Here is a 52,075-nt window from a genome sequence, read left to right as displayed (position 1 = left end):
GGGGTCGTCGGCGGCGTCAGATGTGGAGAAGGGACAGGTGGGGAGTGACCTCGCGGCGTTCGGGGAGCACGATCGGGTGCGAGCCCGCCATGACCTCGAGCACGCGGATGACCTGGCAGGAGTAGCCGTACTCGTTGTCGTACCAGACGTACAGCACAACGTCCTGCTCGTTCGCGATGGTCGCGAGTCCGTCGACGATGCCCGCCCGATGGGATCCGACGAAGTCCGTCGAGACGACCTCGGGGCTCTCCACGTAGTCGATCTGCTGACGCAGCTTGGAGTGCAGGGAGACACGGCGCAGGTAGTCGTTGAGCTCGTCCTTGACCGCCGGGCGTTCGAGCGTGAGGTGCAGCACCGCGAGCGAGACGTCGGGCGTGGGCACGCGGATGGCCGATCCGGTGAGCTTGCCCTCGAGCTCGGGCAGAGCACGGGCCACGGCCTTGGCCGCGCCGGTCTCGGTGATGACCATGTTGAGCACCGCCGAGCGTCCGCGGCGGTCGCCGCTGTGGAAGTTGTCGATGAGGTTCTGGTCGTTGGTGAACGAGTGCACGGTCTCGACGTGTCCTCGGACGATGCCGTAGGCCTCGTCGACCGCCTTGAGCACCGGGGTGATGGCGTTGGTGGTGCAGGAGGCCGCCGTGACGATCCGGTCGTCGGGCGTAAGCGTCTGGTCGTTGATGCCGTGCACGATGTTCTTCAGCGCGCCCTTGCCCGGCGCGGTGAGCAGCACCCGTGCGACGCCGGTCGACTCGAGGTGGCGGCTGAGGCCGGCCTCGTCGCGCCAGCGCCCCGTGTTGTCGACGACGATCGCATCCCGGATGCCGTGGGCGGTGTAGTCGATCGATGCGGGGTCGTCGGAGTAGATCACCTGGATGCGGGTGCCGTTCGCGATGATCTGCTCGGCCTCCTCGTCGACGGTGACGGATCCCGCGAAGCGTCCGTGCACGGAGTCGCGCAGCAGCAGCGAGGCGCGCTTGACGAGGTCGTTCGCGGAGCCGCGGCGGACGACGATGGCCCGGAGCCGCAGTCCGCTTCCGCCTCCGGTGTGAGCGATGAGGATGCGGGCGAGCAGCCGACCGATGCGGCCGAAGCCGTACAGCACGACGTCGGTGGGCTCGGCGGCCGTCGCCCCGAACGCGGGGGCGAGCGCCTGAGCGAGGTGGTCGGCGAGCGGTGCTCCGCTGTCGCGGTGACCCTCGACGAGGCGCGCGACGTCGAGGGAGGACGCGCCGGGAGCCAGCGCGTGGATCGCCTCGATGACGGCGAGCGTGTCTTCGAGTGCGAGTTCTTCGTGTCCGAGCTGAGCGACGCGGTCGTGCACCTCGACGATGCCGGTCGCCGAGAGCCCCACGAGCCGGTGGCCGTGCAGCGAGGTGACCACGTCGCCGTCGCGCTTGAGTGCGCCGATGAGCGGGATCATCCGCTCGGCGAGCTCTTCGCGGGCCGTCCAGGCGTCGTGGGGTGCGGCGGTGTCGTTCATCTGCGTCCTTGCATGTGTGAGCGCGCCGAGGTCGCCGGCGCGCGGGTTTGCCGGGTGAGCTTCGGGGGATGCCACCAGGGTACGCGGCGCGCGACGGCGCGAGGAAATCGGGAGGGCGCCGAGCGCGGCGACGGTCTCGCCGGGCTCCGGCGCGGTGGCCCGCCTCAGACCGCGAGGCACAGCACGGCGACCCCTGCGGCCATCGCCCACGACTCGACGGCGAGCAGCGTGTCGGTGCGCCGGTCTGACGAGGGTTCGATCACGCGCTCCGACACAATCGTCCAGAGCACGACGCCGATGACCCCGATGATGCCGAGCACCGACAGCACCCCGGTGAACGCGGGGCCGTGGTCGTGCGCGCCCGCCGGGACGCTCGCGGGTGCGGCGGCCTGAGCCGCGACCGTGTCCCACAGGCAGATCGCGAGCACGAGCGACACCACGGCGCGGTGGAAGCACATCGGGGCGGAGCGCGAACCGCGGACCCCGATGGTGCCGACCATGGCCGAGAGCAGGAGGGCGACGCCGATCACCAGCCGCGGCAGCGTCTCACCGCCCGCGACGGCGAGCGCGAGGATCGACGCCGACCGCAGCAGGGCCATCTGCCGCGCCTGCCAGGGAACGCCCCTGCCCGCTGCGAGGCACGCCACGCCGGAGATCACGCCGGCGAGCGCCATCAACCACGGTGCCGCGGGGACGAGATGATCCACGGGGAGAGCCTAGTGGGACCCTCTCCCGCGCCCTCGGCCCGCGCTCTGGCGACGGGACGATCTCACGCCGTGAGCGCCGCGATCGCCACGCGCAGGATGCCGTCCGCGTCCGCGAGCGCGGCGCGCGCGGCATCCGGCTCCGCCCCCGTGGTGAGGATGAGGATGGCGAGCTTGACGGAGCCGTCGGCCGCGGCGAGCGCGGACGACGCCTGGCCGACGTCCGAGCCCGTGAGCTCGGTGACGGTGCGGATCGACCGCGCGTGCAGCTTCTCGTTCGTGGCGAGGAGGTCGACCATCACGCCGTGGTAGGTCTTGCCGAGGTTGATCATCGACAGGGTCGTGAGCATGTTCACGACCAGCTTCTGCGCCGTTCCCGACTTGAGGCGGGTTGACCCGGAGATGAACTCCGGGCCGGTGACGACCTCGATCGCGATGTCGGCGACCGCACCGATCGCCGAATCGGCGTTGGAGGCGATCGCGACGGTGAGCGCACCGATGCTGCGGGCGTACTCCAGTCCGCCGATGACGTAGGGGGTGCGCCCCGATGCGGAGATGCCGACCACGGTGTCGCGCTCGGTCAGGTGCAGGTCGCGGAGCGATTCGCCGGCCGCGCGGTCGTCGTCCTCCGCGTTCTCGACGGCGGAGCGGATCGCGGTCTCGCCGCCGGCGATCAGGCCGACCACCATCGAGGGATCGGTGCCGAAGGTGGGCGGGCACTCGCTCGCGTCGAGCACGCCGATGCGTCCTGCGGTGCCTGCGCCGATGTAGATGAGGCGGCCTCCGCGGCGGAACCGCGCGGTGATGCCGTCGACGGCGGCGGCGATCTCGGCGCTGCGGTCGGCGACGGCATCCGCCACCCGCCGGTCTTCGGCGTTCATGCGGCGCACGAGCTCGGCGGTGCCGAGGAGGTCGAGGTCGCCTCGTTCGGTCGTCGACGCCTCGGTGCCGAGGGTGGACAGCTCGTCGAGCAGAGCGGACAGTCGCTGGTCTTCAGTGGGCACGGTGTGCGGACCTCTCGGGGATGGGGTGCGGGAGGCTTCGAGAGCCTCGGGTGCGGCGCTCGCGCGCTCTGGTTCTGCCGGTTCTCCTTCAGCCGGCACGGTGCACGTACCTCTCGTGCGGGAGCGGGGCTCCGGGGTCTGCGCGTCGGGCGATGAGCAGCGCGCCGTCGAGGGCGTCGCCCGCGGCAACCAGGGGTTCGCGACCGGCGTCGCGAAGGGCTCCGCCGAGGAGCTCTCGGAACCAGGGGTGCTGGGTGAGTCCGCCGTGCAGGGCCACGGCGGTGGTGTGCGCGGCAGCCGCGACGGCGGAGTCGACGAGGAGGCGCGCCCCCTCGTCGGCGACCGCACGTGCGACGGGGTCGCCGTCGGCGGCGGCGTCGAGCACGAGGGGCGCGAGGGTCGCGAGCCTGCGGGCGAGCGGCGAGTCCTGCGCGAGCCACTGCTGGAGCGCCTCGATCGGACCGATCGCCGCGGCGACACGGGCGGAGAGGATGGTGGGGGCGACGAGTCCGGCGGAGGCGCGGAGCACGGCGCGCAGGGCTTCGCGGCCGAACCACGATCCGCTGCCGAAGTCGCCGACCTCCGGTCCCCATCCGTCGACGAGCCGGATGCCGTCTGCGTCGACGCCGAGGGCCGCAGCTCCCGTGCCGGCGATCAGGAGCACGCCCTCTCCCCCGTCGAGGGCACCGACGTGCGCCGAGACGACGTCGGACGTGACGGCGACCGGGACGCCGAGCAGGGCATGCAGTCGCTGCGCCAGCTCGGATGCCGCGGCGGGTGCGGCCCAGGCACCAGCGGCACCGACGGAGACGGCTTCGTAGCCGGCGATGCCGGAGGTCAGCGGGAGGATGGCGGCGAGCGCGGCGTCGATCCCGCCGGCGGCAGCGAGTCCCGGCGAGCCGATGCCTTCGACCGCGGCGCGGCGCTCGGGTCCGGAGACCACGACACGGCAGCGCGACTTGCCGAGGTCGACGACGAGCACGGAGGGGTCAGGCATGAAAATAGTGTACGCATAAGCACTAGATCGTGAAAGAATTGTTCACGAATCGGACGTCGGAGAGACATGAGCATTCAGACGCGCATCGCGGGAGCGGCGGAGACGCTGCCCCCTTCCCTCGCGCGCATCGCGCGTGCCGTGAGCGACAATCCCGGGATCGTCGTCGACAGCACCATCACCGAGCTCGCGGCGATCTGCGAGACCTCCGTCGCATCGGTCGTGCGATTCTGCCGCTCTGTGGACGTCGACGGATACGCGGCGCTGCGCATGGCTCTGGCCGCCGAACTCGGGCGCGAGTCGGTGCAGTTCAGCGCTTCGACGGGGTTCGGCTCGGAGATCTCCCTCGACGATTCGCTGCGGGAGGCGACCGCGAAGGTCGCCGCTCTCGAGGTGCTGGCGATCGAGGAGACGATCGCCGGCCTCGACGACGAGCGGCTGGACGAGGCGGTGGCCGCCCTCGACGGCGCCCAGCGGATCCTCCTCTTCGGCATCGGTGCCAGCGGACTGGTCGCCGCGGACTTCGGGCAGAAGCTGCTGCGCATCGGGCGCGCGGCGGTCATCCTCACCGACGCACATGTGGCGAGCGCGGCGGCCGCCCTCTCCGCCGACGACACGATCGCGGTGGGCATCTCGCAGTCCGGCACGACGATCGAGACCCAGCGCTTCCTGGAAGCCGCGCGCGGCGCCGGCACGAAGACCATCGCGATCACCGGTGTCGCGGATTCGACCGTCGCGGCGTCCGGCGACGTCGTGCTGCTCACGCACGCGAGGGAGCCGCGCCTCCGCGCCGGGGCGATGGTCAGCAGGATCGCGCAGCTCGCGCTCGTCGACTGCCTCTTCGTCGGGGTCGCACGTCGCCGCAGAGCGGATGCCGTCGAGGCGCTGCAGCGCACGGCCGAGGCGACCCAGGTGCTGCGCGCGGAGTGAGCCGCGCGGCGCGACGGCACGGCATCCTCCCGCGCGCGCGGATCTCGCGTCGGCGGGGTCTCAGCTCTGTCACTGACGCTCGTGCCGATGCGTGCCGACGGAGCCGGCCGTGCGGAGGAACACGATGATCCAGCTGAAGATGAGCACGGCGGCGATCAGCTCGACGGCCGTGAGGTTGTAGTAGCCGACCGCGAAGAAGGCGGCGAGGAGCACGATCACGAGCACGTAGGCCCAGCCGAAGGCGACGAACACTCGCGGGATGCTTCGAAGGGACCAGGGCAGCCCGATCACGACCACGGCGAAGACCACAGCCATCCCGGTGGCGACCGTGTTGTGGAGGAGGAAGAACTCGTCGACCGGGAAGATGCCCACGCACGCGAGGAAGATCCCGACGAGGATCAGCCCGGTGCGCACGATGAGGCGTCCCCGTCGGTCGATCGGATCGTCGACGGGCAGCCCGGCCGTCGCGTAGCGGGCGATCGTCGTGACCATGACTCCCGCGATGATCAGCGTGACATTGAAGGCGATCGAGGCGCTGTTCGTGCTCATGCCGAGCGCGGAGAGGTTGTCGCGCCACCAGTGCACGTCGCTGGAGGCGAGCATGCTCGCGAACGCTCCGACCACGAGGAAGACGGCGAGGACGAGCGACAGGACCATCGGGGTCAGGGCCACGGCGCTGAGGAAGGCCACATAGGCGGTGAGCCCGAAAGCGACGGCGACGAGCACCGCGCCGGGGAAGGCGAAGACGGGCGCGTCGGTGAAGCTCCGCTCGAGCAGTTCGGCGATCCCCAGCCAGCCCAGGTAGGCGATGGCCGCGTGGGCGAAAGCGATCGCGGCGAGGTCGTACCACCGCAGCCGGTCGCCCGGCACGCTGAACCCGTCGCGGAGGCCGTCGACGCTCGGCTCGTCGGGGCGGACCGCGAGGCGGCCTACGGCGAAGGCGAGCGCAGCGGTGATCGCTCCGCCGTAAGCGACGAACGCCCCGATCGAGCCCGGGCCGCTGATGGGGAGCTCCCGCCCCCAGAACACCGGGAAGGCGACGAGGAATCCGACGGCGAGCACGACCGCACCGACGATGAGGGCGGTGGCCTCGAAGACGGCATCCGAGGTGGCAGGTCCGCGCAGCTGGCCCAGCACTCCGGCGATCGCGTCGCGGATCCGGCGGAGCGCGCCCGTCCCGTCCCTCCCGTCGGCTGTCCCTGCTGCGTGTCCGCGCGCCGTGCCGGCTGCGTCGTCGCCCTCCGCGAATCGCATGCTGCCTCCTGCGGACAGCTTAGGACCGGGTCGCGGCACGCCCCCGAGGCTGGGCCGTGTGCGCCGCAGTAGCCTGGGGAGGTGACCGAGATCGTTCCCGCCCGCGCCGTCCTGCTCGACATGGACGGCACCCTCGTCGACTCGACCGCCGTCGTGGAGAGGCTCTGGCTCGCGTGGGCGGAGCCGCACGGCCTCGACCCGGCGACCGTGCTGAGCGTCGTCCACGGGCGGCAGGGTCATCAGAGCATGGCGATCATGCTTCCCGAGCGCGATCACGCGGTGAACCTGGTCGAGAACGAGCGGATGCTGGCGACCGAGGCGAGCGACGTCGACGGCGTCGTGGAGATCCGCGGGGCCGGCGACCTGCTGAGAGCGCTCGCGGACGTGCCGCATGCGATCGTGACCTCGGCCAACGTGCCCCTGATGAACGCGCGGATGGGCGAAGCGGGGCTCACGGTCCCTCAGCTCGTCGTGACGGCGGAGAGCGTCTCGGCCTCGAAGCCCGATCCCGAGGGGTTCCTGCTGGGCGCGAAGCTGTTGGGCGTCGACCCGGCGGACTGCGTGGTGTTCGAGGATTCCGGCGCCGGCATCCAGGCCGCGCACGCGGCGGGCATGCGCGTGATCGGGATCGGCGCGCACGCCGCGGCCCACGCCCCCGAGTACCAGGTCGCCGACCTCACGCAGGTCTCCGTGCGAGCGGGAGCCGACGGAGGGTTCGAACTCGTCGTGGAGTGAGACTGCGGCTGTCCGGATGCATGGTCTCCGCGCTGCATTCCAGGGTTCCGGAGTACTTCATCTGATCGTCCGATTTCAGCGCTGATCTGGGTCTCGAATGTCGGTGGTCGCTGATTCAGTGGGGGTATGACAGCACTGGCGGACGCGACGGTCGAGCAGGTGGCGGCCGTGGGCGCGCTCACCGGAACGCTCGTGGCCGTCGGCCGCGCGATCAGCTCCCTGATGGCCTGCCGCGACGGGCTCCTCGCCTCCGGTGCGCGGATCGCGCTCGAGACCGTTCAGGGTGCCGCGGAGCGCGATGACAGCCGGGCCCACGATCTCGGCGAGATGGCAGTGCGCGCCGTGGCAGCGGAGTTCGCTGCCGCGCTGCACGTCAGCGATCGCACCGTGCAGCGCCGCATGGCCGACGCCGAGCTGCTCGTTCTTCAGTTCCCCGTGCTGTGGCAGGCACAGGGAGACGGGCGGGTGAGCGCCGCACACTCGAGGGTGATCATCGACGCGGGGCTGCACCTCGACGACGCCGACGATCGCGACGCCTACACCGCAGAGATGCTCGAGTGGACGCAGACCGAGTCACCGAACCGCCTGGCCCGCCGCGCTCGACGCGTGGCCGACCGACTCCAGCGCCGCACCATCGATGAGCGTCACCAGAGCGCCCGCGAACAGCGCGCGGTCTGGGTGAAGGATCGGGCCGACGGGATGGCCGAACTCGGACTCCTCGGGCCGGCCGCCCTCGTTCACGGCGCCTACGACCGCATCACTGCGATGGCGAGGTCCGTCGTACGCGAGCAGAAAGAGCGCACCACCTCGGCGGCGGAGCGCACGACCCCGGCGGCGGGGCACACGACGCCGGCTGCGGAGCACACGACCCCCACGACCGCGGCTCCAGACGCCGGGCGCGATGGCGCGAGCGCTCCGTTCTCGTTCGGCTCGGTTCGCGATTCGTTCGGGATCCCTCGGGTCAGCGAGCCCGCGCCCAGGACGCTCGCTCAGATCCGGTGCGATCTGGCACTCGACCTCGTCCTCACAGGGGCGCCGGCCGGTCACGATTCCGCCGACGGGATCCTCGCGGCGATCGCCGGATCGGTGAGTGTCACGGTTCCCGTGCAGACGTTGATGGGGACGAGCACGATGCCGGCGGAGCTCGACGGACGCGTTCCGATCGACACCGCCACCGCGCGACAGCTCGCCGGCGGCGCGAGCGGATGGGATCGGATCCTCACTCACCCCGTCAGCGGTCGACTCCTCGCCGTCGACCGGTACCGTCCGTCAGCGGAGCTGAGACGGCATCTCAGAGCGCGCGATCAACGCTGTCGGTTCCCCGGGTGCGGTCAGCTGCCTCGCGAGTGCGACGTCGACCACACGCAGGATCATGCGCTCGGCGGCTCCACCCATGCGGGCAACCTCGGCACTCTCTGCCGCCGTCACCACCGCCTCAAACATCACACGCCCTGGCACGTCGAGCACCTCGGCGACGGTGTGTACGCGTGGACCAGCCCCACCGGGCGCACCTACCTCGACGCTCCTCCCGCACAGAACACGGACACGCGCCTGGAAGCGCAGACGAACACGGACACGCGCACGGACACGGACATGCGCGTGGACACGGCCACGAACACCCGTGGCTCGACACCACCGAGGGCGGCCCCTCCGTTCTGACACCTCGACCGTTCTGACACCTCGACCGTTCTGACAGCTCGACGTCATGGTGCTGCTGCGAACGGTGTCACTCGGTCGCGCGCTGCCCTCAGACCAGCGCGAAGTCCTCGAAGATCAGCGTCGTCCTCGTCGACCGGATCGACGGGATCGCCTGGATGTCCTCGAGCACGATCCGCCGCAGGTCGCGCGCATCGTTGGCGCGAACGAGGAGGATCACGTCGAAGTCGCCGCCGACGAGCGCCATGTGCTCGATCTCGGGGATGGCGCGCAGCCGCGCGCTGACGTCCTGCCACGTCGCCTGCTCGATCGCCAGTGTCACGTACGCGCTGGCGTGATGCCCGAGCAGCACCGGATCGGTCCGCACCGTGTAACCGGTCACGACTCCGGCATCCGTCAGCCGCTTGATCCGCGCGTGTGCGCCCGCCCGCGAGATGTGCACCGCGTCGGCGATCGCCGTCATCGACACCCGCGCGTCTCGGCGCAGCTCATCGAGGATCGCGCGATCGACGTCGTCCAGCGTTGTCATGGCACCCCTTCATCCTGTGCTCGAATTCTGACACTTCGCGCGCGTGGAGGGCAATCATCGAGCAGTCATCCACGAATAGCCTCATCCTCTTGGACGACTGCGCATCGCAATGCATCCTTTCTTCATCGGGTTCGGCAAGGAGGGCGAACGGATGAATCACGCAGAACTGCTCCCGCGCGACGAGGCGGTGCAGCTGATCGACGCGACGGGCCGACCGGTCGCCGACGACGGTTACCCGCTGCCCGACGACGGGGCGCTCCTCACCGCCTACCGCGGACTGGTCGAGGGCCGCCGCATCAACGACCAGGCCAGCGCCCTCGTGCGTCAGGGGCGGCTCGCCGTGTACCCGTCCTCACACGGGCAGGAGGCCTGCCAGATCGGCGCCGCACTCGCGCTGCGCGACGCCGACTGGCTCTTCCCCACCTACCGCGACTCCGTGGCAGTGATCGCTCGGGGCGTGGCACCCGCCGAAGCGATGGTCCTGCTCAAGGGCGATTGGCATTCCGGCTATGACGTCCGCGCTCATCGCGTCGCACCCCAGGCCACGCCGCTCGCCACCCAGCTGCTGCACGCGGTCGGCTTCGCCTACGCCGCCGCGCAGCGCGGCGAAGACACCGTCGTGCTCGCTCTCTGCGGCGACGGTGCGACCAGCGAGGGCGACTTCCACGAAGCCCTGAACTTCGCCGCCGTCTTCCACGCGCCGGTGGTGTTCTTCGTGCAGAACAACGAGTTCGCGATCTCCGTGCCCCTGAGCCGCCAGACCGCAGCGCCCTCGCTCGCGCACAAGGCGATCGGATACGGGATGCCGGGGCGCCGCGTCGACGGCAACGACGTCGCCGCCGTCCTGTCTGTGCTCGGCGAGGCCGTCGACCGCGCCAGGACCGGCGGCGGCCCCACCCTCGTCGAAGCGCACACCTACCGGATGCAGGCCCACACCAACGCCGACGACGACACCCGCTACCGCGAGCGCGAGGAGGTGCAGGCCTGGGTCGCGCGAGACCCGCTCACCCGCCTGCGCACCCACCTCACCGCGAGCGGAGCGCTGACCGACGAGCTCGAGAACGAGATCTCGGCGGGAGCGGAGGAGATCGCCGCGGCCATGCGCTCCGCGCTCAACACCGACACCGACCTCGACCCCGAAGACCTGTTCCGCTTCGTCACCACCGAACGCTCGCCCCAGCTGCAGGAGCAGTGGCACCAGCTGCGCGAGGAGATCGAACGCGACGCGCTCGGAGACGACCAGGAGACCCACTCCGCAGGAGGCGTGCGATGACCATCACCCACGACCGCATCGACGTCGACACCCCGGCATCGACCGTCCAGACGCTCACCATGGCGGCCGCCCTCAACCTCGCCCTCGCCGACGCCATCGCCGAGGATCCGGCAGTGGTCGTGTTCGGCGAAGACGTCGGCGCCCTCGGCGGAGTCTTCCGCATCACCGACGGACTGACCGCCCGCTTCGGCGAAGACCGCTGCTTCGACACCCCGCTCGCAGAGTCCGGCATCGTCGGCACCGCGGTCGGCATGGCCATGAACGGCCTCCGTCCGGTCGTCGAGCTGCAGTTCGACGCGTTCGCGCTCCCCGCCTTCGAGCAGATCGTCAGCCACGTCGCGAAGCTCTCCAACCGCACGCGCGGTGGCATCCGCATGCCGATGGTCATCCGCATCCCCTTCGGCGGAGGCATCGGCGGCGTCGAGCACCACTGCGACTCGTCCGAGGCGTACTACGCGCACACGCCAGGACTCACGGTGGTGAGCCCCGCCACACCCCAGGACGCCTACTCGCTGCTCCGCGCCGCGATCGCGTCGCCCGACCCCGTCGTCTTCCTCGAACCGAAGAAGCTGTACTGGACCAAGGGCGAGGTCGACACCGACGTGACCGTCGACATCGGCTCCGCCCGCATCGCGCGCGACGGCACCGACGTCACGCTGATCGCCTACGGCGCATCCGTCCCGCTCGCCCTCGACGCCGCCGAGGCCGCGGCCGTGGAAGGACGCAGCGTCCAGGTCGTCGACGTGCGGTCGCTCACGCCCTTCGACGACGAGACCGTCACCGCCGCCGTGCGCTCGACGGGACGCGCTGTCGTGATCGCCGAGGCCCCCGGCTTCGCGAGCGTCGCCTCCGAGATCCAGGCCCGCGTGTTCGAGCGCTGCTTCGAGTACCTCGAAGCCCCGGTGCGCCGCGTCACCGGCTTCGACACCCCGTACGCACCGCCGAAGCTCGAGCACTGGTATCTGCCGGACGTCGACAGGATCCTGGATGCCGTCGACTCGCTGCACTGGGAGGACCGACCGTGAGCACCGGCACCCGCACCCCGACCACGACCGCCCCCGCCTCGCGGACCTTTTGTCTGCCCGACCTCGGAGAAGGACTCACCGAAGCCGGACTCGTGCAGTGGCTCGTCTCCGTCGGAGACAGCATCGTCACCGACCAGCCGATCGCCGAGGTCGAGACGGCGAAGAGCATCGTCGAACTGCCCTCGCCCTATGCCGGAGTCGTGACCGCCCTCCACGGAGCAGCAGGCGACACCATCGACGTCGGCGCGCCCGTGCTCGACGTCGCGGAAGAGGGCGGAGCCGAGCAGGGCGAGAAGAAGACGGATGCCGAGGGCGCCCGCCCCACCCCCTCCGTCGAGCACGACACGTACCGCGCGGAGGAGCGCGCCGGGTCGGGGAACGTCCTGATCGGCTACGGCACGTCGGGACGCGCGACGTCGGGACGTCGGCGCCGTCCGGCCACGGTGAGTGAGCGGCGACAGACCGCGAGCGTCGAGGTGGACACTCCGACCGAGCCGTCCGCCCGCAGGCCCGTCGCCGTGCGCTCCCCTCTCGTGCGACGCCTCGCTCGCGACCTCGGCCTCGATGTGCACGCGATCGTCCCCACAGGTCCGGATGGCGCCATCACCCGCGCCGACGTCCTCGCCGCGGCGGTCGACAGCGCCGTGGACGGGATCGGGAAGGACCCGGATCGAGCGAGTCCCGCCACTACCGGCACACCGGGCGACCGCGAGCACCCGACCGTCGACGGCCTCGCCATCCGCTCACGGGAACGCCTGTCACCGCTCCGCAGAGCACTGAGCGCGCGACTTTCGCGCAGCCGCTCCGAGATCCCCGAGGCGACCGTCTGGGTGGACGTCGATGCGACCGACCTCTGGAACCTCCGCGCCGACATGGCACCCGCAGGGGGCAAGGCGCCGTCGATCACGGCGATCCTCGCCCGCTTCGTGCTGCTGGCCCTCGCGGAGCATCCGGTCCTGGCCTCGCGCCTCAGCGACGACGGATCGGAGCTGCTCTCCTTCGAGGGCGTCAACCTCGGCGTCGCCGTCGACACCGACCGGGGACTCCTCGTTCCAGTCGTGCCGAGCGCGCACACGTGCAGCGTCGAGGAGCTCGACTCCGCACTGCGCGAGCTGTCGGCCACGGCCCGCGACGGACGCATGCCTCCGGAGCGACTCCGCGGCTCGACCTTCACGCTCAACAACTACGGCGGTCTGGGCGTCGACGGATCGGCCGCGATCATCAATCACCCCGAGGTCGCGATCCTCGGAATCGGCCGGATCATCGAGCGCCCCTGGGTGGTCGACGGCCAGATCGTGCCCCGGCGCATCGCCCAGCTCTCGCTCGTCTTCGACCACCGCGTCTGCGACGGCGGCTATGCGGCGAGTTTCCTCCGCCGCGTCACGGAACTGATCGAGCATCCGCTGCGCGCCTTCGGCCAGGTGTGAACCGCGGAGGGTCCGGACGCGACCCTCGCGGGCATCCGCACGTACGCCCGGATCCTCGATTTCGCTCTCGCCATGCGCTACGCTCGGCAATTACTGACCGATCGATCGGTTGGAAATGCAGAACAATGGAGTTCGCCATGACGTCAGCAGTCTCGGAACCGACCTCGACCCGACGGATGCCCGCCGAGGAACGCCGCGTGCTCGCGAGCACGCTCGTCGGCACGTCGATCGAGTGGTACGACTTCTTCATCTACGCGCAGGCAGCGGGTCTGGTCCTCGCTCCCCTCTTCCTCGCCCCGATCGCCGAGAGTAGCCCCGGCCTCGCCCAGGTGCTGTCGTTCGCGACGATCGGGATCTCGTTCCTCTTCCGCCCGCTCGGCGCGATCATCGCCGGACACCTCGGCGACAAGCTCGGCCGCAAGAGGATGCTGGTCTTCACCCTCATCCTCATGGGCCTCTCGACCTCCCTCATCGGCGTTCTGCCGACCTACGCCGCGATCGGGGTCGCCGCGCCGATACTCCTCATCGTCCTGCGCATCCTGCAGGGCTTCTCGGCGGGAGGCGAATGGGGCGGAGCCGCACTCATGGCCGTCGAGCACGCGCCGCGCGGGCGCCGCGGGCTCTTCGGCGCCTTCCCGCAGATCGGCGTCCCCGTCGGCATGATCCTCGCCACCGCGACGCTGTGGGTGCTCACGACCTCGATGTCGCCGGAAGCGTTCCTCGAGTGGGGCTGGCGCATCCCGTTCCTCCTGTCGATCGTGCTGATCGGCGTCGGCTACCTCATCCGCCGCGCCGTCGACGAGAGCCCGATCTTCGAGGAGCTCCAGCGGCGTCGCAAGGAGGCGTCAGCACCCCTCGGCATCCTGTTCCGCAAGAACACGAAGCAGGTCGTGCTCACCGCGCTCATCTTCATCGCGAACAACGCCGCCGGCTACCTCCTGATCGCCTTCTTCGCGACGTACGCGGTCACGGCTCTCGGCATGGAACGCCCTCCCGTGCTGCTCGCCACGACCCTCGCCTCGTTCGGATGGCTGATCTTCACCCTGTGGGGCGGGCACCTGTCCGATCGCCTCGGACGCGTGCGCACCTTCCAGATCGGCTACGTGGCGCTCGCGCTCTGGGCCGTGCCGATGTGGTTCCTCATCGACACGGCGAACATCTTCTGGTACTTCGTCGCCCTGTTCGTGATGACCTTCGCCCTCGGACTGTCCTACGGACCGCAGGCCGCGCTCTACGCGGAGATGTTCCCCGCGAACGTGCGCTACTCGGGCGTCTCGATCGGCTACGCTCTCGGCGCCATCCTCGGCGGAGCCTTCGCCCCCATGATCGCCGAAGCGCTGCTGAACCAGTTCCAGGCGGCATGGACCATCGGTCTCTACATCGCCATCGCCTCGGTGATCTCGCTCATCGCGGTGTCGCTGGTCAAGGAGACGAAGGGCGTCGACCTGCTCGGCTGATCCGACGCCGTCTCGGGCGACGCCCCCGTGTGCCATAATTACCATACGATCGGTCAGTAATTCGGTTCCGATCGCCGAGCCCGCCGCGACGACGCAGTCAGGAGATCGAGATGACGGACGCCTACCTCATCGGGGGAACCCGCACCCCGGTGGGTCGCTACGGCGGCGCACTGGCCACGGTCCGCCCCGACGACCTCGCGGCGATCGTGGTCGGCGAGGCCGTGCGGCGTGCGGGCATCGACGCGGCCCACGTCGACATCGACGAGGTCATCCTCGGTGCCGCGAACCAGGCGGGCGAGGACAACCGCAACGTCGCCCGCATGGCCGTGCTGCTGGCCGGGCTTCCCGACACGGTTCCCGGGATCACCGTGAACCGGCTGTGCGCGTCGGGCATGTCGGCGGTGACCATGGCGGCTCAGGCGATCCGCGCCGGCGACGCCGACCTGATCGTCGCCGGCGGGGTCGAGTCGATGACCCGTGCGCCCTGGGTGCAGGCCAAGCCCGAGAAGGCGTGGGCCAAGCCCGGAGCCGCCTACGACACCTCGATCGGGTGGCGGTTCCCGAACCCGCGTCTCGCCGCGCGCGACAAGGCGACGTTCACGATGCCCGAGACCGCCGAGGAGGTCGCGCGCCTCGACGGCATCGGACGGGAGGAGGCGGATGCGTTCGCCGTGCGTTCCCAGCAGCGCGCCGCGGCGGCGATCGCCGCCGGCCGGTTCGCGGACGAGATCGTCGGAGTGGAGGTCGGAGACGACCGCGTGCTCATCGACGAAGGACCGCGCCCCGACACGACGCTCGAAGCGCTCGCCCACCTGCGCCCCGTCGTGGCGGGCGGCACGGTCGTCACTGCCGGCAACTCCAGCTCTCTCAACGACGGGGCGTCTGCTCTCGTCGTCGCCAGCGGCGACGCCGTCGAGCGCTACGGGCTGGTGCCCCGCGCACGCATCGTCGTCGGCACGAGCGCGGCGCTCGCCCCCGAGGTCATGGGCCTCGGCCCCGTGCCGGCGACCGAGAAGGCCCTGCGCCGCTCCGGACTCCGGATCGACGACATCGGATCCGTGGAGGTGAACGAGGCGTTCGCCACGCAGTCGCTGGCCTGCATCCGCCGACTCGGACTCGACGAGGCGGTCGTGAACGCCGACGGCGGCGCGATCGCCCTCGGCCACCCGCTGGGCTCGTCCGGATCGCGGCTGCTCGTCACCCTGCTCGGTCGCATGGAGCGCGAGGGATCCCGCTACGGCCTCGCCACGATGTGCGTCGGCGTCGGCCAGGGCGCGGCCATGATCCTGGAGAAGGTCTGATGGCGTCCACCGCCGACGGCGACTCCCCTCTGCTCGTCGAACGCTCCGACGACCGGGTCGTCGCCACGCTCAACCGCCCCGACAAGCGCAACGCCATCGACCAGGCGACGATCGATGCCCTGCACGAGCTCTGCGCGGAACTGGAGGCGGAGCCGCGCACGCTCATCCTGACCGGCGCCGCCGGCGTCTTCGCCGCGGGCGCCGATATCGCGGAACTCCGCGAACGACGGGCCGCCGATGCGTTGCGCGGCATCAACGCATACGCCTTCATCCGCGTCGCCGAACTGCCCATGCCGGTGATCGCGGCGATCGACGGCTACGCCCTCGGCGGCGGCGCCGAGCTCGCGTACGCCGCAGACATCCGCATCGGCACGCCCAGCCTCGCGATCGGGAACCCGGAGACCGGACTCGGCATCCTCGCGGCGGCCGGAGCGAGCTGGCGACTCACGGAGATCGTCGGCGATGCACGCGCGACCGAACTGCTGCTCACCGGCCGCACCGTCACGGCCGAGGAAGCGCTGCGCATCGGCCTCGTCTCGTCGCTGCACGACAGTAGTGACCTGCTCACGGCGGCCCACGCGATCGCCGACCGCATCGCCCGGAACGATCGCGCAGCGACGGTCGCGACCAAACGTGTGTTCCGCGCACCGCGCGACCGGCATCCGTCCGTCGATCTCGAGGCGCAGGCGGAGCTGTTCGAGAGCCCCGAGAAGTTCCGGCGCATGACCGACTTCCTCGAACGCAGACGCAGGACGCACGAAGGAGAACGGGTATGACCGCCGCACGCGCAGACGTCGGAGTGCTCGGCGACGGACGCATGGGAGCAGGCGACACGCACGCCCCCGCACACGTCGGAGTGATCGGCGGCGGACGCATGGGCGCAGGTATCGCGCATGCGTTTCTTCTCGCCGGCTCGCACGTGACCGTCGTCGAACGTGACGAGGAGGCCGCGCGCGCGGCATCCGATCGTGTCGTGACCTCACTCGAGGCGTCGATCGCGCGCGGCTCCGCGAGCGAGACCTCCGAGGCGTATCGCGCGCGGTTCTCGTCCACGGCCGACATCGCCGGATTCGCCACGTGCGAGCTCGTCGTCGAGGCCGTGCCCGAGGACATCTCTCTCAAGGTCGACGCCCTCACCCGGGTCGAAGCGCAGATCGCCCCGGACGCGGCCATCGCCTCGAACACCTCGTCGATCTCGATCGACGAGCTGGCGGCGACCCTCGACCGCCCCGCGCGCTTCCTCGGGATGCACTTCTTCAACCCCGTGCCCGCCTCCACCCTCGTCGAGATCGTGCGGGGCGCGGCCACCGCTCCCCCGCTCGTCGACGCGGCCCGCGAATGGGTCCAGTCGATCGGCAAGACGCCCATCGTCGTCGCCGATGCCCCCGGCTTCGCGTCGTCGCGCCTCGGCGTCGCTCTGGGACTCGAGGCGATCCGCATGGTCGAGGAGGGCGTCGCCTCCCCCGACGACATCGACGCCGCCATGACGCTCGGCTACAAGCATCCGGTCGGGCCGTTGCGCCTCACCGACATCGTCGGGCTCGACGTGCGCCTCGGCATCGCCGAATACCTCGCCGCCCACCTCGGCGAGCGCTTCGCACCACCCGCCCTGCTGCGCCGTCTGGTCGCCGACGGGCACCTCGGCCGCAAGACCGGCCGCGGCTTCTACGAGTGGGACGAGTGATGAGCAGACGCGACGGACGACGACAGACCCGACGGAAGGACGAGAGATGACCGACATCCTGCCCAGCTACGTGCAGGGCGCGTGGTGGACCCCCACGGATGCGACCGACGCCGCAGAGGTCCGCGACGCGTCGACCGGCGAGGTCGTCACCCGCGTCTCGACCAGCGGACTCGACCTCGGCGCCGCCCTCGCGTACGCGCGGAGCACCGGTCAGGACTCCCTCGGCGGGCTCACCTTCCACCAGCGCGCCGTGCGGCTCAAGCATCTCGCCCTCGCGCTCACCGAGCGCAAGTCCGAGCTGTACGAGATCTCCAGCCGCACCGGCGCAACCTCGCAGGACTCCTGGGTGGACATCGACGGCGGTATCGGCGTGCTCTTCGCCTACTCCAGCAAGGGCCGCCGCGAGCTGCCGAACGCGAAGGTGTACGTCGACGGCCCCGTCGAGAACCTCTCCCGAGACGGGTCGTTCATCGGGCGGCACATATACACGCGCCTGCGTGGAGCGGCCGTGCAGCTCAATGCCTTCAACTTCCCCGTCTGGGGGTCGCTCGAGAAGTTCGCCCCCGCGTTCCTCGCCGGAGTCCCCACGGTCGTGAAGCCCGCGACGCCGACCGGCTACCTCACCGAGGCCATGGTGCGGATCATGGTCGAGTCCGGCCTGCTCCCCGAGGGATCGCTGCAGCTGGTCTCCGGCAGCGTGCCGACCCTGTTCGACGATCTGCGGCTCGGCGACCTCGTCGCCTTCACCGGTTCCGCCTCGACCGCCGAGCGCCTCCGCGCTCACGACGCCGTGCAGACGGGCGGCGTGCGGTTCACCAGCGAGACCGACTCGATCAACGCCTCGATCCTCGGAACCGATGCCGTCAGCGGCACCCCCGAGTTCGAGGCCTACGTGCGTCAGCTCGTCGCCGAGATGACGAGCAAGGCCGGACAGAAGTGCACCGCGATCCGCCGCGCGATCGTTCCGACGGAGCTCGTCGACGACGTGATCGGCGCCGTGCGCACCCGGCTCGCCGAGCGCATCGTCATCGGCGACCCCCGTGCCGAGGGCGTGACCATGGGCCCGCTCGCCTCCACCGCACAGCGTGACGAGGTGCTGCGTCAGGTCGAGCGTCTGCGCGCGGGCGGCGGCGAGCTCGTGGTCGGGTCGACCGACGCCCCGACCGTGCGCCGCGCCGACGGCAGTGAGGGCGCAGCTCCCGACGGAGCGTTCGTCTCGCCCATGCTCCTGCGCTTCCCTGATGCCGAGAGCGACGCCGTGAACGAGATCGAGGCGTTCGGCCCGGTGTCGAGCATCATCGGCTACGACTCGCTCGACGAGGCCAGCGCGCTGGTCGCCCGCGGCGGCGGCTCGCTCGTCACCAGCGTCGCCACGCACGACCCCGAGGTGGCCGTGACGCTGGCGTCGGGCATCGCCGCGTACAACGGCCGAGTCCTGTTCCTCGACCGCGACGACGCCCGCAGCTCGACCGGTCATGGCTCCCCGCTGCCGAACCTCGTCCACGGCGGGCCGGGCCGCGCCGGCGGCGGCGAGGAGCTGGGCGGCATCCGTGCCGTGCTGCACCACATGCAGCGCACCGCCGTGCAGGGGTCGCCCGCGATGATGACCGCCCTCACCGGAGTGTGGCACCAGGGTGCGGCAGCGCGTCCGTACCAGGACAGCGACGGCGTGCATCCGTTCCGCAAGTCTCTCGCCGAGCTGCATATCGGCGACCAGGTCGCCAGCGGCTCCCGCACCGTGACGCTCGACGACATCGAGACGTTCGCGGCGTTCACCGGCGACACCTTCTACGCCCACATGGACGAGGCCTCCGCCGCGGCCAACCCCTTCTTCCCCGGACGCGTGGCGCACGGATACCTGCTGGTGTCGTGGGCCGCCGGACTCTTCGTCGACCCCGCACCCGGCCCCGTGCTCGCGAACTCCGGCCTCGAGAACCTGCGGTTCGTGACGCCCGTGTCACCGGGCGATGAGATCCGCGTCGAACTCACCGCCAAGCAGATCACCCCTCGCGAGACCGACGAGTACGGCGAGGTGCGATGGGACGCCGTGCTCAAGAACCAGGATGACGAGATCGTCGCCACCTACGACGTGCTGACCCTCGTCGCGAAGGAGCGGGACGCAGCGTAGGCGGCGGCGGAGTACGAGGCGCAGTGCCGGTCTCTGCGGGCACGGCGCTGGGTCCCGGTCAGCGCTTGCCGGCGCTGTCGACGGTCAGCGCGTGCCAGCGCTGGGTTCCGGTCAGCGCTCGACGGCGCTGGTTCCCGGTCAGCGCTTGCGCAGACCGTCGAGCGCGATCGCGACCACGTCGTCGGCCAGGCGGTCGGCGCCCTCCCGCCCGCCGGGGCGGTACCACTCCACGATCGAGTTGATCATCCCGAACGTGAGACGCGACGCCACGCTCGCATCGATGTCGTCGCGCAGAGCCCCCTCGTCCTGCGCGTCCGTCACGAGCGCCGTGATCCGACGGTCGAAGGTGCGCCGACGTGACAGCGCCGTGCGCTCGACCTCGGTGTTGCCCCGCACCCGCAGCAGGAGGGTCACAGCAGGCAGCTGGTCGACGAGCACGTGCACCGCGCCCCTCAGCACCTGCTCCAGTCGGTCGGCCGCCGAGCTCGCCCCTGCCGTCGGCTCCTCGACCACAGCCTCGAGACTGCTCAGCGCCGAATCCAGCGCCCGATCGAGGATCTCGTCCTTCGAACCGAAGTGGTGGTAGATCGCGGACTTCGACAGCCCGAGGCGCTCGGCGAGCATGCCGATCGACGTCGCGTCGTATCCGTACTCGTTGAACGCGGCCACCGCGACGGCGAGGATCCCCTGCTGGTCGTAACCGGGGCGACCGCGTCGCGCACTCTGCATCTCGGACATCACGACTCAGTCTCCCACCCGCGGACCGATCAGGCGCGAAGCGCACGGCGCGCACACATCCAGACGTTCAGCGCAGGTCGTAGACCCGCTTGTACTTCCCCTCGCTGCGCGGCAGTGCGCCAGGCACACATCCAGACGTTCAGCGCAGGTCGTAGACCCGCTTGTACTTGCCCTCACTACGCGGCAGTGCGCCAGGCTCTTCGAGGCGCACGGCGACCGTCGACCCGATGAAGACCTTGATGCGCTGGGCGAGAACCTCCGCGGCGCTCTCGCACGTCTCGACCGACAGCTCGGGATGACGCTCGATGCGCACCGTGAGAGCATCCATCCGCCCGTCCTTGGTGAGTTCGAGGATGAAGTGCGGCGTCAGCTGCTCGATACCGAGCACGAGCTCCTCGATCTGCGTCGGGAAGAGATTGACGCCCCGCACGATGATCATGTCGTCGTTGCGCCCGGTGACCTTCTCCATGCGCCGCATCCCCGGCCGCGCTGTACCGGGGAGCAGCCGGGTGAGGTCGCGCGTGCGATACCGGATGACCGGGAAGGCCTCCTTCGTCAGAGACGTGAACACGAGTTCGCCGAGCTCGCCGTCGGGCAGCACGGCGCCGGTCTCGGCATCGATGACCTCGGGCAGGAAGTGGTCCTCCCACAGGTGCGGTCCGTCCTTGCCCTCCAGGCACTCGCTGCCAACCCCCGGACCCATGACCTCGCTCAGCCCGTAGATGTCGAGAGCGTCGATGTCGAGCCGCTGCTCGAGCTCGCGCCGCATCTCGTTCGTCCACGGCTCGGCTCCCAGCACCGCCACCTTCAGCGACGTCGACCGCGGATCGATGCCCTGCGCCACCATCGCATCGGCGATGGTCAGCAGGTAGCTGGGCGTGCACAGGATCGCATCCGGCTCGAAGTCCCGGATCAGCTGCACCTGCCGCGCGGTCTGCCCGCCCGAGACCGGGATGACGGTCGCACCGAGCGCCTCGATACCGGCGTGCGCGCCGAGGCCGCCCGTGAACAGCCCGTACCCGTAGGCGTTGTGCACCTTCATGCCGCGCCGGATACCGGCCGCGCGCAGCGACCGCGCCACCAGCGTGCCCCAGCGGTCGAGGTCGCCGGACGTGTACCCCACCACCGTGGGACGCCCCGTCGTTCCGCTGGACGCGTGGATGCGGGCGACGTCGCTCATCGGCACCGCGAACATGCCGAAGGGATAGGTCTCGCGCAGATCGGCCTTCGTCGTGAACGGCAGCCGCTGGACGTCCGCGAGCGTGCGGATGTCATCGGGATGCACGCCCGCCTCGTCGAAGGTGCGCCGGTAGTGCGGCACGTTGGTGTAGGCGTGCCGAACCGTCTGCTGCAGCCTGGCCAGCTGCAGCTGCTCGATCTCGGGACGGCTCATGCGCTCCTCGGCGTCGAGCTCATCCGCGGAGGGCGGACGGACGGAAGTCGCGGACGCGGATGATCCGGTGGCGGGTTCGGTCGTCATCGACATGAGTGCTCCGGGCGGGGATCAGAGGGACGGGTCAGAAGGTCTGCGAGGTGGTGCGCGAGCGCCCACGGAACTCGGCGACCGTGTCGCCGAGCTCATCGACGACGGTCACGTCGTAGATGCCGGAGCGCCCCGATCGGGAGCGTCGCACGGCGGTCGCGGTCAGGGTCTGACCGGCTGCCGTCGGCTTGAGGAACGAGATGTCGGCACCCGCGGCGACCGTCACCCGGTCGTCCTCGTTGCAGGCGATCGCGAACGCCGTGTCGGCGAGGGCGAACACGAACCCGCCGTGCGTGATGCGAAATCCGTTGGTCATGTCGTCGCGCACGAGCATCGACACGACCGCGTGACCGGGATCGTCGCACTCGACGACCAGGCCGAGGGATGCCGACGCGCGATCGCGCTGCATCATCGCCCGGTTCGGCGGCAGATCCGGTCCCGGGACGGGCGGTGCCCCTGCCGCGGTCTGCTCAGCGGTGCGCGTCTCTGCCATGTCGACCTCCTCGTCGAGTCGGATGCCGCAGCATCCGACCCGACCATACTAACTGAACGATCGGTTAGTAAAGAGGATTCTCCGGATTCGCGAGCACGCGGCGGGCCGCAGCCCGGGCCTCCTCCGCCCCGGATGCCGAGCACGCGGCCTCCGCCGCCCGACGGCAGTCCTCGTGCGTGACCGCCGCAAGCGCCGCCGCCACACGCCCCAGACCGCGGGACGACATCGAGAGAGACGTCACCCCGCATCCCACGAGCACCGGAGCCAGCGCCGGGTCGCCCGCGGCCTCTCCGCACACGCCCACCGGCTTGCCCGCGGCGCGGCCCGCCTGACCCACGGCGTGGATGAGCCGCAGCACGGCGGGCTGCCACGGGTCGTTGAGATCACCCAGCTCACCGAGAAGACGATCGGCGGCCATCGTGTACTGCACCAGGTCGTTCGTGCCGATGCTCACGAAATCGACGACGGCGAACAGCTCGGCGGCGAGGAGAGCCGCCGACGGCGTCTCGATCATGACGCCCACCCGCTCGAGGCCGGCCGAGCGACAGCGCTCGACGAAGCCCCGCGCCTCGGCGACGGTCGCCACCATGGGCGCCATCACCTCGACGTGCGCGGACTCCTGCCGAGCGGCGGCGGCAAGCGCCCGCAGCTGGTCGTCGAGCAGCTGCGGCGAACGCCGGGCGAGACGGAGCCCCCGCACACCGAGCGCGGGATTCTCCTCGGGCTGCGGATCGGTGAACGGCAGGGGCTTGTCGCTCCCGGCATCCAGCGTGCGCACGACCACGCGGCGCCCCGCGAACGGCCCGAGCACCGCGCGGTACGCGGCCACCTGCTCGTCGACGCTCGGCGCGTCACCGCGGTCGAGGAAGCAGAACTCGGTGCGGAACAGCCCGACCCCCTCAGCGCGGGCTGCGGCTGCGGTCTCCGCGTCGGCGGCGCCGCCCACGTTGGCGAGGAGCGGGAGCACTTCCCCGTCGGCGAGAGCGCCGCAACCGTCGAAGGCGATCACCGCGGATGCCGCACGCGCCGCTTCGACCACCTCGGCGGACGGCTCGACCTCGATCGTCCCCTGGTCGCCGTCGACGAGCACGACGGAGTCCGCCGGGATGCCGGTGGCTCCCGCTGCGGCGACCACCGCCGGCAGTCCGAGCGAGCGCGCGATGATCGCTGTGTGGGAGGTCGGACCGCCGTCCTCCGTGACGAGGGCGACGCAGTTGCCTCCATCGAGAGCCGCGGTGTCGGCCGGCGCGAGATCGCGTGCGACAAGCACGAACGGCTCGTCGCGCTCCGGCACGCCTGGCAGATCCACGTCGAGGATCTCGGCGATGATCCGGTCGCGGACGTCGAGCACGTCTGCGACCCGCTCGGCCATCCGGCCGCCGAGGGCCGCGAGCTGTCGCGCGTGCGCACTGCCCACCTCCCAGACAGCGCGGGGAGCGGTGCGGCCCTTCGCCTGGACGAGCGCGGTCGCCTCGGCGACCAGTTCGGGGTCGGAGGCCAGCAGACGCGACGCGTCGAGGATCGCCCGCGACTCACCGCTCGCAGCGTCGGTGCGACGGCGCAGCCGGTCGGCGACGGCGACCGCCGCCCACTCGATCGCCGACACCTCGGCGGCCCGGTCGGCCGGCCCGACGGTCACCGCACCGTCGGGTTCGACGAGCGGTTCGCCGAGCAGCACGACCGGCGCGGAGACGACGCCCGGACTCACACCCCGACCCCGCAGCACGGCCCCCGGAGCGACGGTCGTGGAGCTCGGGTCGGGCGCGGAGGTGGCGGAGACGGAGGACGAGGTGGCGGCGGACGAGGTGGCGGAGACGGAGGAATCGGACCTCGTGGACGCCGGCGGCTCGTCGGGTTCGGATGCGGACGAGGTGCCCTCCCCGAACCCGTCGTCGAACAGCGCAGCGACCCGGTCGAGTGCGGCCTCGGCCCCCGGACCGTCCGCCGTCAGCTCGACCTCATCGCCATGACGCGCCCCGAGCACGAGCAGGCGCGACAGACTCGCCGCCGAGGCCTCGGGGCCGTCGGGCAGCCGCCGCAGCCGCACGACCGCCCCGGCCGACGCGTCGGCGATCAGCGCGGCGGGACGCGCATGGATGCCGAGGGCGTTGCGCACCCGGACAGTGCGGCTGAATGCGGAGCGTCGGGAGTCCGAGCCCGGGGCCGCATCGGAGTCCGCGCCCGGCGCTGGGCCCGGCGCCGCGTCGGGGGCCGCGTCCGAGGCCGCGTCGGGGGCCGACGCGAGGTCGTCGCCCAGCTGCCCCGTCTTGGCGGCGAGCGCCCCCGCGGCTTCGGCGGCGACGGCATCCAACTCGCCCCCGGCCGACGCCGACACCACCGCGGCGAGCAGACCCTCGACGAAAGGCGCGGGCGCCAACCGCACGGGAACGTCGCTGGCGCGCAGCTCGAGCGCGAGCTCCGCGCTCAGCACGGCCGAGCCGAGATCCATGAGCACGAGCACGCCGTCGCAGTCCTCCGCGAGCTCGTCGATCGCCGCCGCGACGGCGACCGCGTCGGTGCCGAGCACGGGCGAGCCGTCGGCATCCGTCCCGGCTCCGGCTGCGACGCGCACCTGCGCGCCGCCCGAGGGGACCATCTGCAGGGCAAGCTCGAGGGCCGCCTCCCCGAGCCGAGCGCTGTGGGAGACGGCGACGACGCCGATCATCAGGACGAGCCGGCGATCGCGGCGGCCAGGGCGTCGAACAGGAGCGTCACCGACGCGGCGCCCGGATCGAGGTGACCGGCGCTCCGCTCCCCCAGGTAGCTCGCCCGCCCCTTGCGTGCGACGAGCGGGAGTGTGGCGTCTCGACCCGCAGCAGCGGCGGTGGCCGCCGCAGCCGCGGCATCGGCGAGTCCTGCACCGCGCGCGACACCCGCGTCGAGCGCATCCACGGCCGGAGACATCGCGTCGAACAGCGTCTTGTCGCCCGCTTCAGCCTTGCCACGGGCGACGATACCGTCGAGCCCCGCGCGCAGTGCGGCAGCGAGACCCGCGGCGTCGAGCTCTGTCACGGCGCCCGCCGTCATGCCCATCCGCAGGAACAGCGTGCCGTAGAGCGGGCCGCTCGCCCCTCCGACCGAGCTGACGAGGGTCATCCCCACGCTCTTGAGCAGCTCGTCCACGGTGGCGGGCGCACCGGCGTCGAGCTTCTCGACCACCGCTGCCATTCCCCGTGCCATGTTCGCCCCGTGGTCGGCGTCGCCGATCGCCGAGTCGAGTTCCGTGAGCCACTCGCGCTTCTCGGTGACCGCGTCGCGGAAGCGGGTGATCCAGTCGACGAGCGTCGCCGTGTCGATCGTGTCGGTCATCGGGTCACACCCCCCACCGGAGTCCGGGGGTGTTCGCCGGAGCGTCCCAGAGCCGCAGGAGCTCGTCGTCCGCGGCCAGCACCGTCACGGAGCACCCGGCCATGTCGAGGGAGGTGATGTAGTTGCCGACGAGGTTCCGCACGATCTGCACTCCCGCCTTCTCCAGCAGGGCGGCGACCTCGGCATACATCAGATACAGCTCGATCTGCGGCGTCGCCCCCATGCCGTTCACCATGACGATCGCGGGCCCGGTGCGGTCGAGGTCGGCGACGATCGGCTCGACCAGCTGACGGGCGATCTCGGATGCCGGGGCGAGGGGCTCGCGGTGACGACCGGGCTCGCCGTGGATGCCGATGCCGATCTCCATCTGATCGTCGGGCAGATCGAACGTCGGCTTGCCCGCGGCGGGGACGGTGCAACTGGTGAGCGCCATTCCCATCGAGCGCCCCTGCCCGTTGATGCGCCGGGCGAGGTCGACGACCGACGCGAGATCCTGGCCCTCCTCGGCGGCAGCGCCGACGAGCTTCTCGAGCAGCACGGTGAGACCGACGCCACGCCGGCCGGCGGTGTACAGCGAGTCCTGCACGGCGACGTCGTCGTCGACGATCACAGTGCCGACCTCGATGCCGTCCATCGACGCGAGCTCGGCTGCCATCTCGAAATTGAGCACGTCGCCGGTGTAGTTCTTCACGATGTGCAGCACTCCCGCGCCCCGGTCGACGGCCTTGGTCGCCGCCTGCACGCGGTCAGGTGTCGGCGAGGTGAAGATCTCGCCCGCGACGGCGGCGTCGAGCATGCCCTCGCCGACGAAGCCTCCGTGCAGCGGTTCGTGCCCGGAGCCACCGCCCGAGACCACTGCGACCTTGCCCTGCGCCTTGGGCGTCGCGCGGGTGATGACGTGCGTCTCGAGATCGACCGAGAGTTCGGGATGCGCGAGCGCCACTCCTCTCAGCGACTCGACGAGCACGTCTTCCGGAGCGTTGATGAGCTTCTTCATGGTGGATCTCCCTTGATCTCGGCCGCACGATCTTCCCGACAAAATCGGAAAGTTATTCGTCAATGTCGAATATGCTCGGGCAGAGTCCTCATGTCAAGGGAGAGGAGGACGGATGATCCAGGCAGAACCCGCGACAGGACGACACACGGACGTCGCCTGCGGAACGGAGCGAACGGGATGATCCAAGCGATCGATCGAGCCGCGAAGGTGCTGGAGCTACTGCAGGGCGCCCGACACCTCGGCATCACCGACCTCGCGGCGGCCCTCGAACTACGGCCGTCGACCGTGCACGGCATCGTCAAGTCGCTGCGGGAGCACGGCCTCGTCGCCAAGGAGCGCGGCGGCCAGCGCTACATGCTCGGGCCGACGCTGCTGCGCCTCAGCAACGTTTATCTCGACACCCTCGATGTGCGCGCACGGGCCATGCGCTGGACGCAGGAGCTCGCACGCCGCACCAACCTTCCGGTACGACTCGGCGCCCCGCACTTCCACGAGGTGCTCGTGATCCACCACGACCTGCGCCCCGACGACAGCCGACAGATGCTCGAGACGGGCGTCGCCATCCCTGCGCACGCCTCCGCCATGGGCAAGGTGCTGCTCGCGTACGACGCCGGATTCCAGCGCACCGTCTTCGAGCGCCCCCTGCGCAGCCTCACCGGTGACACGATCACCGACATCGCACGCCTCACCCTGGAGCTGCCCGCGATCGCCGAACGGGCGTCCGCCGTCGAGGCCGACGAAGCAGTCCTGGGCGAGGCGTCAGTCGCGGCGCCCGTCGCCGACGCGTCGAACGAGATCGTCGCAGCGGTGGCGGTGGTGATGCCGACATCGCAGGCGCCGGCGTCAGACAGCGTGCTCGACGCGCTGCGCGAGACCGCCCGCAACATCTCCCGCGAGCTCGGCGCCACCACCTGGCCACCCCGCCTCGCCCCCGTCGAGGAATAGCGACGGTCGAGCAGAGCGCGACGGTCGAGCAGAAAGACGAGGCGGCGAGTGCGCGCCGCCACGGTCACGGACTCAACCGCGCAGCGCCAACGCGAACGGGAGCACGGCCGTCGCACCCGAGCGACGCAGCGCGCGCGCCGCCACGGTCACGGTCCATCGGCTGTCGACGAGGTCGTCGACCAGGAGGACCGGGCCCGACGGCATGTCGAGATGCTCGGCGCTGAGTCGGTCCCAGAGGCCGGCGAGGCGGAACACGCTGTTCCCTCCGGCCTGGCCGCTCGGCCCACCGCCGACCGGTTCGAGCGCACCGAGATACGGGAGGCGACCGACCTCGGCCAGGCCCCGCGCGAGCGAGTCGACGAGCAGCGGACGCGACCGTGACGGCATGGCCACCACGGCGACCGGCCGCTCACTCCACTCCCAGCGGGCGAGCACACGGATGCAGGCGTCGAGCAGCTGCGGCGTGACCGCGGCGTCGGGAGCATTGGCGGCGAACACCTGACGCAGGGCACCGCCCCACCCGAGGTCCGTCAGGCGCGCGAGCGCTCGACCTTCGTCCGCCTGCTCCTCGGCGGCGATCCGCCCGCGCACGGGGACGTCGAGCCGGTCGGCGCCGGTCGGCCAGGCGCGCCGCGGTTCGATCGGCACCCCGACCCGGTCGAGCGACTCGGCCGCCTGGGCCCCGGCCTGCGTGGCGATCTCCTGCGGGAACCACACCCCCGCGCAGTTGTCGCATCTGCCGCACGGCGCCGCTGTGTCGTCGTCGAGCGCCCGCTGCAGGAACTCCATGCGGCACCCATCGGTCTGCTCGTAGTCGAGCATGTGCTGCTGCTCGGCCACGCGCTCCGCCGCGATCCGCTCGTACCGGGCGGCGTCGTACGCCCACGGCTCGCCGGTGGCGATCCAGCCGCCCTGCACCTTCCGCACCGCCCCGTCGACGTCGAGCACCTTGAGCAGCAGTTCGAGCGGCGTACGGCGGATGTCGACCATCGCCTCGAGCGCCGGTGTCGAGATCGGCGCGTCGCCGAGCGCACCGATCACGCGCTCGGCACGCTCCCGATCCGGCATCGAGGCCGTCGCGAAATAGTGCCAGATGTCGCGATCCTCGACACCGGGCAGCAGCAGCACGTCGGCGCTGTCACTGGCTCGTCCCGCGCGCCCGACCTGCTGGTAGTAGGCCACGGGCGACGAGGGCGCTCCGAGATGCACGACGAAGCCGAGGTCGGGCTTGTCGAAGCCCATCCCGAGGGCGCTCGTCGCGACGAGGGCCTTCACCTCGTTGCGCTTCAGCATCCCCTCGGACTCCTCGCGCTCCTCGGCATCCGTCTGTCCCGTGTACGCGCGCACGTCGTGCCCGTGCTCACGCAGGAGTCGCGCGGTGTCGACCGCCGCGGCGACCGTGAGCGTGTAGATGATGCCCGACCCCGGCAGATCGTCGAGATGGCTGAGCAGCCACGCCAGCCGACTCGCGGAGTCGCGCAGCCGCAGCACGCCCAGGCGCAGCGAGGTGCGGGCGAGCGGCCCGCGGATCGTCAGGACCGGCTCGGACGGAGACGCGTCGGGAAGAGAACCGCGCGTCAGGCTGCCGAGCTGCTCGGCCACGTCGGCCACGACGCGACTGTTCGCCGTCGCCGTGGTCGCCAGCACGGGGACTCCCGTCGGCATCTGCGCGATGAGGTCGCGCAGCCGCCGGTAGTCGGGACGGAAGTCATGACCCCAGTCGCTGATGCAGTGCGCCTCGTCGACGACGAGCATGCCGATGCGCTGCACCAGCGTCGGAAGCTGCTGCTCGCGGAACGACGGGTTGTTCAGCCGTTCCGGCGACACCAGCAGCACGTCGACCTCGTCGCGGTCGAGCTGTGCGAGCACGTCGCTCCACTCATGCGCGTTGGTCGAATTGATCGCGACCGCCCGCACCCCCGCGCGCTCCGCCGCGGCGATCTGGTCGCGCATCAGCGCGAGCAGTGGCGACACCAGCACGGTCGGCCCGGCACCCTGGCATCGCAGCAGCAGGGTCGCGACGAAGTACACCGCCGACTTGCCCCATCCCGTGCGCTGCACGACCAGCGCGCGGCGACGCCCGTCGACCAGCGCCTCGACGGCCTCGAACTGCCCGTCGTGGAAGTCGGCGTCGGAACGACCGACGAGCTCGCGGAGCGCGGCGAGCGCCTGATCTCGGATGCCGTCGCTCGACGCGGTCGGGTACGCGGTGTCGGCGGGGGAAGTCATGCCTCCACTCTGCCCGAGGCGTCGGACATCCGCCGTCCGTCCGTCCACAGGGGATCCATCCCGGTGTCCACCGGTCGCACCGGCAGCAGCCGGCCGCACCGGCAGCAGCTGCCCGGAGCGGAGCCAACCTCCGGCAACGCCGGTAGCGTGAGGACATGATCTCCCGGGAACTCGCCGTCCGACTCCGAGACGCCGGGCTGGGCTGGCACCCCGCCGAGGGCGACCGCTTCCAGCTCGATCTGCCGGACGAGATCGAGCTCGAAGCCGAGGCCGACGTCTTCACCGTGAGCGCGATGACGATCGAGGCGCGGCAGACGCCGAGCGGCACCGACCTCGCCTTCAACGGCACGACCGAGTGGGCGCTCGACGCCGTGACGCTCGCCGACGCCGTCTGGCTGCCGCGCGAGGATCAGCTCCGGCAGCTGCTGCGCGGGACCTTCCGTGCGCTGGTGCGTCTCGAGGACTCGTTCCGCGTCGACGTCGAGATCGCCGGCGAGGCGCGATCGTTCGAGCATCCCGAGCCGGCCGAGGCGTACGGGCGAGCGCTCCTCGAACTCGTCTCGCGCTCTCGCTGAGCACACCCGGGCGCTCTGACAGCGGCCGCCTTGAAGACATCGCCACCGTGTGTCAGAATAACCTAACGATCGGTCAGTAAAGAGCGATCGTCAGGCCCGTCGCACGGAGGAGTCGATGATGACCAGCCCCGCAGACCTCTCCCTCATCGAGGAGACGTCCGATCAGCAGCGCCTGTTCGACGAGCTCATCGCGAACGAGCAGCGCATCGAACCCCGCGACTGGATGCCGGACGCCTATCGCAAGACGCTCATCCGTCAGATCTCCCAGCACGCGCACTCCGAGATCATCGGCATGCAGCCCGAGGGCAACTGGATCACCCGCGCCCCGAGCCTGAAGCGCAAGGCGATCCTCATGGCGAAGGTGCAGGACGAAGCCGGCCACGGCCTCTACCTCTACTCCGCCGCGCAGACGCTCGGCATCACGCGCGACGCCATGATGGACCAGCTCATCAGCGGCAAGGCGAAGTACTCCTCGATCTTCAACTACCCCACGCCGACCTGGGCCGACATGGGCGCCATCGGATGGCTCGTCGACGGAGCGGCCATCTGCAACCAGGTGCCGCTGTGCCGTGCGTCCTACGGCCCGTACGGCCGCGCCATGGTGCGCATCTGCAAGGAGGAGTCGTTCCACCAGCGCCAGGGCTTCGAGATCCTCCTGTCGCTCATGCGCGGCACGGACGAGCAGCGCCGGATGGCGCAGGATGCCGTGAACCGCTGGTACTGGCCGAGCCTCGCCATGTTCGGCCCGCCCGACGACCAGTCCCCCAACTCCGCGCAGTCCATGGCGTGGAAGATCAAGCGCTTCTCGAACGACGAGCTCCGGCAGCGATTCATCGGGATGCTGGTGCCGCAGGCCGAGATCCTCGGCGTCACGCTGCCCGACCCCGAGCTCCGGTGGAACGACGAGGCGGGGCGCTACGACATGGGCGAGATCGACTGGGACGAGTTCTTCGAGGTCCTGCGCGGCAACGGTCCCTGCAACGCCGAGCGTCTCGAACGACGCCGCACCGCCCACGAGGAGGGCGCGTGGGTGCGGGAGGCCGCAGCGGAGTACGCCCGCAAGCAGGCCGCAGCAGATCGCGCGGTGGCGTGATGGCGACCCCCGGGCACGACGAGCACGAGCCCTGGCCCCTCTGGGAGGTCTTCGTGCGGGCGAACCGCGGACTCAGCCACGTGCACGTCGGCTCACTGCACGCCCCCGATGCCGACATGGCGATCCGCAACGCGCGCGATCTCTACACGCGGCGCGGCGAGGGCGTGTCGATCTGGGCGGTTCCCGCCGACGCGATCACCACGAGCGACCCCGACGCGAAGGGCGCGTACTTCGAGAGCGCCGCGGGCAAGAACTATCGGCACGCCGTGTACTACACGGCGTCCGAGGGGGTGCCCCACCTGTGAGCACGGAACCGGACGCCACCCTCCCGGTCGACGAGCGAGCGGGGCGAGACGAAACGCACCACGATGACATCCACGGAGACGTGTCGGTCGACGAACTGCGCCTGAGCGCCGAGCTCTCCGGAAGCGGCGCGGTCGCGGCATCCGCCGACGTCGCCGAGTACGCGCTCCGACTCGGCGACGACGCCCTCATCCTCTCCCAGCAGCTCGGCGCCTGGATCTCCCGCGCGCCCGAGCTCGAGGAGGACGTCGCGCTCGGCAACATCGCGCTCGACCTTCTCGGCCATGCGCGCTCCTTCCTCCACTACGCCGGGTCACGGGACGGACGCAGCGAGGACGACCTCGCGTTCTTCCGCGACGAGCCGGAATTCCGCTGCGCGTGGATCGTGGAGCAGCCCAACGGCGACTTCGCGCAGACCATCGCACGCCAGTTCGTCGTCTCCACCTACATGTTCGAGCTGTACGCGGCACTGCGTGCCAGCACCGACGAGACGTTCGCCGCGATCGCCGAAAAAGCGCTGAAGGAGGTCGACTACCACCGCGACCACTCCGTGCAATGGGTGCTGCGGCTCGCCGGAGGCACCGACGAGTCGCGCCGTCGCATGATCCGCGCGATCGGCGACGTCTGGCCGTACGTCGACGAGCTGTTCCGCGACGACGACCTCGTCGAGCGCCTCGGCGACACCGTCGTCCGCCCCTCGACACTGCGGGCGGGCTTCGACGAGGTCATCGACACCGTCTTCACCGAAGCCCAGCTGGAGACGCCCGCCACCGCCGCCTCGTCCGCGGGAGGGCGCCGCGGTGCGCATGCGACGCCGTTCGGACATCTGCTCGCCGAGATGCAGGTGCTCGCGCGACGGCATCCGGGGGCGTCGTGGTGACCCTGCGCGACGCACGCTCCCTCTCCCGCGACGACGCGTGGACGATCGCCGCGGGCGTCGCCGACCCCGAGGTGCCGGTTCTCACGATCGAGGACCTCGGCGTGCTGCGCGCGGTCGAGATCGACGGCGAGACCGTGCGCGTCGACATCACGCCCACCTACAGCGGCTGCCCGGCCATGGACACGATCCGCGACGACGTCGTCCTCGCGCTCACCGCGGCGGGAGCCGCCCGCGTCGACGTCCGACTCGTGCTCTCACCCGCGTGGACCACGGACTGGATGTCGGATGCCGGCAGGCAGAAGCTCGAACGCTACGGTATCGCCCCGCCCTCCGGACGCGCGGCCGTCTCGTCCGGACCCATCCGCCTCGCGATCAGCGTGCGGTGCCCGCGCTGCGGATCGCTCGACACCCGCGAGGTCTCCCGCTTCGGATCGACCTCGTGCAAAGCGCTGTTCGAATGCCGCGCCTGCCTCGAACCCTTCGATCACTTCAAGGTGCACTGATGAGCGGGGTGCACTGATGGGATTGTTCACGACGCGTCCTGCATCGAACGAAGCGCAGTGGACCGATGCGGCGCCGCGTCCGGCATCCGCAGACCGGCACCCTGCTCGCCGGCGCGCGACGTTCCACACTCTCGCGGTCGAGAGCGTCCGCCCGCTCACCGACGATGCCGTCGAGGTGACGTTCGCCGTCCCCGCCGAGCTGGCCGACGACTACGACCACCTCCCCGGCCAGTACGTGGCTCTGCGGACGACGCTCGACGGCGTCGACGTGCGACGCTCGTACTCGCTGTGCCGACCACCGGAGCAGCGGACGCCCGAACAGGTGGCCGCCGGCGCGCCGACCCGGCTCAGCGTCGCCGTCAAGCGCGACGAGGGCGGCCTGTTCTCCACGTGGGCGCAGACCGGACTGCATCCGGGATTCGAGATCGACGTCATGAGCCCGCAGGGCACGTTCACCTCGGGCCTCGACGACCTCGATCACCGGCACGTCGTCGGGATCGCCGCCGGTTCCGGCATCACACCCCTCATGGCTCTCGCGCACACGGTGCTCGGCCGGTCGGCCACGGCACGGTTCACGCTCCTCTACACGAACCGGGCCACGGTCGACGTGATGTTCCTCGAAGACCTCGCCGACCTCAAGGACCGCTATCCGACCCGGCTCACGCTGCACCATGTGCTGTCGCGCGAGCAGCGCACCGCCCCCGTGCTCTCCGGGCGACTCGACGAGGAGCGGCTGCGCACCATCCTCTCCTCGCTCATCGACCCGGCCGACGTCGACGAGTGGTTCCTGTGCGGGCCCCTCGCCCTGGTCGACCTCTGCCGAGACGTGCTCGCCGATGTCGGGGTCGCCAAGGAGCACGTGCGATTCGAACTGTTCACCACCGGAGACGAGCCGGTCCGCACCGCGCGGCCGGTCGACGTGCGCGCCGGAGAGAAGACGGTGCGCATCGAGGTCACCCTCGACGGGGTGTCGTCGACCGTCGAGAGTCCGGTCGACGCGCACGAGTCCGTGCTGAACGCGGCGCTGCGCGTACGCCCCGATGCACCGTTCGCGTGCGCGGGCGGCGTGTGCGGCACATGCAGGGCGCGCGTGCTGGCGGGCAGCGTCACCATGACCGAGAACTACGCGCTCGAACCAGACGAACTCGAGCGCGGCTACGTGCTGACCTGCCAGTCCCACCCCACCAGCGAACGCGTCGTCGTCGACTACGACGTGTGAGCCGACGTGTCAGAAGGAGCATGAGGTGATCGAACTCGGGATCGCAGACGATGTCGCCACAATCGTCCTGAACGCGCCGTCCACGCTCAACGCGCTCGACGAGCAGGCGCTGCGAGACCTGGGGCGCGCCTACGACGACGCCGAGGAGTCGGGCGTCCGCGCGCTCATCCTGCGCGGTGAAGGGCGCGCTTTCTGCGCCGGACGAGACATCTCGGGCGTCGACCCCCGCGACGACGACGTGATCGGCTACCTCGGCGGCCTCGTGACGCCGCTGCTGCAGCGCATGTCGAGGTTCCCCGCCCCGACCTTCGCGGTCGCGCACGGCGCGTGCCTCGGCGTCGGTCTCGGACTCCTCGTCGCCACGGATGTCGTGTACGTCGCCGAGTCCGCGAAGATCGGGTCGCCGTTCGCGGCGCTCGGCGCGACGCTCGACTCCGGCGGGCACGCCCTCTTCGTCGACCGCCTCGGAGCGCACCGCACCCTCGACCTCATCTACACGGGTCGGCTCATGAGCGGAGCGGAGGCGGTCGGCGCCGGCCTGTTCTCGCGCGTGTTCCCCGACGACGAGGTCGTGCAGGCCACGACGGATGCCGCGGCCGCAGCCGCCCGCGGCGCCACCGCGGCGTTCCTCGCGAGCAAACAGCTCGTCGCCCGCATCCGTGACGAGCGGCTCGCGCTCTGGGACTCCGTCGACGTCGAGAACGCCGCTCAGGCCGCGCTCTCTGACACCGACGACTACCGCGAGGGCTTCGCCGCCTTCCAGGAGAAGCGCCGCCCGGAGTTCCGGGGATACTGAGGCCTGGACTCCGCTTCCCTGGCAGCACATCGGCGCGCAAGGGCCTGGGCGAATGTCCGATGTCGATGCCAGACTTCGGGGATGAAGCTCGCTGACGTCGTCGCCACCGCCGAGAAGGTGACGTCGACCTCCTCCCGTCTCGCGAAGATCGACGCCCTCGCGACCCTGCTCTCGACGGCGGATTCCGAGGAGCTGCCGGTTCTCGTCGGTCTGCTCCTCGCCGCACCGCGGCAGGGCAAGCTCGGAGTCGGATGGCGCGGGCTGTCGGCGCTCGACGCCACGCACGCCGCAGCCCCGGGTCTGTCTCTCTCAGACGTCGACGCTGCGCTCGACGAGCTCGCGGCGTCGTCCGGGTCAGGATCCGCTGCGGCTCGCACCCGCCTCCTCACCGACCTCGCCTCGCGCGCGACGGCGACGGAGTGGGACTTCCTCTCCCGTTCCATGCTCGGCGAACTGCGCACGGGCGCCCTCGCCGGGGTGCTGCTCGACGCGGTCGCCAGGGCATCCGATCGCCCGTCCGAAGTCGTGCGCCGCGCGGCGATGCTCTCGGGAGACCTCGGAGAAACGGCCGTGGTCGCGCTCACCGGAACAGAGGAGGAGCTCGACGCGATCGGACTGGCCGTCGGACGCCCCGTGCTGCCCATGCTCGCGGGGACCGCCTCCAGCCCGACCGCTGCCCTGGAGGTCACCGGCGAGGCGTCGGTCGAGTACAAGCTCGACGGCGCACGCATCCAGGTCCACCGCCACGGCGACGACGTCCACGTCTACACGCGCAGCCTGGCGGACGTGACGCACCGCGTTCCCGAACTGGTCGAGATCGTCCGCGGCCTGCCCGTCGACGACGTCATCCTCGACGGCGAGACGCTGTCGCTCGACGAAGACGGCGGCCCCCGCCCCTTCCAGGAGACCATGTCGCGTTTCGGCGCCGATGCCGCCCGCGAGCTCGCGCTGCGCCCCTGGTTTTTCGACGTCCTGCACGTCGACGGCCGCGACCTCATCGACGAGCCGCTGTCGGTACGCCTCGCCGAGCTCGAGCGCGTCGCGGCAGAATGGCGGATGCCCGGGATCATCACCGCCGACCCGGCGGCCGCCGAGCAGCTGTCACGCGACGCGCTCGCCGCCGGCCACGAGGGCGTGCTCGTCAAAGGCATCGACTCGACGTACACCGCAGGCAGACGCGGCAAGGCCTGGGTCAAGGTCAAACCGGTCCTGACCTACGACCTCGTAGTCCTCGGTGCCGAGTGGGGATCGGGGCGCCGCCAGGGATGGCTGTCGAACCTGCACCTCGGCGCACGCGACCCCGACGGGGAGTTCGGCGAACCGGGCGGTTTCGTCATGGTGGGCAAGACGTTCAAAGGGCTCACCGACGAGCTGCTGCGGTGGCAGACCGAGCAGTTCCCCGAGCACGAGACCCGCCGCACCCAGAGCACCGTCTTCCTCGATCCGCATTTCGTCGTCGAGATAGCGATCGACGGCGTGCAGCGGTCACCGCGCTACCCGGGCGGGATCGCGCTGCGCTTCGCACGCGTGAAGAGCTACCGCGCCGACAAGACCCCGGCCGAGGCCGACACGATCCAGACGCTGCGGGGACTACTGCGCGGGTGACAGACCGGCACCTGCACGGTCAGGCCGTGGGCGGGAGGCCCAGGGCAGGGTCGATCACGCCGATCACGCTGATCCCCGGCACCTGCACGGTCAGGCCGTGGGCGGGAGGCCGAGGTCCTCCTCGCGCACCGTCCCCTGGAACGACCACGGGAAGTTGATCCACAGGTCGGTGTCCTTCCAGGCGTAGTCCGGCTGGATGATCGTCGACGGCTTCGTGTAGATCGTCACCGACCGCACGTCGGCGCCTTTGTCGGTCAACAGCTGCACCGCGAGCGCGAGCGTCCGCCCCGAGTCGGCGACGTCGTCGACGAGCAGCACGCGGCGCCCGTCGAGGTAGTCCATGTCGAGCGCGGGCGGCAGCACCTCCGGCGCGTCCAGCACCGTCCCGATCCCGGTGTAGAACTCGACGTTGATCGCGCCGCAGTTCTTCGCTCCGAGCCCGTAGGCGATGGCCCCGGCCGGCAGCAGTCCCCCGCGGGCGATCGCCACCACGACCTCCGGCTCGAAGCCGCTCTCCAGGATCGACCGCGCGAGATCCCGCGTCGCCGAACCGAAACCATCCCAGGTGAGCGTCTCGCGCTCGATCGAAGCATCCGTCACCGGTCCATTCTCCCTCACGCTCCCCGGCGCCCGACCCGCACTAGAATCGAGGAGTCCGGCCCCGAGCCGGTGCCTGAAAAAGAGGCACGAAGCCCCTCGCAGCGACGCGGCGGCGAGACACATACGGAACGCATCTCTCTCCGTCACTGTCTCGAAAGGCCCTCGCATGCCCACCGTGTCCGCGCACGTCGCCCTCACCCTCGCCCAGCACATCGACGCCGTCTTCGGCGTCATGGGCAACGGCAACGCCTACTTCCTCGACGCTCTCGAGACCCGCACGGATGCCGTGTTCACCGCGGTCCGCCACGAGCAGGGCGCCGTGGTCGCCGCCGACGCCCACTTCCGCGCCTCAGGGCGCATCGCGGCCGGCACCTCCACCTACGGCGCCGGGTTCACGAACACCCTCACCGCGCTGGCCGAGGCCGTGCAGGCGCACGTGCCCCTCGTGCTCGTCGTCGGCGACGAGCCGACCTCGGGCCCCCGGCCGTGGGATGTCGATCAGATCGCCCTCGCCTCCGCGGTCGGCGCCCGCACCTATACGGTCGGACGAGCGGATGCCGCAGCCACCACCGTCATCGCCATCGAGCACGCCCTGACCTATCGCGTGCCCGTGGTGCTCGCGATCCCCTACGACGTCGCGGCCCTGGAGGCCGGCCCCGTCCCTGCCGCGCCGGAGCCCCGCATCCCCGCACCGCTGGCTCCTCGTGGAGCCTTCGCGGAGGGCATGCTCGAGGAGATCGCCGCCGCCCTGCGCGGCGCCGCGCGTCCGTTCCTGCTCGCCGGCCGTGGAGCGTGGCTGGCCGGAGCGAGCGACACCCTCGGAGAACTCGCGGCCCGCACCGGGGCCCTGACCGCCTCGTCGGCGCTCGGCCGCGGAGTCTTCCCCGAGACCGCCTACGACCTGGGCGTCACGGGCGGTTTCGGCGCCGACGGAGCCATGGAGCTCGTGGGCTCCGCCGACGTCGCTGTGGTGTTCGGCGCGTCGCTCAACCAGTTCACGATGCGCTTCGGCGCACTGTTCGCACCCGGCACCCGGGTGTTCCAGATCGACACCGCGCCGGCGGCGACGCATCCGCACGTGGGCGGCTTCGTGCGAGCCGACGCCCGGCTCGCCGCAGAAGCACTGCTGACTCGACTGCGAGCCGAAGATGCGCCGGCGCACGCCGCAGCTGGCCCGTGGCGCGAATCCGTCGACGTCACGGCGGCGCGCGCCTACGAGACCGGCGACGAGCTCGCACCCGATGGCCGGCTCGACCCGCGGTCGGCGGCCACGCGCATCGGCGAGCTGCTGCCGGACGACCGCGTCGTCGTCTCGGACGGCGGCCACTTCATCGGCTGGGCGAACATGTACTGGCCGGTCGCCGCGCCCGATCGCATGATGATGGTCGGTACCGCCTTCCAGTCGATCGGTCAGGGCTGGCCCAGCGTCGTCGGCGCCGCCCTCGCCCGCCGCGACTCCACGATCGTGCTCACCTCGGGCGACGGCGGAGGGCTCATGGCGATCGCCGACCTCGAATCCGCCGTCAGAGCAGCCGGCGGTCGAGGCATGGCCGTCATCTGGAACGACGCCGCCTACGGTGCCGAGGTGAACCTCTACGGCCTCAAGGGCCTGGCGGAGGGACCGATGCGCATCCCCGAGGTCGACTTCGCCGCGTTCGGTGCTGCGGTCGGCGCGGAGGGCGTCGTCGTGCGCACCCTCGGCGACCTGGAGCGCCTGCGCACCTGGGCGGCCGAAGCGCCCGCCGATCGCCGCTTCCTCCTCCTCGACCTGCGGATCTCGGGCGACGTGATCGCGCCGTATCAGCAGGAGATCATTCGCGTGAACTCCTGACCACGCCGTCTCGATAGGCTCACGACATGACCGATTCCGATGTGCTGCGCTACAGCGCCTTCGCCGCGACGCCCGACGGAGGAAACCCCGCCGGCGTCGTCCTCGACGCCGCAGGTCTGACCAACGAGCGGATGCAGCAGATCGCCGCCGAAATCGGATACTCCGAGACCGCGTTCATCGTCGCGCGCGCCGCCGATGCGCCGACTCCCCGATACCGGGTGCGCTACTGGTCGCCCGCCGCGGAAGTGCCGTTCTGCGGACACGCGACCGTGGCCACAGCCGTCGCCCTCGCCGAGCGCGACGGGGTGGGCGACGTGGTCTTCGACACGGATGCCGGGCCGATCACGCTGCGTTCCCGCATCGCCGATGGCGACGTCGTCGTGTCGTTCACGAGCGTCGCCCCCGAGGTGCGCGCGCTCGACGACGACGTGCTCGAACGGCTGCTCGCGCTTCTCGGGATTGCCCGCGCCGACCTCGATCCCCGCTTCCCGCCGAAGGAGTCGTTCGCGGGCAATTGGCACCCCGTCGTGACGATCGCCGACCGGGAGCTGTTCGACCAGTTCCGATTCGCGCCGCCGAAGATGGCTGCGCTCATGCGCGAGCACGGCTGGCTCGGCACGGTGACCGTGCTGCACGCCATCGGTCCCACCGACTTCGACGCGCGCAACCTCTTCCCCGTCGGCCGCATCACCGAGGACCCGGCGACCGGCTCCGCCGCGGCATCCGTCGGCGCGTACCTTCGCGATCTGGGCTACCCGGAGCGCAGCATCCGCATCCACCAGGGAGCCCACGTGCGCCGGCCGAGCCTGCTCGCAGTCACGATCCCCGACGTCGGCGGCATCGAGGTGACGGGCGGCGCGACCAGGCTGCAAAACTGACGATCCTCCCGGCAGGCATCGTCTGCCCACGACCCCTGGCTCAGCTCGACCTCCGTCTTTCCCCGCGACTTCTGCGGCCACGGGGCACTTCTGCGGCCACGCCGAGTGAGAACGGCCGCAGAAGTGACCGATCACCGCAGAACGTGAGCATGCGTCGCTGCGCTAACCTGCCGGGATGCCCGTCATCCGCAATATCGCCGTCGGCCTTCCCCTCAAGCAGGGTCACGTGCTCGCGCTCGAGGGGTACGACGGCTCCCGCGACCTCCACTTCCTCCGCGCGATCGGCGGGGGAATCGAATTCGGCGAGACCGCCGTCGAGGCACTGCATCGCGAGTTCATGGAGGAGCTCGGCGTCGAGCTCGACAGCGCCGAACCGCTGGGCGTCTTCGAGAACATCTTCACCTACAAGGGCGAGCCGGGACACGAGATCGCCCACCTCTTCGCCCTGACGAGCAGCGCGCTGGATGCCGTGCCCCTCGACGCCGTGCTGGAGATCCTCGACCAGGGCAGTCCGGTGCGATGGATACCCATCGCCGACATCACCTCCGGCGCCCGCGTGCTGTTCCCCGCCGGCGCCCCGGAAGCGCTGCTCGCCCTCGCGGAGCGATGACGAGCAGCGAGGAGGTCAGGACTGCGCGCTGTAGTCCGGGAGCTCCTGCAGCGTCCACGTGTTGCCGTCCGGGTCGTCGAACCAGACGAACCGCCCCCAGCCGAGGTCTTCCACTCCCCGAGCCTCGACCCCCTGGGCGGTCAGCTGCGCCTTCGCCTCTTCGGCGTGGGGAACCACGACCTGGATCGTCTTCTGCTGACCTGGCTCGAGCGGGATGTCGAGCCCGGTGCCGAACGCGATCGAGCACGCCGACCCGGGCGGGGTCATCTGCACGAACCGCAGCCCCTCGGTCGGCGTGTGATCGTGATCGGGGTTGAACCCGATCTTCGTGTAGAACTCCTTCGCACGGTCGACATCGCTCACCGGCACGAAGATGAGCTCGATCTTCCACGACATGGCACACACCCTTTCCGGCGGGCGACCTCGCCCGACGGGACTCACCGTACGCGGGGCCACCGACATCGCACCAGTGCTCGGGTCGCACTCCCCGCATCGCTCGCGGACAGCTCAGGATGCCGGCAGCAGCATCCCCTTCAGGAACGCACCGAGCTCGTCGACCGCGCGGAGCGGCAGCACCGCGGCCACGTACTGGTCGGGGCGCACGACCACGACGACCCCGTCACGGGACAGCTCACGGGCCTCGAAGATGTCGACCTCGGTCCACTTCGAGGGTCCGGCCGCATAGACCTTCTCCCAGTCGGTGAGCCCGAGCGGCCCGGTCCGCGGCTGGAACAGCGCCGGCGCGGTCGTGACCTCGACCTCCTCGTAGGGCTGCTGATACACGGCCTTCACGTCGAACACGGCGTCGACATCGGCATCCGACGGAGTGTACCGCGCGAACACCGCAGCGGCCTCCTCCGCCCACGCGGCGAGCGCCGCCCCGTCGCGGTCGCCGAACGCGTAGACACGCCACCGCCCGTCGGCGCGGGCGTGGTGCCCGAGATGGATGACGTTGCCGTCCGCCACGCGCACGACCTCCGCTGAGGCGAACCTCTTGCCGACCGGGAATCCCGCCGCGAGCCGCTGATGCGCATCCGATGCGGTGATCATCGACGGCGTGTACTGCGTCATGAACCCGGAGGGGAACTCGGCGGTCGCGAGGTAGTAGGTCGCGAGGTCACCGGGGTCGGTGATCTCCGAGGGCTTGCGCGCCATGAGCGACGACCACTCCCGGTCGAAGTCGATGAGCTGCTGCGCGACCGGCCGCCGCTCGGCCGAGTAGGTCGCGAGCAGGGCCTCCGGCGCCAGCCCGGTGAGTACCGATCCGAGCTTCCAGCCGAGATTGAAGCCGTCCTGCATCGACACGTTCATGCCCTGCCCGGCCTTGGCGCTGTGGGTGTGGCAGGCGTCTCCGGTGAGGAAGACCCGCGGCGTGCGCCCCGAGCCGTCGATCACGTCGTCGAAGCCGTCGGTCACGCGGTGCCCCACCTCGTAGACGCTGTGCCAGGCGACCTCCTTCACGTCGAGCGTGTAGGGGCGCAGGATGTCGTTGGCCCGCCGGATGATCTCCGCGATGGGCGTCTGGCGCACGCGGTGGTCGTCGTCGGCCGCGACCTCGCCGAGGTCGATGTACATGCGGCTGAGGTAGCCGCCCTCGCGAGGGATGTGCAGGATGTTGCCGGCCTCGGAGTTGATCGCGCACTTGGTGCGCCAGTCGGGGAAGTCGGTGTTCACGAGCACGTCCATGACGCCCCAGGCGTGCGCGGCGCTCGCGCCGACGTGCGTGCGCCCGATGGCCTGACGCACTCCGCTCCGCGCGCCGTCGCACCCGACGACGTACTTCGCGCGGATCGTGCGCTCCTGGCCCGCCCGCTCCCCGGCCGAGTGGCGCACGCCCACCTCGACCGGGTAGTCGCCCTCCTCGTGCACGGTGAGGCCCGTGAACTCGACGCCGTAGTCGGGCGCGATGCGCCCCGGCCCGTTCGCGGCGGCCTCCGCGAAGTAGTCGAGCACGCGCGCCTGGTTCACGATCAGGTGCGGGAACTCGCAGATGTCGTACGCGTAGTCGGCGGTGCGCGCCGTACGGACGATCTCCTCGGGCTTCTCGGGGTTCGGCCCCCAGAAGTTCATCCAGCCGATGTTGTAGGCCTCGGCGATGATCCGCTCCGCGAACCCGAACGCCTGGAACGTCTCCACGCTGCGCGGTTGGATGCCGTCGGCCTGCCCCAGCACGAGGCGGCCGTCGCGCTTCTCGATGATCCGCGTGGTCACGTCCGGATACTGCGACATCTGGGCGGCGAGGAGCATCCCCGCCGGCCCCGACCCGACGATGAGGACGTCGACCTCGTCCGGCAGATCGGCCGGGCGGTCGGCGGAACCCGCCGGCAGCACGCGCGGGTCTCCGGACACATAGCCGTGGTGGTGGAACTGCATCGGGGTCACACCCTCGCCAGGCCGTAGACGGGACTCACCGACTGCTCCTCTTCGTGGTCGGGTCCGAGCGGGATCCGCGAGCGGTCGCGCAGCAGCAGCGTGGCGACGAGTCCGAGCACGGTCATGCCCGCGAGGTACCAGGTGACGGCTTCGGTCGAGCCGGTCGCGCCGACGATGGCGGTGGCGATGGTCGGGGCGAAGGCGCCGCCGGCGATCGCGCCAATCGCGTACGAGATCGAGACGCCCGAGAAGCGGATGCTGGCGGGGAACAGCTCCGTGTACAGCGCCGCCTGCGGGCCGTAGGTGAAGCCGAGGCCGATCGTGAGGATCGCGAGGCCCGCGAACAGCAGACCGATCTGCCCCGTGTTGACGAGCGGGAACAGCGTGAACACGCCGACGAGCTGCAGGATCCAGCCGATGATGTAGGTGGTGCGCCGGCCGATGCGGTCGGAGATCCAGCCCGCGAGCAGGGTCGTGATGAGCCACGTCACCGCGGAGCCCGCGACGGCCCACAGCACGGGGCCGCGCTCGAGGCCGATCGGCCCCTCAGGGTTCGTGGCGTAGCCCTGGATGTATCCGCCGGTGGTCATGTATCCCACGGCGTTGTTGCCGGCGAACACGAACGCCGCGATGATGACGAGCAGCAGGTGCTTCCTGAACAGCTGCACGATCGGCATCCTGGCCTTCTCCTTGCGCTCGGCGAGCTCGGCGAACACCGGGCTCTCCTCGACACGACGACGCACGTAGTAGCCGACGAGGATCAGCACGACGCTGAGCAGGAAGGGCACGCGCCATCCCCAGGCGAGGAACTGGTCGCCCGGCGCGATCGCCGTCATGAGCGCCATCACGCCCGACGCGAGCAGCAGGCCGAGCGGCACGCCGATCTGCGGCGAGGCGCCGAAGATGCCGCGCTTCGCCTTGGGGGCGTGCTCGACCGCCATGAGCACGGCGCCGCCCCACTCGCCACCGGCCGAGATGCCCTGGATGATGCGCAGCAGCACCAGCAGCACGGGGGCGGTGATGCCGATCGCCTCGTACGTGGGGAGGATGCCGATGAGGGCGGTCGCGGCACCCATGAGGATGAGCGTCCACATGAGCACGGTCTTGCGTCCAAGCTTGTCGCCGTAGTGCCCGGCGAGGAACGCTCCGAGCGGGCGGAACAGGAAGCTCACACCGACCGTGGCGAAGGCGATCAGCGCGCTGTTGGCGCCGAGGGGCGCGAAGAAGAGCTGACCGAAGACGAGTCCGACGGCCGTGGCGTAGATGAAGAAGTCGTACCACTCGACCGTGGTTCCGACGACGGTGGCGAAGACGACACGACGCCGGTCGGCTGCCGTCGCGATGGTGCCGGTGGGGGTGAAACCGGCCTGTGGCTGCCCGCTCATGGGGTATCTCCTTTGATGGTGACCGCACTGTCACGGCACGCCCCTCGATCGGGTCGAGTGCTTGCCTGGCGTGGACACGATGATATACGATTTCGAATACGACGCACAAGCGTCCGGCACGACACCGCAGACGACGCGCGAGGAGGCGCCCCGTGACGGCATCCATCACCCGCCCCGGCAAGATCATCGCGATCCATCTGAGCTACGGATCCCGCGCCGATCAGAGGGGCAGGCGCCCCGCCGCCCCGTCGTACTTCTTCAAGCCCGCGAGTTCCGTCGGCGTCTCCGGGGGAACCGTCGAGCGTCCAGCCGGCACCGAGCTGCTCGCCTTCGAGGGCGAGATCGCGCTCGTCATCGGCGCCCCCGCGCGCCGGGTCGCGCTCGCCGACGCATGGGACCACGTCGCGTGGGTCACCGCATCGAACGACCTCGGTCTCTACGACCTGCGCGCCAACGACAAGGGCTCCAACGTGCGCTCCAAGGGCGGCGACGGGTACACCCCGCTCGGACCGGAGTTCATCGACGCCCGCACCGTCGACCCGACTGCCCTGCGCGTCCGCGCCTGGGTCAACGGAGAGCTGCGGCAGGACGACACCACCGCCGGCCTGATCTTCCCGCTCGCGCAGCTCGTCGCCGACCTCTCGCAGCACTTCACGCTGGAGACCGGCGACGTCATCCTCACCGGGACTCCCGCCGGGTCGTCGGTCATCGTGCCGGGCGACGTCGTCGAGATCGAAGTGGATGCCCCGGATGCCGCGGGCCCGCCCTCGTCAGGACGCCTCGTCACCACCGTGGTCCAGGGCGACGTGCCCTTCGACCCGGAGCTCGGCTCGCTGCCCGCAGTCGACGACCTCCAGCGCACCGAGGCCTGGGGGTCGGCAGAGGCGGCCGGACTCGCGGCATCGACCGACCCGTCGTCGAGCGAGGAGCGCAGCGACGAGACGAAGCGCCGCGAGAGCCACGGAACCCTCTCCCCCGAACTCCGCCGGAAGCTCCTCGCCGCCCCGACCGCCGGCCTCTCCGCGCAGCTGCGAAAGCGCGGGCACCACGCCTGCTTCGTCGACGGCCTCGCCGCGAACATCCCCGGCGTGAAGATCGTCGGCACGGCGAAGACGCTGCGGTTCGTGCCGTTCCGCGAAGACCTGTTCGCGGCGCACGGCGGAGGCTACAACGCGCAGAAGCGCGCGTTCGACGCGGTCGGCGAGGGCGAGGTCATCGTGATCGAGGCGCGAGGCGACGCGACGAGCGGCACCCTGGGCGACATCCTCGCGCTGCGCGCCCAGACCCGCGGCGCGGCCGGCGTCGTCACCGACGGAGGGGTGCGCGACTTCGACGCGGTCGCCGAGATAGGGCTCCCGGTGTTCTCGCAGGGCGCCCACCCCTCGGTGCTCGGTCGCCGTCACGTCCCGTGGGACGTCGACGTCACGATCTCCTGCGGCGGGGCGACCGTGCAGCCGGGCGACGTCATCGTCGCCGACAGCGACGGCGTGATCGTCATCCCGCCGGCGCTGGTCGAGGACGTCGTCGACGCGACCCTCGCCCAGGAGGACGAGGACACGTGGATCGCTGAGCAGGTCGCCGCCGGTCACCCGGTCGACGGGCTCTTCCCGATGAACGCCGAGTGGCGCGCGCGGTACGAGGCCCGGTCGTGACCGCGGTGGCGACGAGCAAGTCCGAGGTCGCGTACGAGTGGATCCGCTCGCGCATCACCGGCCACATGTTCAGCCCCGGGTACCGGCTCGTGCTGGGCTCGATCGCCGAGGACCTGAAGATGAGCGTCGTCCCGGTGCGCGAGGCCATCCGCCGTCTCGAAGCCGAGGGGCTCGTCACGTTCGAGCGCAACGTCGGCGCACGGGTCACCCTCGTCGACGAGAGCGAGTACGCGCACACCATGCAGACGCTCGGGATCGTCGAGGGTGCGGCCACCGCGCTCTCCGCTCCCCTGCTCGACGAGGACGCTCTCGACGAGGCCCTGCGCATCAACGACCGCATGGCGCGGATGCTCGACCACTTCGACGCGCACGCGTTCACCGAGCTCAACCGGCAGTTCCACTCCGTGCTGTTCGAGCCGTGCCCCAACCCGCATCTGCTGGAGCTCGTCCACCGTGGATGGTCGCGGCTCTCGGGCATCCGCGACTCGACGTTCGCGTCGGTGCCCGGTCGCGCGCACCACTCCGTCGAGGAGCACGCGCAGATCGTCGAGCTGATCCGCATCGGCGCCGACCCCCTGGAGATCGAGCTCGCGGCTCGCAATCATCGCTGGCGCACGAGGGACGCCTTCCTCGACGCCCTGCACACCCGTACGCCTCACCCCGGCTTCCTTGACACCTCTGGAGACGAGTCATGACCGATTCCCGCATCCCCGCAGACCTGCCCGATCACATCCAGCACTACATCGACGGGGCCTTCGTCGACTCGGTCGACGGCGACACCTTCGACGTGCTCGACCCCGTCACCAACCAGACCTATACGACGGCGTCCGCCGGCAAGAAGGCCGACATCGATCTCGCGGTCGCCGCAGCGACGCGCGCCTTCCAGGAGGGCCCCTGGCCCCGGATGCTGCCGCGCGAGCGCTCGCGCGTGCTGCACCGCATCGCCGACATCGTGGAATCGCGCGACGCGCGCCTCGCCGAGCTCGAGTCGTACGACTCTGGCCTGCCCATCACGCAGGCCCTCGGCCAGGCCCGCCGCGCCGCCGAGAACTTCCGCTTCTTCGCCGATCTGATCGTCGCCCAGTCCGACGACGCCTTCAAGGTGCCCGGGAAGCAGATGAACTATGTGAACCGCAAGCCGATCGGCGTCGCGGGCCTCATCACGCCCTGGAACACGCCTTTCATGCTCGAGTCGTGGAAGCTCGGCCCGGCGCTCGCCACCGGCAACACCGTGGTGCTCAAGCCCGCCGAGTTCACGCCTCTCTCGGCGTCGCTCTGGGCGGGGATCTTCGAGGAGGCAGGGCTGCCCCAGGGCGTCTTCAACCTCGTCAACGGGTTGGGCGAGGATGCCGGTGACGCCCTCGTGAAGCATCCGGACGTCCCGCTCATCTCGTTCACCGGGGAGAGCCGCACGGGGCAGATCATCTTCGGCAATGCCGCGCCGTACCTGAAGGGCCTGTCGATGGAGCTCGGCGGCAAGTCGCCCGCGATCGTGTTCGCCGACGCCGACATCGAGGCAGCGGTGGATGCCACCATCTTCGGCGTGTTCTCGCTCAACGGCGAGCGCTGCACCGCCGGGTCCCGGATCATCGTCGAGCGGTCGATCTACGACGAGTTCGTCGAGCGCTACGCGGCTCAGGCGAAGCGCGTGAAGGTCGGCTACCCGCACGACCCCGCCACCGAGGTCGGCGCACTCGTGCACCCCGAGCACTACGACAAGGTGATGAGCTACGTCGAGATCGGCAAGACCGAGGGCCGCCTCGTCGCCGGCGGCGGCCGTCCGGACGGGTTCGAGGAGGGGAACTTCGTCGCACCGACCGTGTTCGCCGACGTCTCTCCCGACGCACGCATCTTCCAGGAGGAGATCTTCGGCCCGGTCGTCGCGATCACGCCGTTCGACTCGGACGACGAGGCTCTCGCGCTCGCGAACAACACGAAGTACGGCCTCGCGGCGTACATCTGGACCAACGACCTGAAGCGCGCCCACAACGTCGCGCAGGCGGTGGAGGCCGGCATGGTGTGGCTCAACAGCAACAACGTGCGCGACCTCCGCACCCCGTTCGGCGGCGTGAAGGCGTCCGGCCTCGGTCACGAGGGCGGCTACCGCTCGATCGACTTCTACACCGACCAGCAGAGCGTGCACATCACGCTCGGCGGGGCGCACAACCCCACTTTCGGCAAGAACTGACGACCGCCACGAGACAGCGAGGACGCTGACATGACCGACCGCCACGAGATGACCCTCACCTCCGCCGGCTACTACGTGAGCCAGGAGGCGCCGATCCGCACGGAGAACCCGATCGCAACGCCGCAGAGCACCCCGCCCGACGTCCTGCGCTGCGCGTACATGGAGCTCGTCGTCACCGACCTCGCCGCATCGCGCGTTTTCTACGTCGACGTGCTCGGCCTGTACGTGACGGAGGAGGACGACGAGGCGATCTACCTGCGCTCGACCGAGGAGTTCATCCACCACAACCTCGTCCTGCGCAAGGGCCCGGTCGCGGCGGTCGCCGCGTTCTCGTACCGCGTGCGCTCTCCCGAGGACCTCGACCACGCCGTCGCGTTCTACTCGGAGCTCGGCTGCGACGTGCGCCGCAACCCGGAGGGCTTCGTGAAGGGCGTCGGCGACTCGGTGCGCGTCGTCGACCCGCTCGGCTTCCCGATCGAGTTCTTCCACCAGTCGGACCACGTCGAGCGGATGTCGTGGCGGTACGACCTGCACATCCCCGGCGAGCTCGTCCGCCTCGACCACTTCAACCAGGTCACCCCCGACGTGCCGCGCGCCGTGAAGTTCATGCAGGACCTCGGATTCCGCGTCACGGAGGACATCCAGGACGACGAGGGCACGGTCTACGCGGCCTGGATGCGGCGCAAACCCACCGTCCACGACACGGCCATGACCGGCGGCGACGGCCCCCGCATGCACCACGTGTGCTTCGCGACCCACGAGAAGCACAACATCCTCGCGATCTGCGACAAGCTGGGCGCTCTGCGGCGGTCCGACGCGATCGAGCGCGGGCCGGGCCGCCACGGGGTGAGCAACGCGTTCTACCTGTACCTGCGCGACCCCGACGGGCACCGCGTCGAGGTCTACACGCAGGACTACTACACGGGCGACCCCGACAACCCCGTGATCACGTGGGACGTGCACGACAACCAGCGTCGCGACTGGTGGGGCAACCCGGTCGTGCCCTCCTGGTACACCGACGCCTCGCTCGTTCTCGACCTCGACGGCAACCCGCAGCCGGTCGTCGCGCGCACCGACAGCTCGGAGATGGCCGTGACGATCGGCGCCGACGGCTTCTCGTACACGCGCGCCGACGAGGGCGAGAAGAAGCTCGGCAACCAGCTGTAAGGGGAAACGGATGCTCTCTCACGACGACATCGCACGGATCGCCGCCGAGCTCGCGGAAGCCGACCGCACGCACGGCGTCATCCCGCGCATCACCGCGCGCTATCCGGAGGCGACGGTCGAGGACTCCTATGCGATCCAGGGCGTGTGGCGCGATGCGCAGATCGCCGCGGGTCGCCGTCTGGTCGGCCGCAAGATCGGCCTGACGTCGAAGGCGATGCAGCAGGCGACCGGCATCACCGAGCCCGACTACGGCGTCATGTTCGACGACACCGTATACGAGTCGGGGGCCGAGATCCCGACAGACCACTTCTCGAACGTGCGCATCGAGGTGGAACTCGCCTTCGTGCTGAAGACCGCGCTCGAGGGCCCCGACTGCACGCTCGACGACGCACTCGCGGCGATCGACTACGCCGTCCCCGCCCTCGAAGTGCTCAATTCGCACATCGAGCTCGAAGGGCGCACGATCGTCGACACGATCAGCGACAACGCGGCGTACGGGGCGATGGTGCTCGGCACCGAGCGCCGGAGGCCGGACGAGATCGACCTGCGCTGGGTGCCCGGCGTGCTGTCGCGCAACGGAGAGATCGAGGAGACCGGCGTCGCCGCCGGAGTGCTCGGGCACCCGGCCACGGGCGTGGCCTGGCTCGCGAACAAGTTCCATCAGCACGGCGCGCGCCTGGAAGCGGGCGAGATCATCCTGGCAGGATCGTTCACACGCCCCCTGTGGGTGTCGCGCGGCGACGAGGTGCTGTGCGACTACGGACCGATGGGAACCATCACATGCCGCTTCGTCTAGACGCGTCGTTCCGCGAAGCCCTCACGGGATCACCCCGTCCCCTGATCGGGATGTGGGCGTGCTCGGGCAGTCCGCTCGTCACCGAGGTCGCCGCGGGATCCGGGCTGGACTGGCTGCTGATCGACATGGAGCACTCGGCGAACACGCTCGAGTCCACCCTGGTGCAGCTGCAGGTCGTCGCGGCGTATCCGATCACACCCGTCGTGCGGGTGCCGTCGAACGACCCCGTGTCGATCAAGCAGGTGCTGGATCTCGGCGCGCAGAACATCATCGTGCCGATGGTGTCGTCCGCCGAAGAGGCCCGCGCGGCCGTCGCCGCCACCCGCTATCCGCCCGACGGCGTCCGCGGCGTCGGCAGCGCGCTCGCCCGCAGCGCCCGGTGGAACCGCGTCGACGGATACCTCCGCGACTCCTCCCGGCACACCTCGCTCGCGGTGCAGATCGAGACCGCGGCGGGCGTCGCCGCGGCGTCCGAGATCGCAGCCGTCGACGGAGTGGATGCCGTCTTCGTCGGCCCGTCCGACCTGTCGGCCTCGATGGGACTGCTCGGTCAGCAGACGCATCCGGACGTGGTCGCCGCCGTCGAGAGCGTGTTCGCGGCCGTGCGGGCGGCGGGGAAGCCGGTCGGCGTGAACGCGTTCGATCCGACCGCCGCTGATGCGTACATCGCCGCCGACGCCGCCTTCGTCGCGGTCGGCGCCGACGTGGCACTCCTCGCCCGCGCGTCCGAGGCTCTGGCCGCGCGATTCATCCCGGCATCCGACGGCTCCGAGCGCGCGAGCTACTGATCAGTCCTTTCGAATCGCGCGAATCGCACTTTCGGCAGGTCCGCAGTCGCCATTCGCGCGATTCGACGTCGGCCGACCGGTGCCAGGATGGTCTGATGCACACGAGTGACCCCGCGCGATGATCCGCGCTCTCGCCGCGATGCAGGACCGTGGATTCCGCTGGTTCTTCCTCGCCCGCGCGATCACGATGATCACCGGGTCGATGTCGTCGATCGCGCTCGCATTCGCGGTGCTCGAGATCGACAACGACCCGCAGTCGCTGTCTCTCGTGCTCGCCGCGTTCACGCTCAGCAACGTCGTCTTCCTGCTGTTCGGCGGCGTCGTGGCCGACCGTCTGCCTCGGGCGCTCATCATCCAGTCCTGTTACGTGATCGACATCGTCAGCATCGGGGCGATGGCCGCCCTGCTGTTCACCGGCACGGCGACCATCCCGCTGCTCGCGCTGCTCTCCGTGCTCAACGGCGCGTCGACCGCGTTCGTGCTCCCGGCGATGCAGGGCATCATCCCGCAGCTGACCACGCCGGAGCACCTGCAGCAGGCCAATGCGATGCTGTCCTTCGTGCGTTCGGCGACCACCATCGGCGGCCCCATCATCGCCGGCATCGTCGTCGCCACCGCCGGCCCCGCCTGGGTCATGGTCGCGCAGGCCGTCGCGTGGGCCGTCGCGATCCCGATCCTCGCGATGGTGCGACTCCCTCCCCCCGTGCACGGGGGCGGCACCTCCCTGTTCCACGACCTCCGTGTCGGCTGGCAGGAGTTCTCGAGCCGCGCCTGGCTGTGGACGATCGTCGTGGCGTTCATGATCATGAACGCCATCCACATCGGAGCCTGGGGCGTCGTCGGCCCCTACATCGCGAAGAACGACGACCGGCTCGGCGTCGCCGGGTGGGGGTGGGTGGTGAGCGCCGAGGGCCTCGGCATCCTCCTCATGACGCTGGTGCTGATGTGGTTCCCACTGAAGCGCCCCCTGCGGTACGGCATGATCGGAATGGCGACGTTCGCGATCCCCCTCACTGTGCTCGGCGTCCACCCCGCCGTGGTGCTCCTCGCGATCGCCG

At 70.6% G+C, this 52,075-nt stretch carries 47 protein-coding genes and 1 pseudogene (1 of these 48 running past the window's edge); 30 read left to right on the top strand and 18 right to left on the bottom strand.

Annotated elements, in window-relative coordinates; translation table 11 throughout:
* Window positions 1-16 precede the first annotated feature (16 nt).
* The 4 genes from RAC69_RS13590 to RAC69_RS13575 all read right to left on the bottom strand — a co-directional run bounded on the left by RAC69_RS13590 (window position 17) and on the right by RAC69_RS13575 (window position 4,185).
* Window positions 17-1,480, bottom strand: a complete 1,464-nt coding sequence (locus tag RAC69_RS13590) for a glyceraldehyde-3-phosphate dehydrogenase (RefSeq protein WP_375087270.1) — start codon at window positions 1,478-1,480, stop codon at window positions 17-19.
* Between the two features lie 164 nt (window positions 1,481-1,644).
* Complete coding sequence (locus RAC69_RS13585; RefSeq protein ID WP_375087269.1) at window positions 1,645-2,187, bottom strand: hypothetical protein; 543 nt, start codon at window positions 2,185-2,187, stop codon at window positions 1,645-1,647.
* A gap of 62 nt (window positions 2,188-2,249) precedes the next feature.
* Window positions 2,250-3,188 (bottom strand): N-acetylmuramic acid 6-phosphate etherase, encoded by a 939-nt coding sequence (murQ, locus tag RAC69_RS13580; protein WP_375087268.1) that lies wholly within the window; start codon window positions 3,186-3,188, stop codon window positions 2,250-2,252.
* An 88-nt stretch (window positions 3,189-3,276) separates the two neighbouring features.
* Window positions 3,277-4,185, bottom strand: coding sequence for an N-acetylglucosamine kinase (locus tag RAC69_RS13575; protein ID WP_375087267.1), 909 nt, complete (start codon window positions 4,183-4,185; stop codon window positions 3,277-3,279).
* Window positions 4,186-4,251: 66 nt separating this feature from the next.
* On the opposite strand from RAC69_RS13575, the gene RAC69_RS13570 reads away from it, so the two are divergent.
* Window positions 4,252-5,112, top strand: a complete 861-nt coding sequence (locus RAC69_RS13570; RefSeq protein WP_375087266.1) for a MurR/RpiR family transcriptional regulator — start codon at window positions 4,252-4,254, stop codon at window positions 5,110-5,112.
* A 69-nt stretch (window positions 5,113-5,181) separates the two neighbouring features.
* Here RAC69_RS13570 and RAC69_RS13565 read toward each other — a convergent pair whose 3' ends face one another.
* Window positions 5,182-6,366, bottom strand: coding sequence for a DUF998 domain-containing protein (locus RAC69_RS13565; RefSeq protein WP_375087265.1), 1,185 nt, complete (start codon window positions 6,364-6,366; stop codon window positions 5,182-5,184).
* A gap of 81 nt (window positions 6,367-6,447) precedes the next feature.
* Here RAC69_RS13565 and RAC69_RS13560 point away from each other — a divergent pair, with 81 nt between their 5' ends.
* Together RAC69_RS13560 and RAC69_RS13555 are read left to right on the top strand one after the other, a co-directional pair.
* Entirely contained in the window at window positions 6,448-7,101 is a 654-nt protein-coding gene (locus tag RAC69_RS13560; RefSeq protein WP_375087264.1) for an HAD-IA family hydrolase, read from the top strand.
* Window positions 7,102-7,227: 126 nt separating this feature from the next.
* Window positions 7,228-8,760 (top strand): DUF222 domain-containing protein, encoded by a 1,533-nt coding sequence (locus RAC69_RS13555; protein WP_375087263.1) that lies wholly within the window; start codon window positions 7,228-7,230, stop codon window positions 8,758-8,760.
* A gap of 88 nt (window positions 8,761-8,848) precedes the next feature.
* On the opposite strand, the gene RAC69_RS13550 is transcribed toward RAC69_RS13555, so the two are convergent.
* A complete protein-coding gene (locus RAC69_RS13550; RefSeq protein ID WP_375087262.1) occupies window positions 8,849-9,286 on the bottom strand; it encodes an Lrp/AsnC family transcriptional regulator in 438 nt (145 codons plus the stop codon).
* Window positions 9,287-9,437: 151 nt separating this feature from the next.
* On the opposite strand from RAC69_RS13550, the gene pdhA reads away from it, so the two are divergent.
* The 8 genes from pdhA to paaZ all read left to right on the top strand — a co-directional run bounded on the left by pdhA (window position 9,438) and on the right by paaZ (window position 19,581).
* The gene (gene pdhA, locus RAC69_RS13545; protein WP_375087261.1) at window positions 9,438-10,559 is read left to right on the top strand and encodes a pyruvate dehydrogenase (acetyl-transferring) E1 component subunit alpha; all 1,122 of its coding nucleotides are present in this window, start codon (window positions 9,438-9,440) and stop codon (window positions 10,557-10,559) included.
* Window positions 10,556-11,584 carry an alpha-ketoacid dehydrogenase subunit beta gene (locus RAC69_RS13540; protein ID WP_375087260.1) on the top strand — a complete coding sequence of 343 codons (1,029 nt, stop codon included), beginning with the start codon at window positions 10,556-10,558 and terminating at the stop codon, window positions 11,582-11,584. Before pdhA ends, RAC69_RS13540 begins: the two co-directional genes overlap by 4 nt.
* Window positions 11,581-13,011 (top strand): dihydrolipoamide acetyltransferase family protein, encoded by a 1,431-nt coding sequence (locus RAC69_RS13535; protein ID WP_375087259.1) that lies wholly within the window; start codon window positions 11,581-11,583, stop codon window positions 13,009-13,011. Before RAC69_RS13540 ends, RAC69_RS13535 begins: the two co-directional genes overlap by 4 nt.
* A 137-nt stretch (window positions 13,012-13,148) precedes the next feature.
* Complete coding sequence (locus RAC69_RS13530; RefSeq protein ID WP_375087258.1) at window positions 13,149-14,468, top strand: MFS transporter; 1,320 nt, start codon at window positions 13,149-13,151, stop codon at window positions 14,466-14,468.
* A gap of 110 nt (window positions 14,469-14,578) precedes the next feature.
* Entirely contained in the window at window positions 14,579-15,769 is a 1,191-nt protein-coding gene (locus tag RAC69_RS13525; RefSeq protein ID WP_375087257.1) for a thiolase family protein, read from the top strand.
* The gene (locus RAC69_RS13520; RefSeq protein WP_375087256.1) at window positions 15,769-16,545 is read left to right on the top strand and encodes an enoyl-CoA hydratase/isomerase family protein; all 777 of its coding nucleotides are present in this window, start codon (window positions 15,769-15,771) and stop codon (window positions 16,543-16,545) included. Before RAC69_RS13525 ends, RAC69_RS13520 begins: the two co-directional genes overlap by 1 nt.
* Window positions 16,546-16,586: 41 nt before the next feature.
* Window positions 16,587-17,453, top strand: coding sequence for a 3-hydroxyacyl-CoA dehydrogenase family protein (locus RAC69_RS13515; protein WP_375087274.1), 867 nt, complete (start codon window positions 16,587-16,589; stop codon window positions 17,451-17,453).
* A gap of 46 nt (window positions 17,454-17,499) precedes the next feature.
* On the top strand, window positions 17,500-19,581 hold the full coding sequence (gene paaZ / locus RAC69_RS13510; protein ID WP_375087255.1) for a phenylacetic acid degradation bifunctional protein PaaZ: 2,082 nt from the start codon (window positions 17,500-17,502) through the stop codon (window positions 19,579-19,581).
* Between the two features lie 138 nt (window positions 19,582-19,719).
* Here the strand turns inward: paaZ and RAC69_RS13505 are convergent, their stop codons facing one another.
* The 7 genes and pseudogenes from RAC69_RS13505 to dhaK form a co-directional block, all read right to left on the bottom strand.
* Window positions 19,720-20,319 carry a TetR/AcrR family transcriptional regulator gene (locus RAC69_RS13505; RefSeq protein WP_375087254.1) on the bottom strand — a complete coding sequence of 200 codons (600 nt, stop codon included), beginning with the start codon at window positions 20,317-20,319 and terminating at the stop codon, window positions 19,720-19,722.
* Between the two features lie 139 nt (window positions 20,320-20,458).
* Complete coding sequence (gene paaK / locus RAC69_RS13500; protein WP_375087253.1) at window positions 20,459-21,799, bottom strand: phenylacetate--CoA ligase PaaK; 1,341 nt, start codon at window positions 21,797-21,799, stop codon at window positions 20,459-20,461.
* A 37-nt stretch (window positions 21,800-21,836) separates the two neighbouring features.
* Entirely contained in the window at window positions 21,837-22,214 is a 378-nt protein-coding gene (gene paaI, locus RAC69_RS13495; protein WP_375087273.1) for a hydroxyphenylacetyl-CoA thioesterase PaaI, read from the bottom strand.
* Window positions 22,215-22,359: 145 nt separating this feature from the next.
* Window positions 22,360-24,021 carry a phosphoenolpyruvate--protein phosphotransferase gene (ptsP, locus tag RAC69_RS13490; protein WP_375087272.1) on the bottom strand — a complete coding sequence of 554 codons (1,662 nt, stop codon included), beginning with the start codon at window positions 24,019-24,021 and terminating at the stop codon, window positions 22,360-22,362.
* Between the two features lie 177 nt (window positions 24,022-24,198).
* A pseudogene (locus RAC69_RS13485) lies at window positions 24,199-24,960 on the bottom strand (HPr family phosphocarrier protein); the annotation flags it as partial.
* Window positions 24,960-25,604 (bottom strand): dihydroxyacetone kinase subunit DhaL, encoded by a 645-nt coding sequence (dhaL, locus tag RAC69_RS13480; protein WP_341935132.1) that lies wholly within the window; start codon window positions 25,602-25,604, stop codon window positions 24,960-24,962. The gene dhaL and the pseudogene RAC69_RS13485, both read right to left, overlap by 1 nt.
* 4 nt (window positions 25,605-25,608) lie before the next feature.
* Window positions 25,609-26,601, bottom strand: coding sequence for a dihydroxyacetone kinase subunit DhaK (gene dhaK / locus RAC69_RS13475; RefSeq protein ID WP_375087252.1), 993 nt, complete (start codon window positions 26,599-26,601; stop codon window positions 25,609-25,611).
* 177 nt (window positions 26,602-26,778) lie between these two features.
* Between dhaK and RAC69_RS13470 the strand changes: the two genes are divergently transcribed.
* Window positions 26,779-27,546: an IclR family transcriptional regulator gene (locus tag RAC69_RS13470; protein WP_375087251.1), complete on the top strand. Its 768-nt coding sequence runs from the start codon at window positions 26,779-26,781 to the stop codon at window positions 27,544-27,546.
* 72 nt (window positions 27,547-27,618) lie between these two features.
* Here RAC69_RS13470 and RAC69_RS13465 read toward each other — a convergent pair whose 3' ends face one another.
* Window positions 27,619-29,775: a RecQ family ATP-dependent DNA helicase gene (locus tag RAC69_RS13465; RefSeq protein WP_375087250.1), complete on the bottom strand. Its 2,157-nt coding sequence runs from the start codon at window positions 29,773-29,775 to the stop codon at window positions 27,619-27,621.
* 155 nt (window positions 29,776-29,930) lie between these two features.
* Between RAC69_RS13465 and RAC69_RS13460 the strand changes: the two genes are divergently transcribed.
* From RAC69_RS13460 to RAC69_RS13425, 8 genes are all read left to right on the top strand, one after another.
* Window positions 29,931-30,350 carry a pilus assembly protein CpaE gene (locus RAC69_RS13460; RefSeq protein ID WP_341935136.1) on the top strand — a complete coding sequence of 140 codons (420 nt, stop codon included), beginning with the start codon at window positions 29,931-29,933 and terminating at the stop codon, window positions 30,348-30,350.
* A gap of 118 nt (window positions 30,351-30,468) precedes the next feature.
* Window positions 30,469-31,443 carry a 1,2-phenylacetyl-CoA epoxidase subunit PaaA gene (paaA, locus tag RAC69_RS13455; RefSeq protein ID WP_375087249.1) on the top strand — a complete coding sequence of 325 codons (975 nt, stop codon included), beginning with the start codon at window positions 30,469-30,471 and terminating at the stop codon, window positions 31,441-31,443.
* The gene (gene paaB / locus RAC69_RS13450) at window positions 31,443-31,748 is read left to right on the top strand and encodes a 1,2-phenylacetyl-CoA epoxidase subunit PaaB (RefSeq protein WP_251586091.1); all 306 of its coding nucleotides are present in this window, start codon (window positions 31,443-31,445) and stop codon (window positions 31,746-31,748) included. Before paaA ends, paaB begins: the two co-directional genes overlap by 1 nt.
* Window positions 31,749-31,843: 95 nt before the next feature.
* Window positions 31,844-32,626, top strand: coding sequence for a 1,2-phenylacetyl-CoA epoxidase subunit PaaC (gene paaC / locus RAC69_RS13445; RefSeq protein ID WP_375087271.1), 783 nt, complete (start codon window positions 31,844-31,846; stop codon window positions 32,624-32,626).
* On the top strand, window positions 32,623-33,129 hold the full coding sequence (gene paaD / locus RAC69_RS13440) for a 1,2-phenylacetyl-CoA epoxidase subunit PaaD (RefSeq protein ID WP_375087248.1): 507 nt from the start codon (window positions 32,623-32,625) through the stop codon (window positions 33,127-33,129). Before paaC ends, paaD begins: the two co-directional genes overlap by 4 nt.
* Window positions 33,130-33,145: 16 nt before the next feature.
* Entirely contained in the window at window positions 33,146-34,348 is a 1,203-nt protein-coding gene (gene paaE / locus RAC69_RS13435; RefSeq protein WP_375087247.1) for a 1,2-phenylacetyl-CoA epoxidase subunit PaaE, read from the top strand.
* 25 nt (window positions 34,349-34,373) lie between these two features.
* Window positions 34,374-35,144: an enoyl-CoA hydratase/isomerase family protein gene (locus RAC69_RS13430; protein WP_375087246.1), complete on the top strand. Its 771-nt coding sequence runs from the start codon at window positions 34,374-34,376 to the stop codon at window positions 35,142-35,144.
* Between the two features lie 81 nt (window positions 35,145-35,225).
* Window positions 35,226-36,749 (top strand): ATP-dependent DNA ligase, encoded by a 1,524-nt coding sequence (locus RAC69_RS13425; protein WP_375087245.1) that lies wholly within the window; start codon window positions 35,226-35,228, stop codon window positions 36,747-36,749.
* 90 nt (window positions 36,750-36,839) lie between these two features.
* On the opposite strand, the gene RAC69_RS13420 is transcribed toward RAC69_RS13425, so the two are convergent.
* Window positions 36,840-37,349 (bottom strand): phosphoribosyltransferase, encoded by a 510-nt coding sequence (locus RAC69_RS13420; protein ID WP_375087244.1) that lies wholly within the window; start codon window positions 37,347-37,349, stop codon window positions 36,840-36,842.
* Between the two features lie 166 nt (window positions 37,350-37,515).
* On the opposite strand from RAC69_RS13420, the gene RAC69_RS13415 reads away from it, so the two are divergent.
* The 3 genes from RAC69_RS13415 (at window position 37,516) to RAC69_RS13405 (ending at window position 40,668) form a co-directional block, all read left to right on the top strand.
* A complete protein-coding gene (locus RAC69_RS13415) occupies window positions 37,516-39,180 on the top strand; it encodes a thiamine pyrophosphate-binding protein (protein ID WP_375087243.1) in 1,665 nt (554 codons plus the stop codon).
* 26 nt (window positions 39,181-39,206) lie between these two features.
* Window positions 39,207-40,058, top strand: a complete 852-nt coding sequence (locus RAC69_RS13410; protein WP_375087242.1) for a PhzF family phenazine biosynthesis protein — start codon at window positions 39,207-39,209, stop codon at window positions 40,056-40,058.
* 175 nt (window positions 40,059-40,233) lie between these two features.
* Window positions 40,234-40,668, top strand: coding sequence for an NUDIX hydrolase (locus tag RAC69_RS13405; protein ID WP_375087241.1), 435 nt, complete (start codon window positions 40,234-40,236; stop codon window positions 40,666-40,668).
* 15 nt (window positions 40,669-40,683) lie between these two features.
* Here RAC69_RS13405 and RAC69_RS13400 read toward each other — a convergent pair whose 3' ends face one another.
* From RAC69_RS13400 to RAC69_RS13390, 3 genes are all read right to left on the bottom strand, one after another.
* Window positions 40,684-41,064 (bottom strand): VOC family protein, encoded by a 381-nt coding sequence (locus RAC69_RS13400; protein ID WP_375087240.1) that lies wholly within the window; start codon window positions 41,062-41,064, stop codon window positions 40,684-40,686.
* 111 nt (window positions 41,065-41,175) lie between these two features.
* A complete protein-coding gene (locus RAC69_RS13395; protein ID WP_375087239.1) occupies window positions 41,176-43,041 on the bottom strand; it encodes an FAD-dependent monooxygenase in 1,866 nt (621 codons plus the stop codon).
* Between the two features lie 5 nt (window positions 43,042-43,046).
* On the bottom strand, window positions 43,047-44,426 hold the full coding sequence (locus RAC69_RS13390; RefSeq protein ID WP_375087238.1) for an MFS transporter: 1,380 nt from the start codon (window positions 44,424-44,426) through the stop codon (window positions 43,047-43,049).
* Between the two features lie 152 nt (window positions 44,427-44,578).
* Here RAC69_RS13390 and RAC69_RS13385 point away from each other — a divergent pair, with 152 nt between their 5' ends.
* The 7 genes from RAC69_RS13385 to RAC69_RS13355 all read left to right on the top strand — a co-directional run.
* Window positions 44,579-46,078 (top strand): fumarylacetoacetate hydrolase family protein, encoded by a 1,500-nt coding sequence (locus tag RAC69_RS13385; RefSeq protein ID WP_375087237.1) that lies wholly within the window; start codon window positions 44,579-44,581, stop codon window positions 46,076-46,078.
* Entirely contained in the window at window positions 46,075-46,773 is a 699-nt protein-coding gene (locus RAC69_RS13380) for a GntR family transcriptional regulator (RefSeq protein ID WP_341935152.1), read from the top strand. Before RAC69_RS13385 ends, RAC69_RS13380 begins: the two co-directional genes overlap by 4 nt.
* Window positions 46,770-48,266 (top strand): 5-carboxymethyl-2-hydroxymuconate semialdehyde dehydrogenase, encoded by a 1,497-nt coding sequence (hpaE, locus tag RAC69_RS13375; protein WP_375087236.1) that lies wholly within the window; start codon window positions 46,770-46,772, stop codon window positions 48,264-48,266. The genes RAC69_RS13380 and hpaE overlap by 4 nt, the downstream gene beginning before the upstream one ends.
* A gap of 30 nt (window positions 48,267-48,296) precedes the next feature.
* Complete coding sequence (gene hpaD / locus RAC69_RS13370; RefSeq protein ID WP_375087235.1) at window positions 48,297-49,433, top strand: 3,4-dihydroxyphenylacetate 2,3-dioxygenase; 1,137 nt, start codon at window positions 48,297-48,299, stop codon at window positions 49,431-49,433.
* Window positions 49,434-49,443: 10 nt separating this feature from the next.
* Window positions 49,444-50,229, top strand: coding sequence for a 2-keto-4-pentenoate hydratase (locus tag RAC69_RS13365; RefSeq protein ID WP_375087234.1), 786 nt, complete (start codon window positions 49,444-49,446; stop codon window positions 50,227-50,229).
* The gene (locus tag RAC69_RS13360; RefSeq protein WP_375087233.1) at window positions 50,214-51,017 is read left to right on the top strand and encodes an HpcH/HpaI aldolase/citrate lyase family protein; all 804 of its coding nucleotides are present in this window, start codon (window positions 50,214-50,216) and stop codon (window positions 51,015-51,017) included. The genes RAC69_RS13365 and RAC69_RS13360 overlap by 16 nt, the downstream gene beginning before the upstream one ends.
* 118 nt (window positions 51,018-51,135) lie before the next feature.
* On the top strand, window positions 51,136-52,075 hold the 5' portion of the coding sequence (locus RAC69_RS13355; protein ID WP_375087232.1) for an MFS transporter. It continues 311 nt past the right edge of the window; only the first 940 of its 1,251 coding nucleotides appear in the window; it begins with the start codon at window positions 51,136-51,138; its stop codon lies beyond the right edge, outside the window.

Origin of the sequence: Microbacterium sp. LS_15 (assembly GCF_041954735.1) — a bacterium.
Lineage (GTDB): Bacteria > Actinomycetota > Actinomycetes > Actinomycetales > Microbacteriaceae > Microbacterium.
The sequence above is the reverse complement of the archived record's forward strand: the minus strand, read 5'-3'. Positions and strand labels throughout refer to the sequence as shown.

Excerpts from the sequence above, each read along its gene's own strand:
- RAC69_RS13590 (WP_375087270.1), bottom strand. The coding sequence starts at position 1,480 with ATGAACGACACCGCCGCACCCCACGACGCCTGGACGGCCCGCGAAGAG.
- RAC69_RS13575 (WP_375087267.1), bottom strand. The coding sequence starts at position 4,185 with ATGCCTGACCCCTCCGTGCTCGTCGTCGACCTCGGCAAGTCGCGCTGC.
- RAC69_RS13570 (WP_375087266.1), top strand. The coding sequence starts at position 4,252 with ATGAGCATTCAGACGCGCATCGCGGGAGCGGCGGAGACGCTGCCCCCT.
- RAC69_RS13565 (WP_375087265.1), bottom strand. The coding sequence starts at position 6,366 with ATGCGATTCGCGGAGGGCGACGACGCAGCCGGCACGGCGCGCGGACAC.
- RAC69_RS13555 (WP_375087263.1), top strand. The coding sequence starts at position 7,228 with ATGACAGCACTGGCGGACGCGACGGTCGAGCAGGTGGCGGCCGTGGGC.
- RAC69_RS13550 (WP_375087262.1), bottom strand. The coding sequence starts at position 9,286 with ATGACAACGCTGGACGACGTCGATCGCGCGATCCTCGATGAGCTGCGC.
- pdhA (WP_375087261.1), top strand. The coding sequence starts at position 9,438 with ATGAATCACGCAGAACTGCTCCCGCGCGACGAGGCGGTGCAGCTGATC.
- RAC69_RS13540 (WP_375087260.1), top strand. The coding sequence starts at position 10,556 with ATGACCATCACCCACGACCGCATCGACGTCGACACCCCGGCATCGACC.
- RAC69_RS13530 (WP_375087258.1), top strand. The coding sequence starts at position 13,149 with ATGACGTCAGCAGTCTCGGAACCGACCTCGACCCGACGGATGCCCGCC.
- RAC69_RS13525 (WP_375087257.1), top strand. The coding sequence starts at position 14,579 with ATGACGGACGCCTACCTCATCGGGGGAACCCGCACCCCGGTGGGTCGC.
- RAC69_RS13520 (WP_375087256.1), top strand. The coding sequence starts at position 15,769 with ATGGCGTCCACCGCCGACGGCGACTCCCCTCTGCTCGTCGAACGCTCC.
- RAC69_RS13515 (WP_375087274.1), top strand. The coding sequence starts at position 16,587 with ATGGGAGCAGGCGACACGCACGCCCCCGCACACGTCGGAGTGATCGGC.
- paaZ (WP_375087255.1), top strand. The coding sequence starts at position 17,500 with ATGACCGACATCCTGCCCAGCTACGTGCAGGGCGCGTGGTGGACCCCC.
- RAC69_RS13505 (WP_375087254.1), bottom strand. The coding sequence starts at position 20,319 with ATGTCCGAGATGCAGAGTGCGCGACGCGGTCGCCCCGGTTACGACCAG.
- paaK (WP_375087253.1), bottom strand. The coding sequence starts at position 21,799 with ATGACGACCGAACCCGCCACCGGATCATCCGCGTCCGCGACTTCCGTC.
- paaI (WP_375087273.1), bottom strand. The coding sequence starts at position 22,214 with ATGATGCAGCGCGATCGCGCGTCGGCATCCCTCGGCCTGGTCGTCGAG.
- dhaL (WP_341935132.1), bottom strand. The coding sequence starts at position 25,604 with ATGACCGACACGATCGACACGGCGACGCTCGTCGACTGGATCACCCGC.
- dhaK (WP_375087252.1), bottom strand. The coding sequence starts at position 26,601 with ATGAAGAAGCTCATCAACGCTCCGGAAGACGTGCTCGTCGAGTCGCTG.
- RAC69_RS13470 (WP_375087251.1), top strand. The coding sequence starts at position 26,779 with ATGATCCAAGCGATCGATCGAGCCGCGAAGGTGCTGGAGCTACTGCAG.
- RAC69_RS13465 (WP_375087250.1), bottom strand. The coding sequence starts at position 29,775 with ATGACTTCCCCCGCCGACACCGCGTACCCGACCGCGTCGAGCGACGGC.
- RAC69_RS13460 (WP_341935136.1), top strand. The coding sequence starts at position 29,931 with ATGATCTCCCGGGAACTCGCCGTCCGACTCCGAGACGCCGGGCTGGGC.
- paaA (WP_375087249.1), top strand. The coding sequence starts at position 30,469 with ATGACCAGCCCCGCAGACCTCTCCCTCATCGAGGAGACGTCCGATCAG.
- paaB (WP_251586091.1), top strand. The coding sequence starts at position 31,443 with ATGGCGACCCCCGGGCACGACGAGCACGAGCCCTGGCCCCTCTGGGAG.
- paaE (WP_375087247.1), top strand. The coding sequence starts at position 33,146 with ATGGGATTGTTCACGACGCGTCCTGCATCGAACGAAGCGCAGTGGACC.
- RAC69_RS13425 (WP_375087245.1), top strand. The coding sequence starts at position 35,226 with ATGAAGCTCGCTGACGTCGTCGCCACCGCCGAGAAGGTGACGTCGACC.
- RAC69_RS13415 (WP_375087243.1), top strand. The coding sequence starts at position 37,516 with ATGCCCACCGTGTCCGCGCACGTCGCCCTCACCCTCGCCCAGCACATC.
- RAC69_RS13410 (WP_375087242.1), top strand. The coding sequence starts at position 39,207 with ATGACCGATTCCGATGTGCTGCGCTACAGCGCCTTCGCCGCGACGCCC.
- RAC69_RS13405 (WP_375087241.1), top strand. The coding sequence starts at position 40,234 with ATGCCCGTCATCCGCAATATCGCCGTCGGCCTTCCCCTCAAGCAGGGT.
- RAC69_RS13400 (WP_375087240.1), bottom strand. The coding sequence starts at position 41,064 with ATGTCGTGGAAGATCGAGCTCATCTTCGTGCCGGTGAGCGATGTCGAC.
- RAC69_RS13395 (WP_375087239.1), bottom strand. The coding sequence starts at position 43,041 with ATGCAGTTCCACCACCACGGCTATGTGTCCGGAGACCCGCGCGTGCTG.
- RAC69_RS13390 (WP_375087238.1), bottom strand. The coding sequence starts at position 44,426 with ATGAGCGGGCAGCCACAGGCCGGTTTCACCCCCACCGGCACCATCGCG.
- hpaE (WP_375087236.1), top strand. The coding sequence starts at position 46,770 with ATGACCGATTCCCGCATCCCCGCAGACCTGCCCGATCACATCCAGCAC.
- hpaD (WP_375087235.1), top strand. The coding sequence starts at position 48,297 with ATGACCGACCGCCACGAGATGACCCTCACCTCCGCCGGCTACTACGTG.
- RAC69_RS13365 (WP_375087234.1), top strand. The coding sequence starts at position 49,444 with ATGCTCTCTCACGACGACATCGCACGGATCGCCGCCGAGCTCGCGGAA.
- RAC69_RS13360 (WP_375087233.1), top strand. The coding sequence starts at position 50,214 with ATGCCGCTTCGTCTAGACGCGTCGTTCCGCGAAGCCCTCACGGGATCA.